Source organism: Streptomyces goshikiensis, assembly GCF_014650555.1.
Classification (GTDB): Bacteria; Actinomycetota; Actinomycetes; order Streptomycetales; family Streptomycetaceae; genus Streptomyces; species Streptomyces goshikiensis.
On record NZ_BMVE01000010.1, the window covers coordinates 1 to 57,671 of the forward strand.

Consider the following 57,671-nt stretch of genomic DNA (forward strand, 5'->3'; position numbering starts at 1 on the left):
ATGCACCCGTACTACGCCGCCGAACGCGGCCTCGTCGACGACGTCATCGACCCCGCGGAAACGCGCGAGGTACTCGCGAGCGCGCTGGCGATGCTCCGCACCAAGCACGCCGATCTGCCCGCGCGCAAGCACGGCAACCCGCCGATGTGACCCGCCGGGGGCCCCGGCAGCGCCCGGCGCCCGGCGCTCCCGACCCCCTGGTGGTCCCGGCACGGGGCACCAGGCCGAAGTCCCCTGGAAAGGCACGGAACGCACCATGGCCGCCCACCCCAACGGAGTGACCCCGCCGCTCGCGCCGACGGAGACCGACCGGACCCTGCACTTCGCCGGCCAGGCCACCTTCGGCCGCGTCCCCCGCCTCGACCAGGTGGAGAAGGCGGACATCGCCGTGGTCGGGGTCCCGTTCGACGGGGGAGTCACGTACCGCCCGGGAGCCCGCTTCGGCGGCAACGCCATCCGCGAGGCCTCCCGGACCCTGCGCCCGTACAACCCGGCGCAGGACGTCTACCCCTTCCACTTCAGCCAGGTCGCGGACGCCGGGGACATCAGCGCCAACCCGTTCGACACGAACGAGGCCGTGGAGACGATCGAGGCGGCCGCCGACGAGCTGCTCGGGGGCGGCGCCCGGCTGATGACGCTGGGCGGCGACCACACCATCGCGCTCCCGATGCTGCGCGCCGTGGCCAAGAAGCACGGGCCGGTGGCGGTCCTGCACTTCGACGCGCACTTGGACACCTGGGACGACTACTTCGGCCAGCAGTACACCCACGGGATGCCGTTCCGCCGGGCCGTGCAGGAGGGAATCGTCGACACCTCCGCCCTCTGCCACGTCGGGACCCGCGGCCCGATCTACGGCAAGAAGGACCTCGACGACGACGCCAAGCTGGGCTTCGGCATCGTCACCTCGGCGGACGTGATGCGGCGCGGGGTGGACGAGATCGCGCAGCAGCTGCGCGAGCGGGTCGGCGACCGGCCCCTGTACGTCTCCATCGACATCGACGTCCTGGACCCGGCCCACGCCCCCGGCACCGGCACGCCCGAGGCCGGCGGCATGACCTCCCGCGAGCTGCTGGAGATCCTGCGCGGCCTCTCCGACTGCCACCTGGTCTCCGCCGACATCGTGGAGGTCGCCCCGGCGTACGACCACGCGGGCATCACCTCGATCGCCGCGTCGCACGCGGCCTACGAGCTGATCACCATCATGTCGAAGCAGATCGCCCCGGTCCGCTGGGGCATGACGCAGTAGCCCCCGCGGGCGCGACCGGCCGTGCGCGGCCGGTCGCGCCCGCATTCGTCTGTGAATTTAGCCTGAGAAACCGCCGGGGGCGGCGCGTCGGCTTGACTCGGCCTTACTCGTTTTCCCGCGTTCCGGGAAGTCGCCCGTCGTTCCTCAGAGGTTCCGCGGCCCGCAACAATAAAATGCCGTTAAAAATTCGATGACGGCTTTATCGCGCGCACGCGCACGCGCGCAATTTCCCTTGCAGGATGCAATGGAATTGCCCATGCCGATGTCTGCCCGAATCCGGGCAACCGGTAGCCCGGAGCGTCATTCCGGCGTCCCGTGCGAGCGCCCGGCGGTGGCGCGTCCCCAGACGATCGCCCACCGGGCCCGCTCCGGTCATCCTTTCGTTCATTGAGTTCACGGCCGGCCGCCCGCGCGGCCCGGGCGCGCGGGCCGCGCTTGCCGCGGCGGCGCCGCCGGGTTTGACTGAAACCTGGCGCACGGGAGCCGTTCCGCGTCCCCGGCGTGCCCCGGAGGCTGGTATGAGCACGCACACGACCCGGACCTTCGACCCCACCCGGGTCGCCCACCTCAGCGGACCGTTCGCGCCGGTGACCCGCGAAGTCGACGAGGTCGGCCTGCGGGTGGAGGGACGGCTGCCCGACGGCCTGGACGGCGCGTACCTGCGCAACGGACCGAACCCCCGGTTCAGCCCCATCGGCTCCTACCTCTACCCCCTCGACGGCGACGGCAGCACGGCGTCTGGATCCACGAGGGCACGGTCCGCTACCGCAACCGGTTCGTCCGCACGCCCGGCGTACTGGCCGAGGAGCGGGCCGGCCGGGCGCTGTGGGGCGGGCTCGAATCGATGGTCATGCCGCAGGAGCCGGACGTACCCGCGGACCTGGCCGGCACCTTCAAGGACCTGCCCGACATCAACGTGGTGCGGCACGCGGGCCGCCTGCTGGCGCTGGCGGAGTCGAGCTGCCCCTTCCGGATGTCCCCGGAGCTGGACACCCTGGGGCCCGAGACCTTCGACGGCGCGCTGCCGGCCGGGATCACCGCGCACCCCAAGGTCGACCCGCGCACCGGTGAGATGGTGGTCTTCTGCTACGGCCTCGAACCGCCCTTCCTGACCTGGTCGGTGCTCGGGCCGGCCGGCGAGGTGAGGCGCGGGCCGACGCCGGTCGACACCGTCGACGAGCCGATGATGATCCACGACATGGCGCTGACGGCACGGTTCGTCGTCCTGGTCCTCGCGCCCGCCTTCTTCGACATCGACGCCGCGATGGCCGGCACCGGTTCGTTCGTGGCGTGGCGGCCCGAGCGCGGTACCCGGATCCTGCTGGTCCCGCGCGACGGCGGACCGGTGCGGCAGGCCGCCGACGACGCGTACTGGATGTGGCACACGGTCAACGCCTACGACGCGGACGAGGGGCAGGAGGGCGGCGCGCCCGGCCAGGGCGGGGACGTCGTGCTCGACTACGTCCAGTGGGACCACCTGGCGATGGGCCCTGCGACCGGCGGCCCCAACCCCGGCGGCCTGGTGCGCGCCGTGATCAGCCCGGAGGCGGGCAGCATGCGCCGCACCCGGCTCGACGACGCGGCCATCGAGCTGCCGCGGATCGACGACCGCCTGATCGGGCGCCGCCACCGCCGGCTGGCCGCCGCCTCCGGCACGGGCGCCCGGGACCTGCTCCCCGGCGAACACGACGCCCTGCGCTGGTACGACCTCCAGCGCGGCGGCAGCGAACTGTGGGCGGCCGGGGACCTGGCCGTCGGCGAGCCGGTGTTCGCGCCGACACCGGGCGGCGCCGACGGCGAGGGACACTGGCTCACCCTCGCCACCGACCGTACGGACGGCACCAGCTGGTTCCTCGTACTCCCGGCGGACGAACCGGAGTCCGGCCCGGTGGCCCGGGTCCGCATCCCGGTACGGGTCCCGCTGGGCCTGCACGGGACCTGGCTGCCCACCGAGGAACCCGCACCGGGGTAGTGGAGGTGGTCCCGTGGAACTGAACGAATCGCAGAAGGCCTGGCTGATGGTGTCCGGCGTCCTCGCCGTGATCCTCGCGAACCTCGTGGCGATCATCCTGATGAACACCGTCGGGAAGTGAACCGGACCGCCGGGCGGGTCAGGCGGGCTGCGGGGTCAGGCGCTTGTGCCCCGCCCGGTCGTAGTACGCGGTCATCGCGAAACCGAAGACCAGGGCGAGGACCGTACCGATCGCGATCATGATCCAGGAGCGGGTGAGCCCCGCGTCGCCGCGCGCGTCGAAGTAGAGGATCGCCCGTACCCCGTCGCTGAGTTGCCGCATGGGTTCGAAGTGGGAGAGGAAGCGGTAGAACCCTGGGACGGCCTGGAGCGGCACGGTGGCGCCCGAGGAGGGCAGGCCGAGGACGATGAACACGAACATCGACACCAGCTGGCCGATCCCGCCGAACGCGGCGTTGATGGCCTGCACGCCCAGCCCGACGGCGAGGGCCGCGCAGTAGGAGTAGACCCACAGCAGCGGCAGGTGCGAGGCGTCCATCCCGAGGACGGCCACGCAGGCCACGAGCACCAGCGAGGTGCTGAGGATGGTGATCCCCGCCGTCATCACCATCTTCAGCAGCAGCGTCTGGGTGCGGTTGATCGGCACCGTGGGGCGGCGGGTGTGCCAGGGGCCGATCTCGTTGTCCGCGTACCCGAGCGCGGTGTCGACTCCGTTGCTGATGACGTTGCCGCCCATGAACCCGGCCAGCACCAGCAGCAGGGTGTAGTAGAAGGCCGTCAGGCCGAGGCCGCTGTTGGCGCCGATCGGGTGGCCGACCTGGGTGACGACCTTCACCGGGTCGGTGAGCAGCGTCTTGACGGTCGGGCTCGTCTGCTCGCCGGCCGCCGCCGTGAGCTGCTTGCCGATGTTCTGGGACGCCTGGTGCGCGGCCTTCGTCGTGATCTGCCCGGCGAGGGAGGAGCCGAGGCTGCCCTTGCCGGGGTTGGTGAGCACGACGATCGTCGGCTGCCGGGTGGCGCCCGAGGTGGTGAGGGCGGTCACGGAGTCCGTGAATCCGGCCGGGACGACCAGGGCGCCGTAGACCTTCCCGGAGTCGAGCTGGTCCTGGGCCTGGGCGCGGGTGAGCGTGCGCCAGTCGGCCTTGCCGCCCCCGGTGTCGGCCGCGATGGCGGCGGTCACCTGGGCGCCCAGGTTCTCCTGCTGCCCCGGCGGCGGCTTGCCGGTGTCGTCGTTGACGACGGCGATGGGGAGGTCGTGCAGCTCCCAGTTGGGGTTGACGATGCCGCCCATGTACAGCAGGGACAGCAGCAGGGCGAGCAGCCCCGTGAGGACGGTGGGCACCAGCCACAGCTGCGGGCGCCGCAGCAGCTTGGCGGCGGTGGCCTGAGGGGCGGCGGCCTGGGGGGTGGCGGCGGGCTCGGCCATGGTTCTCCGTGGGCTCCGGGCGGTGCGGGGACCGCGCAGCGGGTGAGATCGGCCGAACGGGTGGTGCCGCGGCGACCGTACGAGAGGTCAGGATGCGGCCCGCACCCGTACGGGCCGCTGTACGCCTCGCCTTCCTCCCCCCGTTTGCAGTACGGCCGCGGCGACGGGCCCGCCGCCGGCTCAGGGCGCCAGGAACCCGGTCAGCGCGGCCGACACCGCCTCGGGATCCTCCAGCTGCGGGTAGTGCCCGACGGCCGGCGGCCCGGCCAGTTCCACCACCTCGGCCCGCGGCAGGCGGGCCCGGATCCGGGCCAGTACGTGGGCCCCGCTGATCGGGTCGGCCGGTCCCCACACGAACAGCGCGGGCCCGGGGAAGCCCTCCAGGGCCGAGGCCCAGCGCGCGGCGTACAGGCGGCGCTCGTCGATGTAGCGCAGCAGGCGCGGGGCGAGGCGGTGGCCGCCGGCGCGGGACACGGCCGCCCACAGGTCGCGTACGTCCTCGTCGTGCACCGGCCGGGCCAGTACGGCGCGCAGGGTGGCGGCGAACCGCCGCCGCGTGGTGAGGTGCGCCAGCAGCGGACCCAGCGGGCCGTGCAGCAGGCGCTGCACCCGCACGGGGCGGTGCAGGTCGGGGTAGAGGCCGCCGTTGAGCCATGCCACGCGCGTGATCCGGGCCGGGTCGCGGGCCAGCAGCTCCTGGCCGACGCTCACCCCGTAGTCGTGCACGACCAGGGCGGTGGCGCCGGTTCCGTGGTGGCGCCAGACCTCCTCGACCAGTGAGGCCTGTTCGAGGACGGAGTAGCGGTGGCGCCGGGGCTTGTCGCTCTCCCCGAAGCCGAGCAGGTCCAGCGTGGTGACCCGCAGGCCCGCCGCGACCAGCGCCGGGACGACGGCGGCCCAGTCGTGGGAGGAGGTCGGGAAACCGTGGACGAGGGTGACGGGCGCGCCGTCGGCGGGCCCGTCCCGGCGTACGAAGACGCGGTGGCCGCCGATGCTCTGGAAGCTCCCGCCCTCCGTCCACGCGCGCAGCGGCGGCAGGACGCGTTCGCCGGTCATACCGGGGCCTCCTCGGATTGCGGGTGGTCCAGCCCGTGCAGCAGCGTGCGCAGGCCGAAGTCGAACTCGGCCTGCGGATCGAGGGAGTTGAGCAGCTCGGCGTGGCGGTGGACCACCGGGTGGGTGCGGGGGGAGAGGGAGGCGAACAGCTCGGCCATCGCGGCGCGCTGTCCGGCGGTGCGGGCCGCGCCGGCGGAGTCGAGCACCGCGGCGCCGATCACGAAGTGGGTGACCGTGAGGTAGACGTGCACGGCCGGCCGCGGGGCCCAGCCGTGCGCGAGGAGCTCCGCGAGGGCGTGCTCGCGGGCCCGCAGCGCGTTGGGGCCCAGCAGCTGTCCGGCGGTCAGCAGGGGGACGACCGCCGGGTGCGCCGCGAGCACCCGGCGGAACTCCCGGGCCCCGGCCTCCAGCCCGGCCCGCCAGTCCCCGTCGAGCGAGGGCAGCCGGATCTCGCCCAGCATGTGGTCGACGGTCTCGATCAGCAGCTCCTCGCGGCTCGCGACGTGCCGGTAGAGGGAGGTGTGGCGGACCTGGAGGTGCTCGCCGAGCCGGCGCATCGTGAGCGCCTCCAGGCCCTCGCGGTCGGCCAGTTCGAGAGCGCCCGCGGTGATCCGGTCGAGCGTCAGCCCGCCCTGGCGGGGCCTGCGCCGCTCGCGTTCGGCGTACCGGGCCTGCCACCAGGCGGGGGATCCGGGCTCGGCTGGTACGGCGACGGGCTGGGCTTCGGGCTGGGAGTTCATGGGTGGCGCCTATTCGAAGAGGTCGGGTTCCGTACGGATGATCTCCTCCCAGAGCGGCTGGAAGGAGAACCAGCCCGCCAGGGGGAACCCGGTCTGCTCCCGGGTGTGCCGGGCGGCCTCGGGTTCGATCAGGTGCGGTGTGCCCGCGGCCTCCGCCAGCAGCTGCGCCTGGGCGCTGCGCTCCATGGAGACGAACCACCAGGCCGCCTCGTCGACCGAGGCGCCGACGGTGAAGATGCCGTGGTTCTGGTGGATGACGGCCTTGTGCGGCCCGAGCCCCGCGGCGAGTTGCCGCCCGGCCTCCTCCTCGACCACCACCGCGCCGGCGCCGTCCCGGTGGACGGTGTGCTGCTCGTACACGGCGCACGCGTCCTGGGTGATCGGGTCCAGCAGGCGCCCCAGGCTGGAGAAGGCCTTCCCGTGGACGGCGTGGGCGTGGCAGGCGGCGACCACGTCGGGGCGGGCGGCGTGGATCGCGGAATGGATCACGAACCCGGCCCGGTTGACCGGACGCCTGCCGTGGCGGACCGTCCCCTCGTGGTCGACGAGGATCAGGTCGCTGACCCGGACGTGCCGGAAGGACATGCCGAACGGGTTGACCCAGAACATGTCCGGGTGCTCCGGGTCCCGCACGGTGATGTGTCCCGCGACCCCTTCGGAGAAACCGAGCCGGCCGAAGACGCGGCAGGCGCCCGCGAGCCGCTGCTTGCGGTGCTCGCGCTCCTGCGACGGGTCCTCGAAGACCGGCGGCAGGGACAGTTCGAGGTCCTCCTGTCGCGGGGCGAAGGCGCTCCCGCGCACCGCGTCCGCCGCTCCCGCGGCGTCCCCCGGGGCGCCGCCCGCCGCCCGCGGCTCCCTGCTCGTCGTCCGGTCCATGTCCGTCTCCCGTCGTGTGCGTCCAGTGGACGCACATTATGCGTCCAGTGGACGCACAGCGCAAGACCTCCGCGACCACCGCTGGACACCCGCGACCGGCAGCCGCGATGATCTTGGCCGGGGCCGGGACAGCCGCGTCCGGGACCCGGCCGCGCGCCACCGCCGGGCGCCGCGCACCGGACACGCGAGCGAGGAACCAGATGAGCGACGCCGCCGCCCTCCTTCACCCCGGCTCTCCCGGGTCCCCCGTGATCCTCCACGTCCCGCACTCCTCCCGCGCCGTGCCCGCCGCCGTCCGCGCCGGGATCCTGCTGGACGACCGGGCCCTCGAAACGGAGCTGGACCACATCACCGACGCGCACACGGCACGGATCGCGGCCGGCGCCGCCGAGGCCGCGCGCGTCACCCCCTGGCGGTTCGAGAACCGGCTGTCACGGCTGGTCGTCGACCCCGAGCGGTTCCCCGACGAGCGCGAGGAGATGCTCGCGCGCGGCATGGGCGCGGTGTACACGCGCACCACGCACCGAGAGCCGCTCCGCCCGGCCGGCTTCGACGGACTGCCGCTGATCGAGCGGTACTTCCACCCGTACGCGCGGGCGCTGACCGACGCCGTGGAGGAGCGGCTGGCGGCCGTCGGGCGGGCCGTGATCATCGACGTGCACTCGTACCCGTCGAAGGCGCTGCCCTACGAGCTCCACGGCGACGGACCCCGCCCCCCGGTCTGCCTCGGCACCGACGCCTTCCACACGCCCCCCGCCCTCCTCGACGCGGCGCGGCGGGCCTTCGACGGCTTCGGGGGCACGGGGCTGGACAGCCCGTTCGCGGGCACCTACGTACCGCTGCGCCACTACGGCAAGGACCCGAGGGTCTCCGCGCTGATGGTGGAGATCCGCCGCGACCTGTACATGAGCGAGCCGGGCGGACCCGCGGGCCCCGGCCTCGACGCACTGGCCGGCGCGCTCGCCGCGCTCGTCGAGACCCAGGGCGGCATCTGATCAGGAATGGAGAAGCGCGGGGCGCCGCACCCCACCTAACGTGACGGTCATGGACATCACCATTCACACCAGCGTCCTCGCGCACGACGACCCGGACGCCGCCCTCTCCTTCTACCGCGACGTCCTCGGCTTCGAGGTCCGCAGCGACGTCGGACAGGGCGCGATGCGCTGGATCACCGTAGGCCCCGTCGACCAGCCGAGTACGTCGATCCTCCTCGCGCCGCCGGCCGCCGACCCCGGCATCACCGAGGACGAGCGCCGCACCATCGCCGAGATGATGGCCAAGGGCACCCACGGCTGGATCCTGCTGGCCACCCGGGACCTCGACGCCACGTTCGAGAAGGTGCGGGCGGCCGACGCCGAAGTCGTCCAGGAGCCGACCGAGCAGCCGTACGGCATCCGCGACTGCGCCTTCCGCGACCCGGCGGGCAACCTGGTCCGCATCCGGGAACTGAGCTGAACCACCCACCGCACGAGGCCGCCGAGAGGGGAGTTCCGGCATGTGTCATCCCGCCTGGGGGCGCGCACTCACCGAGGCGCACCACCTGAAGGACCTCGCACGACCGAGCCGCGTCCGCGACCGGATCGACCGGGAGGAAGCGCTGCCGCACCCGGGCGGCTCCGGCGTCGCGGACGTCAGCGCCCCGGCCGGCTGCGAGCCGACCCCGACGAAGGGCTCCGGACCGCCGCACCCGTCAAGCGGGCGGTGAGCCGGCGCCGTCCCCCGACGCGTTTTTGGCCAGCCCGTGGACCGGCGTCGGCCAAGCTCGCGAGCAGCCCGGCCCGCACCTTCTGGGCATGCACCTCCTGGGGCAACATACGTGGTGTCACTGGCAGTCGCGGGATGTGTGACCCCACCCCGTTCCGGTCGGGACGACCCGGGATCCCGCGCTGCCACCGGTAGGCGGAGGTGTGGTCTTGGTGGTGCGGTCCTTACCGATACGGCGCGTACGGGCACTGCGGGAGACGACCGGGGTCGGCTCGGGGACACAACGGGCCCGGTCGTTCATGATCGTGGCCACCCTGCTCTACCGGGCGAGCCACCTGGCGGTCGGCGTCCTCGCCGTCGCCCAGCGCCGGCCGGAGGTCCCCCTGCCGTACGCGGGCATCGCCGCGGCCCTGGGACTGAGCGCCCTCCTCTACGGAACGGCCCTGCGGCGCGGCCGGTTCGAGACGCGGTACGTCTGGGCGGACGTCCTCGTGACCGGCTGCACGCTGCCCCTGGCCCTCTGCGCCTGGGGCGACGTGCACGAGCCGGCCACGCTCGCGTGGGCGATGCTGCTCGGCGGGTCGGGGAGCGCCACCGCGGCCATCACCCTCCCGCGGCTCCACGTCCTCGGTGTGGTCGCGCTCCTGATGGTGACCCACCTCATCGGCTACCGCGCGGTCGGCACCAGCCCCGCCGTGATCGCCGGCCACCTCAACGCACTCGTCTCGTCGGCCGTGCTGGCCTGGGCCTTCACCTGGTACCTGCTCCGCCAGGGCCGCCTCCTCGACGGGGCCAACGCCCGCGCGCTGGCCGCCGAGGCGCACAAGGCGCGCTACGCCGAGCGGCTCGAACACCACCGCGCGCTGCACGACACCGTCCTCGCCACCCTGACCACCCTGGCGTCCGGCGCGGTCGACGCCAACGCCGCCGAGGTGCGCGAGCGGTGCGCCCGCGAGGCCTCGTACCTGCGCCGGCTGATCCAGCAGACCGCCGAGGAGGTCCACCACCGGGAGATCGGCACGGCCCTGGAGGACGCGGTCGGCTGCGTCGAGGGCCTCCAGCTGCGGGTCACCGCCCAGTACCACGACCTTCCGCAGGTGCCGCCCGAGGTCGCCGCCGCGCTCGGCGACGCCGTGCGCGAGGCCCTGAACAACGTACGCCGGCACGCCGGGACCGGACACGCGTACCTCACCGCGACCGGGGACCCGGACGGAGGCGGGGGAGCCCTCGTCACCGTCGTCGACCGGGGGCCCGGCTTCGACCCCGGGCGGCACCGGCCGGGCCTCGGGCTGCGCGGCTCCGTCCACGACCGGATGGCCGAGGTCGGCGGCCGGGCGACCGTCGACACCGCCCCCGGAGAGGGCGTACGGGTGGAGCTGAGATGGCCCGGGTGATCACGGTCGCGGTGGTCGACGACGACCGGATGCTCCTGGACGGCCTGCGGGCCTGGCTGGGCGGGGTGCCGGAACTGCGGCTCGTGGCCACCGCGGCCACCGTCGGGGAACTCCTCGCCGCCGCGGACGGCCACCGTCCGTACGGGGCCGGCGCGCCCGGGTACACCGCGCCCGACATCGCCCCGGCCGACATCGCCCCGCCCGACATCGTCCTGCTCGATCTCGTACTGCGGGACGGATCCGCCCCCACCGACAACATCCGGCGGCTGCTGCGCACCGGGAGCCGGGTGCTCATGATCAGCACGGTGCCGGACCGCTCCCGGATCATCGAGGCGATCCGGGCCGGCGCCGACGGCTACCTGACCAAGGACCACGACCTGCCGACCCTGGTCACCGCCATCAAGGACCTCGCCACGGGCCGGGGCGCCCACTCCCCGGAACTCGCCTTCGCCTGCGCGCACGACAGCAGCCCCGCCCGCCCCCGGCTCTCCCCCCGGGAGCGGCAGATCCTGCTCGACTACGCCTCGGGGATGACCCTCAAGTCCGCCGCCCGGCGTGCCGGCATCACCGTCCACACCGCCAAGGACTACCTCGACCGGGTCAAGGCCAAGTACCAGCAGGCCGGCCGCCCCACGTACACCAAGCTCGACCTGGCCCGGCGGGTACGGGAGGACCACCTCGACGGGGGATGAGCATCCGGAAGCCGCCGGTCCGGCGCAAGCCCCCCAAACGGACGGCTTCAGACGGCACCCGCCCCTTCCTATCGTCGTCCCCGGCGGCGTCGCGAAAGGCCCGCCGGGGAGGGGACGTTCCGGTGTTCGAATCATGGCCTGCCCTACCGGACGACGACCGCGGCGCCGCGGGCCCGCACGAGGGCCCGCGGACCGGACCGGCGCAACTCATCGGCCGCGCGGCCGAGATGGGGAGGATCACGGCCGCGCTGACCGCCGCCCGGGCCGGGCGGGGCGGAGCGATCTTCGTCACCGGGGAGCCCGGCGTCGGCAAGACCCGCCTCGCCGCCGAGGCCCTCGCCGCGGCCGCGGCGGCGGGCATGGCCACGGCCCGGGGGAGGGCCAGTGCGGTGGGCTCACCCGTCCCGTACCGGCCCCTGGTCGAAGCGCTGTTCCTGCTGGCCCGCACCGGCCTGCTCCCCGGCCCGGGCGCGCTGGGCCACCACGGCCCGGTCCTGGCCCGGCTGCTCGGCGACGAGCGGGACCCGGCCGCCGCCGCCTCGCACGTCATGGTCGGCGAGACGGTGCTGCGCCTGCTCGGCTCCGTCGGGGAAGGCCGCGGCTGCCTCCTCGTCCTCGACGATCTGCACGACGCCGACGCCGGGACCCTGGCCGTCCTCGAATACCTCCTCGACAACATCGGGCAGCAGCCGGCCGCGCTCCTGCTCGTCGCGGGGCGGGCCTGCGGCGCGGCCGCCGAACTCGCCGCCCGGGCACGCCAGCGCGGCGCCGCGACCGCGCTCGGCCTCGGGCCCCTCGACCACCCCGAGGTGCGCCTGCTCGTGGCGACCGAGCTGGGCGTCACCCCCGGAGCCGTCTGTCCCGAGCTCCTGCGGCGGACGGTGGCCGGCTCCGCCGGGATCCCGTTCGTGGTCAAGGAACTCGCCCACGACCTCGCCGGACGCGCGGGCCGCCGAGGCCGCCAGGGCCCGGGGGCGCCCGCCGTCCCCGCCGGGGTCACGGACACCGTCCGGCGCCAGGCCGCGGGGCTCGGCCCGCTCGGCGCGGAACTCCTCGGCATGGCCGCCCTGTTCGGCCGGAGTTTCCCCCTGCCGGTGCTGGAGCGGGCCCTCGGCCGCGACCACGGCGAGCTGTCCGCGGTCCTGCGCGCGGCCGTCGCCTCGTACCTGATCACCCCCGACGGGCCGGGCACCCAGTGGTACGCCTTCCGCTACCGGCTGGCGGCCGAGGCGCTGCTGGACGACCTCGGACCGGGGGAGCGGGCCGGGTACGCGCGGCGGGCGGTGCGCGCCCTCACGGCCCTGCACCCCGGGCTGCCCGGCGCGTGGTGCGCACCGGCCGCCCGGCTGTACGAGCACGCCGGCGACGCCCGTGAGGCCGTCCGGCTGTACGGCGAGGCGGCGCGGCGGGAGATGGACGAGGGCGCGGTGGAACGGGCGCTGGAGCTGCTGACCCGGGCCCACCGCCTCCTCGAACCCGGCACCACCAGCCCCGAGGCGCACGCCACGCTGCTGGAGCGCCTGCTCGACGCCGTCGCCTGCTCGGGCCGCCTCGACCGGGTACCGGCGCAGACCGGCCCGGACGAGGAGGGCGGAGGCGGCGACGGAGACGGAGGCGGCGACGAGTGCGGCGCCGCCCACCACCTCCCGGCCCGGCGGCGGGCCGGGCTGCACGCCCGGCTCAGCGAGATCGCCACCTTGCGGGGGCGACCCGCGCGGGCCCGCGCCCACCTGGACACCGCCCGCCGGCTGCTCGACGCTCACCCGTCCGAGGCCCACACCCCCGTGGTGGACCTCGCCGCGGCGCACGTCGAGCTGAGCCGGGTGGCCCCCGACCGGCTGGCCACCGCCGCCGCGCTCGCCCGCCGGGCGGTGGAAGGCGCCCAGCGCGCCCGCCTCCCCGACGTGGCCGGCCGGGCCCTGCTGCTGCTCGGCCGGCTGGAGCGGGACCAGGACGAACCCGCGGCGGTGGCCCACTTCAGCCGGGCCCGCGCGATCGCCCTCGCGCGGCACCTTCCCGTCCTGCGCGTCCACGCCGAGATGGAGCTGGCCACGGTCGCGGCGAGCCACGACGACCGGCCGACCCGCGTCGAGCGGACCCGCCGGGAGGCCCTGCGCATGGGCCTGCTCCCCCTCGCGCACGAAGCCGGCCTCGTCCTCGCGCTGGACCGGATCCGGCGCTGCGCGTTCGAGGAGGCCCGGGAGCTGATCGACGACGCCGCCGCCGACGCGGCACGCCTGGGACTGGGCCGGACCCTGGCCGCGCTGCGGCTCGCCGAGGCCGTACGCTGCGCCCACCAGGGCCGGCGCCCCGAGATGCGGGAGGCGCTGGAACGGCTCACCCCGCTCCTCGACGCCGAGCCCACCGCCCGGGCGCTGTCGTACGGGCTGGCCCGGGCGTTCTGCTCGCTGCTGGAGGAGCGGTACGACGCCGCCCGCCAGGAGTTCGCGCAGGCCCTCGCCCACGACGCCGAGAACCCCTCGGCCGGCGACTTCGGCAGACACGGCGTCATCCTGCTGCTCGGCGTACTGGACGGACGCATGGGCCGGCGCCACCTCGCCGCCGCCGCGCGGGCCAGCGCCGGCGGCACCCGCTGGAACCACCAGTTCGCCGGCCTGGCGCAGGCCGTGCTGCTCGGCCGCGAGGGCCGGCCCGAGGAGGCGACGGCCGTCGCGGGCAAGGCATTGGAGGCGGCCGAGCTCTACCCCATGGCGCGCCGGCTGTGCCTGCGCCTGGTGGCGCGGGCGGCGTACGAGGACGGCTGGGGCGAGCCCGTCGACTGGCTCCACGAGGCGGAGGAGTACTTCCACGGCGCCGGCCTCCGGGCGGCCGCCGGCGCCTGCCGGGCCCTGCTGCGCGGCATGGGCGCCTCCGTCCGGCAACGGCGCACCGGAACGGAGGAGGTGCCGGACGGACTGCGCCGGTGCGGCGTGACGGCCCGCGAGTTCGAGGTCGCCCGGCTGGTCGCCGTACGCACCAGCAACAAGGACATCGCCGCCCGGCTGCACATCTCGCTGCGCACCGTCGAGAAACACGTCGCGAACCTCCTGAGGAAAACCGGCCACCCGAACCGGACCGCCTTCGCCGACTCCGCCCACGACCTCACCCGCTAGGGGCGAGCACGGCCGACCCCCCCCGCGTGCGCGGGACGCGCGGCTGACGTGGGGTCCGTGCCGGCCGATCGGTATGCCCGACTCAACGCCATCCGGGCCGCCCGCACATGGGCGGTGGCCCCGCACAATTGCGGTCCGTGCCCCCCACACGGGGCCCGCCGGGCGCGCGGGCGAATGGTGGTGGTCGCCCGCCGGGCCGGCCGCGCCCCCTTCCGGGCCGCCCTTCCCGTCAGCCCTGCCAGATCTTCTCGTACGCCTCCCGGTACCCCTGGGGATCCCAGGAGGAGGCTCCGGCGCTGTTGGCGGCGGTGGAGATGTGCACGGGTGCGACGTAGCCGCTGGCGGGCCGGCCGGCGAAGGCGCGGTTGAACTCGTCGACGATCTGCCAGCCCTGCTGCGCGAGCGGTTCCGGGACGGTGGCGGCCTGGAACCGCTCGCTGTTGACGCGCCGGAACGCGGAGGGGTCGCCGTCGCCGGCGCCGATGTTGAGCGGCGGTCCGGCGCCCGGCCTTCCGGCGGCGCGGAAGGCCGGGGCGGCGTCGTCGAAGTACAGGTCGTTGATGGCGACGGAGTACGTCCACTCCTTGGGGAAGCGGGACAGGAGCGAGGAGACCTCCTGGGGGGTGCGCCGGCTCGCGTCCGGGATCGGGATGTTCGCCTGTGCCAGGAGCCGCACGCCGGGGCAGGCGGCCAGCCGCTCCTCGATCAGCCGGGACTTGGTTTCGGCGAACGGGATCGAGTCGTCGGTGAAGACGACGACTCCGGCGTGGCCGCCGGACCCGGCGATGACCCAGTCCGCGGCGGCCTTCGCCACCTCCTCCACCCTCGTGGTGACATTCGTGAACAGCCGGGGACTCGTGCTCGGGCCGGGAGCGCTGAGCGCGTGCCAGCCGACGAGCGGAATGCCCTCGGCCCCGGCCCGCGCCACCTGTTGCGAGGTCAGCCGGGGATCGAAGCCGCCGATGACGATGCCCGAGGGCTTGAGGGTGACGGCCTGGCTGAGCGCCGCCTGGATGCCCGCCGGGGTGCCCTGCCCGTCGATCACCCGGACCGTCCAGCCGATGGTCCGCGCCGCCTCCCGGACGGCGTTCGCCACCCCGGCGACGCCCGGGTTGGTCATGGTCTGCGCGACGTAGACCAGGGACTTGCCGGGGATGGCCGCGGGGCCGGTGGTGGGGCCGTTCCAGGGGGTGACGGCGCGCTCGGCCCGCTCGACGGCCGCCCGCGCCGCCTGGAGGACGGCCGGGCAGCCCGCGCCCGCCGGGGAGGGGCCGCCGGTGTCCGAGGTGCCGCTCCCACAGCCCGCGAGGGCGGTGGCGGCCACCGCCAGCAGGGCTGCGGCCGCGCGGGCGGTCTTGCGGTTCGGGTCCACGGTGCTCCTGAGGCTGGTGTGCGCTGCGAGGTGTCCTACGGGGCTACCGGGCTACGGGACGGCCGCGTCGGCCCGCAGCCGCCGGCGGGCGGAGTAGCCGGCCAGCCCGACCGCGAGGAGCAGGGTGGCGCCGTTGAACAGCGGGGTGGCCCAGAACTGCGCGCCGAGCTGGCCGATCCCGGCGAGACCGACGGCGAGCACGGCCACCGCCACCAGGGTGCCCAGGGCGTTGGCCCGGCCCGGCTTGATCGCGGTGGCGCCGAGCAGGGCGCCGACGAACGCGGGCAGCAGGTAGTCCAGCCCCACGCTCGGGTTGCCGATCTGCTGCTGCGCCGCGAGCAGCACACCGGCGAAGCCGACGACCGTGCTCGACGCGGCGAACGCGTAGACGCAGTACCGGTGGGTGGGGATGCCGATGATCTCGGCGGCGCGGGGGTTGGAGCCGATGACGTACAGGTACCGGCCGAACGGCAGCCGCTCCAGCACCACCCACAGCACGATCACCAGGCCGAGGACGTAGAAGGCGGGGACCGGCAGGCCGAGGAAGACGGCGTCGTAGATCCCGGTGAAGTCGGCGGGAAGGCCCTCCGGGCCCGGGACGATGCGGCCCCCGTCGGTGATCCAGCCGGTGACGGCGTACATCATGCTGCCGGTGCCCAGCGTTGCGATGAAGGAGTCGATGCGGGCGAATTCGACGATGACGCCGTTCACGGCGCCGGCGAGGGTGCCGCCGAGGACGACGGCGAGGCAGGCGAGCGGCCAGGGCCAGCCCTCCTCGACGATGAGGTACAGCACCAGCACGTGCGCGAGGCCCAGGCCGTACCCGATGGACAGGTCGAACTTGCCGCTCGCGACGGTGATCGTGGCCCCGAGCGCCAGCACGGCCGGGATGGACTGGTTGGAGAGGATCGAGGAGACGTTCTCCCGCGTGGGGAAGGTGTCGGGCAGCGCGACGGAGAAGAGCAGGAAGAGCAGGACGGTGAGGGCCAACAGGCCGTACGTGCCGAGGAAGTGGCCGTGCCCCGGCCGCTGACCCGGCAGGGACCGACGCGAGGACGGAGGGCTCACCGGCTCTCGGCGCTTCCGGTGACCGGGGGCAGGGCCGAGGCGGTGCGGGTGAGTTCGGTGACGTTCAGAGCCGCGCCGGCCAGCTCGGCCACCACGGTTCCGCGCCCGAACACGAGCGCGCGGTGGCACACGTCGGCGACCTCCTCGAAATCGGCGGAGACGAGCAGGACGGCCAGGCCCGCGGCGAGCGCCTCGTCGAGGAGCCGGTGGATCGAGGCCTTGGCGCCGACGTCCACGCCCGCCGTCGGCTCTTCGAGGATCAGCAGCCGCGGTTCGCCCCGGAGCGCGCGGCCCAGCATGACCTTCTGCTGGTTGCCGCCGGACAGGGTGGCGATCGGCACCTCGCTGTCGCGCGGGAGCACCGAGAACCGCTCGATCAGGGCGGCGGCCTCGGCGCGCTCCTCGCGCGGCCGCAGCCAGTGCCACGCCGGCACCCCCGCCGCCCGGGGATTGGCCAGGAAGTTCTCCCGAACGGTCAGTTCCGCGGCGCAGCCCTCCTCCTGCCGGTTGGCGGCCACGAAACCGACGCCGCGGCCGAGGGCGGCGGCGACCGTGCCCGGGCGGTACGGACGGCCGTCGAGCAGCGCCCGCCCGCCGAGGAGCGGCAGCGCGCCGGCGAGGGCGCGGCCCAGGTGTGCGTGGCCGGCCCCGGTCAGCCCCACCATGGCGAGGACCTCGCCTTCGCGCAGGTCCAGACTGACGGGGCCGGTGCGCGCGGTCCGCACGCCGTCGAGGCTCAGCAGGGGCGGGCGGCGGCGCGCGGGCCCGGCGCCGGACACGGGAGCGGCCGCCGGCGGGCGGGGCGCCGGTTCGTGGCCCACGATGTCGCGCACCAGGCGCTCCGGGCCGTACGGGGCGAGGGGGCCGTGGCTGACGATCCGCCCGTCGCGCAGGACGGCGAAGGTGTCGGCGACCTCGTACACCTCGTCGAGGCGGTGGCTGACGTAGAGGATGCCGTGCCCCCGGTCCCGCAGGGCGTGCAGGACGCCGAAGAGCCGGGCGCAGTCCGCGGCGGGGAGCGTGGCGGTCGGCTCGTCGAGCACGAAGAGCCGCGCCCGTCTCGCCAGGGCGCGGGCGATGGCGACCAGCGAGCGTTCGGCGGGGGCGAGGTCGGCGATCCGGGCGTCGGCGTCGAGGTGTCCGGCGACGATCCGCAGCGCCTCGTCGCAGCGGCGCCGGGTCCGGCGCCAGGAGATCAGGCCGCCGCGGCGCGGGTAGCCGGTTCCCAGGGCGATGTTCTCGGCGACGGTCATCCACTCGACCAGCCCGAGGTCCTGGTGGATGAAGGACATGGCGCGGTGGGCCGCCTCGGAGCCGAGCGGGTGCCCGGCCACGGTGACCTCGCCCTCGTCGGCGTGATGGACCCCGGCGAGCACCTTGATGAGGGTGGACTTCCCGGCTCCGTTGGGGCCGAGGAGGGCGAGGACGCTGCCCCCGTGGACGTCGAGGTCGACCCCGTCCAGGGCGACGGTGCCGCCGAACCGCTTGCCGAGGCCGCGTATCCGGACGAGGGGTTCCGCGCCGGGGCGCGGGGGCGGGCTCGGCGAGGTGACGGGAGTGTCATGCACGGACTTCTCCGGGGCCGCCTGTGGGGAGGGACTGCCTGAAGCGAGGGGGGAACACCGGTGATGCTACTGGCGACCATGGACATATCGGTTATATGTGACGGTCTGTGTCTCGGGTGGCCGGCAGGACCGCCGTACGGGGCGCGCCGCGCCGGTCAGGCCGCGTCCAGGGCGCACTCGGCCCAGATGACCTTGCCGTGGGGGGTGTAGCGGGTGCCCCAGGCGTGGGCGAGCTGCGCGACGAGGAACAGGCCCCGCCCGCCCTCCTCCGTGCTGGCCGCCCGCCGCAGGTGCGGGGCGGTGCTGCTGCCGTCGGAGACCTCGCAGATCAGGGTGCGGTCGAGGATCAGGCGCACCTGGATGGGCTCGGTGCCGTAGCGGACCGCGTTCGTGACCAGCTCGCTGAGCATCAGCTCCGCGGCGAACGCCTGCTCCTCCAGCCCCCAGTCGGTCAGCCGGCGGGTGGCGGCGGCGCGGACCCCGGAGACCTCGGCCGGGTCGGCGGGCACGTCCCAGCTGGCCACCCGGTCGGCGGGCAGCGTACGGGTGCGGGCGACGAGCAGCGCGATGTCGTCCTCCGGGTGGTCCGGCGCCACGGCGTCGATGACCGCCCGGCAGGTGTCCTCCGGCGTACGGCCACGGTGCGCCAGGGCGCGGCTCAGCCGGTCGAGGGTGACGTCGAGGTCGCGGTGGCGGCCCTCGATGAGCCCGTCGGTGTAGAGGACCAGCGTGCTGCCCTCGGTGAGCCGGATCTCGGCGGTCTCGAAGGGCAGACCGCCCAGGCCCAGCGGGGGACCGGCGGGCAGCTCGGGGAAGACCACGCCGCCGTCGGGGTGGACCAGTGCGGGCGGGGGGTGCCCGGCGCGGGCCATCGTGCACAGCCGCGAGGTGGGGTCGTAGACGGCGTACAGGCAGGTGGCGCCGACGATCCCGGTGCTGCCGGCGTCGTTCTCGCCGCCCTCCTCCCGGTCCAGGCGCACCAGGAGGTTGTCCAGGTGGGTGAGGAGTTCGTCGGGGGCGAGTTCCAGCTCGGCGAAGTTGCGCGCGGCGGTGCGCAGCCGGCCCATGGTGGCGGCGGCGTGCAGCCCGTGTCCGACGACGTCCCCCACGAGCAGCGCGACACGGGCGCCGGAGAGCGGGATGACGTCGAACCAGTCGCCGCCCACTCCGGATTCGGAGGGCAGGTAGCGGTGCGCGACCTCCACGGCGCCCTGCTCGGGCATGCCGTGCGGCAGCAGGCTCCGCTGAAGGGCCAGTGCCAGGGTGTGCTCGCGGGTGTACCGGCGGGCGTTGTCGATGCAGAGGGCGGCGCGGGCGGCGAGCTCCCGGGCCAGCCGGCTGTCGTCGTCCCCGAAGGGCGCGGGGTCCCGCGACCGGTAGAAGCTCGCGATCCCCAGCAGGACGCCGCGGGCCAGCAGTGGGACGCAGACGAGGGAGTGCACGCCGCGGTCGAGGATCCGCCGCGCGTGCTCCGGCTCCTGGTCGATCCAGCCGACGGCGGTGCTCAGATCGGGTTCCAGCACCTCCTGCCCGCTGTCCAGGCACCGCATGTGGGGGGTACCGGCGCGCAGCTCCACCCGCCGCCCCGCCGGATAGAAGGGGCAGTCGTCGCGCACCCCGTGGACCACCGCGCGGTGCAGCTCGGTCGCCGGATGGGCGGACTCCTCACCGCGCAGCACGGCTTCGGGCACGTCGATGGTGACGTAGTCCGCCAGGCGCGGAACCGCCATCTCGGCGAGCTCCCGGGCGGTGCGGGTCACGTCCAGGGTGGTGCCGATGCGGGCGCTGGCCTCGGCCAGCAGCTCCAGCCGGCGCCGCGCCGCGACGGCGTACTTGCCCACTTCCGGCTCGCCCACCAGCACCAGTCCCCGGGTGGGGCCGGTGACGTGGTCCGCGGGCGCGGGGCCGGCGGCGTGGTGCGCGGGTCCTGCTCGCGGCGCCTCGGAGGCCTCGCCGGTGAGCACGGCCTCGACGACGACGCCCTCCACCCCGGAGCGGCTCGTGACCGGGCGGCTCATCAGGGTGACCCCCCGCCCGTGCGGCAGGGCCACCTCCACGGCGGCCCGCTGGGTCGAGCAGATGAGCTCGGTCGCCTTCTCCTTGAGGATCAGCTGATCGCCCCGGCCGAGCCCGCTGTCACCGAGCTCGGCCAGTGCGATCAGGTGCCCGTTGCCGGTGTCCGCGCCGCCGTGGGCGAGGTGGCCGGCGTCGAGGTACGTCCGCAGCAGTGCGCGCTCCCGGGCCGACCGCTGCTCCATCAGCCGCCGCTCGACGGTCTCTGCGGCCCGTCGGACCAGGGCTGCCAGGGCGGGGTCCTGGTAGCTGTGCGGGTACCCGAAGCACAGCACGCCGACGATGTCCCCGCTCAGCTGGTCGCGGATCGGGGTCGCGGAGCAGGCGCTCGACTGGGAGCGCTGGGCGAAGTGCTCCGCCCCGTAGACCTGGACGAGCCGCCGTTCGGCGAGGGCGAGGCCGATGCCGTTGGTCCCCGCGACCCGCTCGGCGAAGACGAAGCCGGGCACGCTCTGGATGGGCGGGAGGGTGCGGGCCAGGTCCGGTTCCCCGAAGCGCCGCTCCAGCACCGTTCCGCCCGCGTCGGCGAGGGCCACGTTCATCGGGCTGCCGGAGAACCGGGACGCCAGCTGGTCGAGCACCGGGGCCGCCGCGCGTACGAGCCGGCTGTCCGGATCGAAGTCGTCCCGGTAGGGAAGCTCGGTCTGGTCCGGTGAGAGCCCCAGAGACTGGCAGCGCAGCCAGGAGTTCATGATCGGGCTTCGCACCCCGCCCGTGAGCGGCTCGCCCCCGAGGAACCGCTCACGGGAGCGTGCGGGGCCGATCTGCTCTCCCGTGGCTCCCATGCGCATCATCCCCTCGCCGAGCCCTTCGGCCGAGCCCCTTCGAGTGCCTTCCGAGTATATTCCTCCCCTTTTTGTTCTTATCAGAGGATCGCGACCGGATTGACGGGCGAACCCGTCCCGCCGGGCACGTTGAGCGGCGATACGACGATCATGAACTCGTAGCGCCCCGCCCCGGCGCAGGCGGCGGAGAGCGCCTCCAGGTCCAGGTTGTCCAGCAGCGGCACCCCCATGGCGGCCACGGCGAGGGCGTGGACGGGGGAGTGGACGCCCTCGACGGGCGAGGGCCGCAGATCGCTGTCCCCGTCGCCGCCCAGCAGGGCGATCGCCCGCTCGGCGAGCAGGGGCACGGCGTCCACGTGCAGGCCCGCGCTCGCGGCGCCGACGTCCCAGGGGCCGAGTTCCCGGCGCCTGCGGAAGCGGCCGGAGCGCAGCAGCACCGCGCAGCCGTCGTCGACCGTCACGCCGAGCGCCCGTTCCGCGGCGGCCACGTCCCGCGCGTGGACGGGGTGCCCGGGCTCCAGCCAGCCGACCCCGAGGACGGCCGGCAGGTCCAGGAGCACGCCCTTGGTGACGAGGGGGCCGAGCGCCGCCACCGAGCCGAAACGCGCGCCCGAGGCGCCGACGGCCTCGCGGGCCGTTCGCCCGTCGTAGAGCCGCCCCCGGTAGGCGACGTGCGCCAGGGCGTCCAGGTGGCTCACGGCCTTGCCGTGGAAATCGGCGGCGATGAAGTCCTTGTACGTGGCGGGTTCGGCGGGCTCCACGTCACCGAGGTCCGTCATGTGGTGCAGGGCGGGCCTGTCGTTGTCGGGGCCGGCCCGGGTGTCCCAGGGCAGCCCCAGCGGGACCGCCGTCCCGGACCGGACCAGGGCCGTGGCCCGCCGTACGTGCTCGGGGGTGACCCGGTTCCAGGCGCCGCGGTCGGCCGGGGACCAGCCGCCCCACGTACGGACCGCGGCGAAGATCGCGTCGAACTCCTGACGGGAGACCGCGGGACTGCCGCTCATTCGAACTCAGCGCTCCAACGCTCGGGGCCCCGCCCGGGGCGGGGCGGGGGGCCGGCGCCGGGGCGCCCGCACGGAAGGCCCCTGCCCACCCGCCCCGGCGCTACGCCTCACGCGCCGCGGGGGCGCCGGACAGGAGCGGCAGGCGGTGTGCGAAGGAAACCGGCCGCCGTGGCCGGTCCGCGCCGATACGAGGCCCGCCGGGGCGGGTCCTCGGGCCGGGAACCGGCCGTGGACGGGCCGGTAAGGGGCCGGAAAGGGGCCGGGAACTGGCCTGGACGGGCCTGGAGGGGCAGGGAAGGGCCGGTGTGCCGCCTCCCGGCGGGCCCGTCTTCTGAGGTTGCGTCAGGATCAGGCCGAACGAGGCTGTTCGACCCGGCCGGATACCGCCGCGGCGATCCCCAAACACCCCACGGGTCAAGATCATCGCATCGAGGTAATCCGAACGCCTTTCGGGAGTGAGCGTGGTGCGCCCGGGGCTAGTGTGCTCCCGGATCTGGACGGATTACCCGCATATTCACCCTCTTTTTTCTTCCACCGGCCGCCGCGCGCGTGCGCCGACCGCCGCCTTACGAAGGAGAGCCCGCCCGATGACCGTGGACACCAGCCCGGAGGCGCGGCTGGAGCCGCCCCGGCAGACCAGCCTGGGTACGGCGGCCGCCCGCAACCTCGCCACCACGACCAAGTCCGCCCCGCAGATGCAGGAGATCACCTCCCGCTGGCTGCTGAGGATGCTCCCCTGGGTCGAGACCAAGGGCGGCGCCTACCGGGTGAACCGCAGGCTGACCTACACCGTCGGCGACGGCCGCATCGAGTTCGTCCAGGACGGCGCCCACGTCCGGGTGATCCCGCGTGAGCTCGGCGAGATCGCCATGCTGCGCGGGTTCGACGACGTGGAGGTGCTGACCGCGCTCGCGGGCCGGTGCGTCCAGCGCGACTTCCGCCCCGGTGAGGTGCTGGTCGAGCGGGGTTCCCCCGCGGGCGAGATCCACCTGATCGCCCACGGCCGGATCAACCAGACCGCCGTCGGCAAGTACGGCGACGAGGTCGCTGTCGGCGTGCTCGCGGACGGCGACCGCTTCGGCGACCACGCCCTCCTCGACGGCGCGGGGACGTGGGACTACACCGCCACCGCCGCCACCGCCGGCACCCTGCTCACCCTCTCCCGCGCCGACTTCGACGCGGTGCTCTCCTCGGCGCCCCATCTGCACGCCCACGTCCAGCGGTTCGGCTCGCTTCCGCACCAGCGGCAGAACAAGCACGGCGAGGCCGAGATCGCCGTGTCGGCCGGCCACAGCGGCGAACCCGAACTGCCCGGCACCTTCGTCGACTACGAGCTCAACCCGCGCGAGTACGAACTCTCCATCGCGCAGACCGTGCTGCGGGTGCACACCAGGGTCGCCGACCTCTACAACGAGCCGATGAACCAGACCGAGGAGCAGCTCAGGCTGACCGTCGAGGCGCTGCGCGAGCGCCAGGAGCACGAGCTGATCAACAACCGGGAGTTCGGTCTGCTCCACAACGCCGCCTTCAAGCAGCGGATCCAGACGCACTCCGGCCCGCCCACCCCGGACGACCTCGACGAACTGCTCTGCCGCCGCCGCGGCTCCAAGCTCTTCCTCGCCCACCCCCGGACCATCGCGGCGATCGGGCGCGAGTTCAACGCCCGCGGCCTCTACCCGGACCACGTCGACCTCGGCGGACAGCAGGTACCGGCCTGGCGCGGGGTCCCGATCCTGCCCTGCAACAAGATCCCCATCAGCAAGGAGAACACCAGCTCGATCCTCGTCATGCGCACCGGCGAGGACAACCAGGGCGTCATCGGCCTGCACCAGACCGGTCTGCCGGAGGAGTACGAGCCGGGCCTGTCGGTGCGCTTCATGGGCATCGACGAGCGCTCGATCATCTCCTACCTGGTCACCACCTACTTCTCCGCCGCGATCCTGGTGCCCGACGCGCTCGGAGTGCTGGAGAACGTCCAGATCGCCCGCAGGAACGACTGACCGGCCCGGCCCGGACCGTCCTGCCCGGGATCAGGGATCCGGGACGGCCCCACCACCCACCAAGGAGCCACGGATGCCCGATCCCGGGTCTTCACCCCTGCAGTCGAGCCTCCCCGCCGCCGCGGCCCGCTTCGGGACCCACGGCCACGGCCGCGGGATCGAGGCCTTCGGCGGCGGTCCCCCCGCCCCGCCCGTCCTGCCCGCCGCGCCCCCGGCCCCCGCCGGGCCCCCCGCGCCCGCCAGGACCCCGAACCCCGCCATGGAGCGGATCCTGCGCGGCCCCAGCGGGCTGGGCACGGCGGGGCTGTTCCTGTCCCGGTGCGAGGAGCCGCCCGCCCCCGCGGCGGAGCCGGCCGAGCAGGCCGGGCCGGCGGCGGGCCGTCCGGTCCCGGGCCTCTACCACCACCCGGTGCCCGAGCCCGACCCCGTACGCGTCGAGGAGGTCAGCCGCCGGATCAAGGAATGGGCGGTCGACGAGGTCGAGCTGTACCCCCCGGAGTGGGAGGACCAGTTCGACGGGTTCTCCGTGGGCCGCTACATGGTCGCCTGCCATCCGGACGCCCCCACCGTCGACCACCTGATGATCGCCACGCGGCTGATGGTCGCCGAGAACGTGGTCGACGACTGCTACTGCGAGGACCACGGAGGCTCGCCCGTCGGCCTCGGCGGGCGCCTCCTGCTGGCGCACACCGCGCTCGACGCCCTCCACACGACGAAGGAGTACGCGCCGGACTGGGAGGAGTCGCTCCACTCGGACGCCCCGCGGCGCGCCTACCGGTCGGCCATGGAGTACTTCACCCGGGAGGCCACCGCCTCCCAGGCCGACCGGTACCGGCACGACATGGCCCGGCTGCACCTCGGCTACCTCGCCGAGGCCGCCTGGGCCCAGACGGACTACGTCCCGCAGGTGTGGGAGTACCTGGCGATGCGCCAGTTCAACAACTTCCGCCCCTGCCCCACCATCACCGACACCGTCGGCGGCTACGAACTGCCGGCGGACCTGCACGCCCAACCCGCCGTGCAACGGGTCATCGCGCTCGCCGGGAACGCGACCACCATCGTCAACGACCTCTACTCCTACACCAAGGAACTGGCCAGCCCCGGCCGGCACTTGAACCTGCCCGTCGTGGTGGCCGAACACGAGGGGTGCGACGTCCGCGACGCGTACCTGAAGGCGGTCGAGGTCCACAACGACCTGATGCACGCCTTCGAGGCCGAGGCCGCCGAGCTGGCCGCGGCCTGCCCCGTGCCGAGCGTGCTGCGCTTCCTGCGGGGCGTGGCCGCCTGGGTCGACGGCAACCACTACTGGCACCAGACCAATACCTACCGCTACAGCCTGCCCGACTTCTGGTAAGGACGGACTTATCCGTGACCAACACCGAGCTCACCATCGCCCCCGCCACCACCGCGTTCATCCCCTCCCCGGCGACGCCCTACCAGGGCGACATCGCCCGCTACTGGGACCACGAGGCCCGGCCGGTGAACCTGCGCCTCGGCGATGTCGACGGCCTCTACCACCACCACTACGGCATCGGTGACGTCGACCACGCCTCGCTCGGGGACCCCGCGGACAGCGGATACGAGAAGAAGCTGATCGCCGAGCTGCACCGTCTGGAGTCCGCACAGACCGACATCCTGCTGGACCACCTCGGCGAGATCGGCCGGGGCGACACCCTCGTGGACGCCGGCTGCGGCCGCGGCGGCTCGATGGTGATGGCCCACCAGCGCTTCGGGTGCAAGGTCGAGGGCGTCACCCTGTCGGCCAAGCAGGCCGAGTTCGCCAACGGCCGCGCCCGTGAACTCGGCATCGAGGACTCCGTCCGGGCCCGCGTCTGCAACATGCTGGGCACGCCGTTCGAGACCGGCGGGGCCGCGGCCTCGTGGAACAACGAGTCGAGCATGTACGTCGACCTGCACGACCTGTTCGCCGAACACTCCCGCGTCCTGGCGGTCGGCGGCCGCTACGTGACCATCACCGGCTGCTGGAACCCCCGCTACGGCCAGCCCTCGAAGTGGGTCTCGCAGATCAACGCGCACTTCGAATGCAACATCCACTCCCGCCGGGAGTACATGCGGGCCATGGCCGACAACCGCCTCGTTCCGCAGGCCGTCATCGACCTGACCCCCGCGACCCTGCCCTACTGGGAACTGCGGGCCACGTCCTCCCTGGTCACCGGCATCGAAGAGGCGTTCATCAACTCGTACAAGGACGGCTCGTTCCAGTACGTCCTGATCGCGGCCGACCGGGTCTGACCCACCGGATCCCCCGGATCCCCGGAACCCCGACCGTCGACGCCGGGCCCGTACCCCACGGGCCCGGCCCTCGCGTTCCGGCGCGGTGCGCCGGACGCCGGGCGCCGCCGAGGACGAGGTGCGTCATCGTCCGGGGCTGCCCGCCGGGTTGTGTGGGTCAGGCGGTAACGGAGTCACCCGGTACCGCCTTTGCTGCCTTTCGCGTCACGCCATGGGCTGGAGGACGGCCTCTTCCTCGTTCGGGTCCGTGGCGAGGAATTCCGACGTGGTGACGGAATTAATGAGCAGCGTGCCGTCAGGTAACCTCTTGACCAGTCCGCGGCAGCTGAAATTCTTCAGGAAGAACCCTATCCGCGACCGGGTGGTTCCCACCATGGCGGCGAATTCGTCGTGGGTGATCCTGGCGTCGATGTGCTGCCACTGCGGCCCGTGGCCGGCGAACCGCTGCGACAGGTCGAGCAGGATCGCGGCGAGCCGGTATTCGCACTTCATGGTGACCAGGTGCTTTATGGTGCTTTCCCGTTCGCGGATCCGCTGGGCCAGGTGCTGGCTCCAGATCTCGAACAGGTCGGGGTCGTTGCGCAGGATGCGGACGAACTCGCGGCGGTTGAAGCGGAGCACGTGGCTGTCCAGCATGGCGGTCGCGGACTCCTCGTGCACGGAGGGGATGAGCGAGAGTGCGCCCAGCACGTCGCCGCGTCGACAGATGTCCAGGATGCACTCCTTCCCGCTGTGCGCACTGGTGGTCAGTTTGATGCCGCCTTGGACGATCAGGTACAGGTCGTCGATGCTCTCCCCGCAGGTGTAGAGGTTGTAGCCCCGCCCCAGATTGATGGGTGTCAACGAGATTTTGTTGTTGTCCATGTTTTGCAGCATGCGAAGATAGAGAGCAGAATTACCGTGCTTTACCTGATGCACCCGGAAAACCCCCGCCTCGTTGTTTAGGTGCTGCACCGCACGATGGTGGCCGGGGTCCGGTCGCTCTGGATGGTGCCGGACCGGACCTCGGCCACATGTGTCATCGCGGATAAATCTTCTCGTTGTTCGCCAGCATCGTGACGAATTTCTCGATGCGCTGGGCCCGTGTCTCGGCCTTTTTCGCGCTCTGGATGCGATATAGAATCGCATACCGGTTCTTGCTGTCCAGGGTTGCGAAGAAGTCCGCTGCGGCGTCATTCTCCCGCAGCGCCGTCTCCAGGTCGTCCGGCACGGTCATCTTGCTCTGCGAGGCGTACGCCGCGTCCCAGCGCCCGTCGGCCTTGGCCGCCTCGATCTCCCGCCGGCCCGCGGGCCGGATCGCCCCCTCCGCCTCCAGTCGCTCCACCCGCTCCCGGTTCACCTGGGACCACGGACTCTTCTTGGTGCGCGGGGTGAACCGCTGCTGCCAGTAGAGGTCGTCGACCTTGTCGCGCTGACTGTCGATCCAGCCGAAGCAGATCGCGACGTCGAGCGCCTCCGCGTACGTGATGCTCCGCAGGCCACTGGCCTTCTTGGCGATCCTGACCCACATGCCGGGCTCGGTCTCGTGGTGCTCATCCAGCCACTCTTCCCACTGTGACGGGCTCTCGAAAAAGATGCTCGGTTCGCTCATGGGTCGGATCCAATCAGAACAAGGCGGGGCAAGAACGGTCATCGCCGATTCCCGTCGCGTGCACGCGGACGGTCACGTCCGGAGCCCGAGCATGCACCCCGCCGGCCTGTACCGCGAGGGCCAGGAACCCGCTGCCGCGCACCGGCCACTGGCGGAAGGCGTACTGGAGGTGCCCTGGGCCCGCGGCGAGCGAGCGCAGGGACGGACTCCGCGTTCCGACCTCGAACTCGCAGGCGGTCATGGGGAAGCGCATACCCGTACCGATCGCCTTGAGGTACGCCTCCTTCAACGTCCAGTACCGGTAGAACAGTTCCTGCCGCCGGCCCGGAGGAGCGAGGTCGAACTCGCGCTGTTCCCCCTCCGACAGCACGGACCGGGTGAGCCGGTGCAGGGCCAGCGGCCGGCCCATGCGCTCCACGTCGACACCGCACCGCGCGTCGCGGGTCACCACGCACGCCACCACCCCTTCCGTGTGCGAGAGGTTGAACCGCAACGAGCGCGCCCAGGAAGGGTGCTGCACCTCCGGACGGCCGAGCCCGGCCCGCAGGAAGTGCCACTCGTCCGGCGCCACCCGGGGCTCGACCTCGCTGAGGGCGTGCCGCACCAGACCCCAGGCGGCCGTGAACAGGACGCGGTCCTGCGCCCGCCGCAGCCGCTCGCGCCGCACCCGCTCGGCATGCGACAGCGCCCACTCGACGTCATCGGCCGCCGGCACGGAGCCGGGAGCGGCCGCGCCGTCGGCGAGCGCCCGGCACCACACGTGCGCCACCGTCGAGGGACCTGGCATCGCGTCTGAACCTCCTAGCGGACGCGCCGGAACCAAGGGATCTCTTCCAGACATCCGTTCACTCTTAAGTGTGATCTCAGCGGCGAATCGGGACTGCGCAATTGTGCGCAGTCACCATGCGGCGATCCGGGGCATGCTCGGCGCCGTCCGGACGGACGCCGGGGCATTCCGGCAGACGGGAGAGCCGCATGGGCGTCGGAATCAGAGCCCTCCATCCCTACGTGGGACGGATCTGCGTCGACATCAGGACCCTGTACGAGACACGGGGTCACGACATGAGCCGCTTCGGCAACCTCATGATGAGCCGAAAATCGGTCAACATGCCGTTCGAGGACGCGGTGACCAACGCGGTGAACGCCGCCCTGCCGCTGGTCCGTCGGCTCAGCCCGGCCGAACGGGACCGCATCGAGGCGGTCGTGGTCGCCACCGAGTCGGGCGTCGACCTCGGCAAGTCCCTCAGCACGTACGTCCACCACTACCTCGAACTCAGCCCGCGCTGCCGCTCCTTCGAGGTCAAACAGGCCTGCTACGGCGGCACCGCCGCACTGCACACCGCGGTTGGCATGGTGCACGCCAGCCCCTACGACGACGCCCTCGCCCTGGTGATCGCCGCCGACTCCGCCGGAGTCCCGGCGCTCGGCGAGCAGTGGGAGGGCGCCGAGGGAGCCGGCGCCGTCGCCATGCTCGTCGGCCGCGGGGCCACCACGCTGGAGATCGACCTCGGCGCCCACGGCTTCCACACCTTCGAGGTGATGGACACCTTCCGCCCCGGCCCCGGCATCGACGTCGTCAACCAGGACGTGTCCATGCTGGCCTACCTCGAATGCCTGCAACGGGCCTTCACGGCCTACCGGGACCGGGTCGACGGCGCCGACATCGTCGACAGCTTCGCCTACCTGGCCTTCCACACCCCGTTCGTGGGCATGGTGCGCGGAGCCCACCGGCGGCTGCTGCGCCAGCAACGGCAAGCCGGCCAGCACGAGGTGGACTCCGACTACGAACAACGGGTGCGCCCCTCCCAGGAGTACGGCGCGGAAGTCGGCAACATCTTCTCCGCCTCGCTCTACCTGGCGCTCTGCTCGCTGATCCGCCACGGCAGCTTCACCGAGCCCCGGCGCGTCGGCCTCTTCTCCTACGGATCCGGCTGCGCCTCCGAGTTCTTCAGCGGCGTCATCCACCCGCAGGCCGTCGAAGACCTCGCCGCCCTCGGCGTCGAGGAAGCCCTCGCCGCCCGCAGACCCCTCACCGTCGCCGAGTACGACAGCGTCGCCAAGGACGGCGACCGCGCCCAGTTCGGCGTCCGCGAGGCCGTCTTCGACCTCGACGAGTACGGCGACCTCGGCAAGGAGTTCACCGGCCGAGGGCTGCTGGTGCTCGACCGCATCGAGGGCTACCACCGCACGTACAGGTGGAGCTGATGAGCGCCCCCACCATCGGCCCCGACACGGGCCCCGCGGGCGCCGCCGGCCCCGCCGTCCTCACCGACCAGGACGGCCCGGTCACCCGCCTCGTGATCAACCGGCCGCACCGCCAGAACAGCCTCACCGCCGAGGACGTGGCACTGCTGCGCGACGCCCTGGAACGCGCCGCCGCCGACCCGCGGACCCGGGCCGTGGTCCTCGAAGGCAGCGGCGGCAGCCTGTGCACCGGCATGGACCTCGCCGAGCTCTCGGCCGACGACGACGCCGACGCCGGGGGCGAGTTCTTCGACCTCCTGCGCCGGCTCACCGAGATCCCCGTGACCGTGGTGGCGGCCGTCGACGGCCGGGCCGTCGGCGGCGGCGTCGGCCTGGCCGCCGCCTGCGACCTCGTCATCGCCACCGAGCGCAGCAGCTTCAGCCTCCCCGAGGCCCTGTGGGGACTGCTGCCCTGCAACATCCTGCCGTTCCTGGTACGCCGGATCGGCTTCCAGCGGGCCTACGCGATGACCCTGTCCACCGCATCCGTCTCCGCCGCCGACGCACGCCTGTCCGGGCTGGTGGACGAGGTGGAGGGCCCGCACGGGCAGCAGCTGCGCCGCCTCCTGGGCCGCGTCACCAAACTCGACCGGCCCACCGTCGCCGAGGCGAAGGCGTACTGCGCCGGCCTGGCGCCGATCCCCGACACCGCGCGCGCCCACGCCGGCGAGGTCTTCGCCCGGCTGCTCGCCTCACCGGTCGTCCGCACCCGGATCGACAACTTCGTCCACCACCAGCGCATGCCGTGGGAGGGATAGACCCGTGCTGACCGCGCTCGCCTTCCCCGGGCAGGGGGCGCTGCGCGGTCACAGCGGCGCCGACCTGCTCGACCGCCACCCCGGACCCGCCGCGCAGGCCGAGGAGATACTCGGCCACCCGCTGCGCCCCGTACTCACCGCCGAACCCGGCAGCCCCGAGCGGCACTTGACCCGGGTCCAGCCGACCCTCTTCGTCCTCACCCGGCTCGCCGCGCTCGACCGGCCGGACCCCGACTACCTCGTCGGCCACAGCATGGGCGAACTGACCGCGCTGTGCCACGCCGGGTGCGTCGACTTCGCCACCGGACTGCGGCTGGCGCTCACCCGGGCCCGGCTGATCTCCCGGTGCCCGGTGCCCGGCGGCATGCTGGCCGTCACCGGCATCGGAGCCGCCGAACTGACCGCGGTGATGGCCACCGAGGGGTTCGCCGACCTCGACCTCGCCAACCTCAACGCCCCCGACCAGACGGTGCTGGCCGGGCCGACCGGATCACTGCGCGCGCTCGCCGCGGTCATCCGCGCCGGCGGCGCCGCCAAGGCGACCCTGATCGACGCCCCCAACCCCGGCCACTCCCGCTACATGGCCGAGGCGGCCGCAGGCTTCGCAGAGGTGCTCGCCGGCGTCTCCTTCGCGGCCCCCCGCATCCCGGTGATCTCCAACGTGACCGCCCGGCCGCACGTCCCCGAACGGATGGCCGAGCTGCTGGCCCAGCACCTCTACCGGCCGGTCCACTGGTCCGCCAGCATGCGCTACCTGAGGACGGCCGGGGTCACCACCCTCCACCAGGCGGGCCCCGGCAGCCTGCTGCCCCGGCTGTGGGACGCCTGCGCCGCCGAGGACGGCCCCGGGCGGGCCCGCCGCGACGCTCAGGAGTGAGCGGGCCGTACGCCGGTGCGCCGCTAGCGTCCGTCCCGTAACAACGACGCCGGACGACAGGGGTGAGCGTGGTGCACAGCGAGCAGGTACAGATGGTCCTCCTCTCGGCAGCCGACGACGAGAGGCTGGTACGCCTCGCCCGCCTGTACCACGACTTCCTCGTCGACGCGGGGGACGGCCCGCAGGCCCCCGGGCTCGCCGACATCGCCTTCACCAGCCAGACGGGACGGGTGCCGCTTGGCCACCGCCTCGCCGTACTGTGCCGCACCTCGGCGGAGTTGCGCGCCGCGCTCGACGACGTGGCGCACGCACGGCCGTCGGCGGCGGTCCGGACCTCGGTGGTGCACGTCCCCGCCGCGCAGGGCGGCGCCCCGACGGTTCCGGGTGACCCCCAGGAGGCGCTGGCGGCGTGGCTGGCGGGCCAGGACGTCGCCTGGCGCCGGCTGTGGCCGACACCGGCGCGCCGCGTCGCGCTGCCGTCGTACCCCTTCGAAGACACCCCGCCCCCGCCCCCGGCCGCTCCGGCTCCGGATCCGGCCGCCGCCCCGGACGGCTGGGCGGTGGACTACCTGTGCCGGGTCTTCGCCGAGACGGCGGGGCTGGAGCTCGCGGAGGTACTGCCGCACGCCGCGCTGGAGGAACTCGGGCTCAGCTCCTTCCTGATCACCCGGCTGAACACGCGCCTGGAGCGGGACCTGGGCGAACGCGACCGGACCCTGTTCTTCCGGCACGGCACCCTCGCCGCCGTCGCCGCGGTACTGGCCACCCGCCACACCGCGCCCGAACCGGCGGTGTCGGAGGCGGCGGCCGAGGCGGCCATGGCGAGGGGACCGGCCACGGCACCGGCCGAGGCCGCCGCCGTCCCGGCTTCCCGCGCCGGTTCCGCCGGGTCCCGTTCCGTACGGCCGCGCCGTGGCGGCGGGGAGCCGCTGGCCGTCGTCGGGATCGCCGGGCGCTTTCCCGGTGCGGCCTCGCTGGCGGAGTTCTGGGAGGTGCTGCGCACCGGCGCGACCACCGTCGGACCGGTGCCCGCCGACCGGCTGCGGCCCGGCTGGCCCGCCTCCCTGATGCACGGCGGCTACCTCGCCGACGTCGACCGCTTCGACCCCCTCCTGTTCGGGATCAGCCCCCGGCACGCCGAGCTGATGGACCCGCAGGAGCGCCTCTGCCTGGAGACCGTCTGGGAGGCCCTGGACGACGCGGGCTACCCGGCCCGCCGGCTGCGCGCGGCCCACGCCTCGCGCGTCGGCGTCTACGTCGGCTCGATGTACAACGAGTACCCGTACTTCGGGGTCGAGCAGAGCCGCCTCGGCGCGCCCGCCGACAGCGGCTCCACCGTGGCCGGCATCGCCAACCGGGTCTCGTACGCCTTCGACCTGCGCGGCCCCAGCATGACCGTGGACACCATGTGCTCCGCGTCCCTGGTGGCGCTGCACCTGGCCGCCCGCGCCCTGCGCGCCGGCGAGTGCGAGGCCGCGGTCGTCGCCGCGACCAACCTCTCGCTCCACCCGAACAAGTTCCGCCAGATCGAGCGGCTCGGCGGCGCGTCCAGCGACCACCTCTGCCGCAGCTTCGGTAAGGGCGGGGACGGCATGGTGCCCGCCGAGGCGGTGTGCGCCCTGATCCTCAAACCGCTGTCCGCCGCCGAGGCCGCCGGGGACCGGGTGCACGCCGTGGTGTCCGGCACCGCCGTGCTCAACGCCGGGCGGACGAACGGCTGGATCGTACCGAGCCCCACCGCACAGGCGGAGGTGGTCGGCCAGGCCCTGGCCGACGCCGGCCTCGCCCCGGGCGACATCGGCTACCTGGAGGCGCACGGCGCGGGCACCGCGCTCGGCGACCCCATCGAGGCCGACGGCCTGCACCGGATCTTCGGCCCGGACCGGACCGGCAGCGCCACCCTGCCGATCGGCTCGGTCAAGTCCAACATCGGCCACGCCGAGGCCTCCGCGGGCCTCGCCGGGATCGCCAAGGTGGTGCTCCAGTTCGCGCACCGCACCCTCGTGCCCTCCCTGCACGCCGACGAACTCAACCCGGACATCGACTGGGCCAACTCGCCCCTGCGGGTCCAGCGGTCGGCGCAGCCGTGGACACCGCCCGACGGGGCGCCGCGCCGGGCCGGCGTCAGCTCCTTCGGCGCCGGCGGCACACTGGCCCACGTCGTCCTCGAAGAGCCGCCCGCCCACCTGGCCCCGGACGCCCCGCGGCCCGCCACCCCGGCGGCGCCCGCGCCCGTGCCCGTCCTGCTGTCGGCGTACGACAAGGACCGGCTGCGCGAGGTCGTCAGCCGCCTGCTCGACCACCTGAGCGAGCACCCGCACACCGACCTCGCCGACCTCGCCTTCACCCTCGCCGAGGGCCGCCACCACCTGCGCGAACGCGCGGCGGCGGTGGTCTCCGGCACCGATGAGCTGGCCGGCCTGCTGAGCCGTCACCTGGACGGCGACCCGACGGCCCTGCTCCACGGCCGCGCGCCCTCCGGCCGGGAGCCGGACGCGCCCCCGCTCACCGGGGACCCGGCCGAGCTCGCCCGCCAGTGGGTCACCGGCCGGCCGGTCGCGACCGCGCCGTCCGCCGGACGCCCGCCGCGGGTCCTGCCGCTGCCCGCCTACCCGTTCGCCCGTACGCGCTGCTGGCTGCCCGAGCCGGCGGCCGCCCCCGGCCCGGCCGCGCCGCTGCCCGCGCCGCCCTCGGGGACCCCCGGCGAGCTGCCGCTGTACCGCAAGACCTGGCACGAGGCCGGCCCCGTGACCGCCGCCCCGGGCCGGCCCGCCGGCAGCCTGCTCTGCCTGTACGGGGCCGCCGGCCGGGACCTGGCCCGCGCCCTCGTCGCCGAACTCGGCGCCGACCGCGTCCACCTGATACGGGAGGACTCCGGCGACGGCGAGGCCCACGGGGTCCTCACCGGCGGCTCCGGCGCGGAACTCGCCGACCGGGCCCTCGCCGCCCACCCCGATCTGGCGGGCGTCGTCGACCTCACCGACCTCGGCCGGGCCCCCGGCACCGCCGGACCCTGGACGGTGCGGCTCGCGCTGCTCCAGCGGCTCACCGCGACCGGCGCCGCCCGCCGGGCGGGCGGCCGGGCCCCACTGCACGTCCTGCACGCCACCCGCGGCCGGCGCGCCGTCCAGGGCGCGCCCGGCCACGACGCGGGCGCGCGGATGGCGGGGTTCGTCCGCTTCCTCGGCGCCGAGACCGGCCACCTCACCGGCGTCACCCTCGACCTCGACGACCGGGTTGGCGACCCCCGCACGGAGGCCGCCGAGCTGCTCTCCGCACTCCCCGGCAACGCGTACGGCGAGGCCGTGCACCGCGCCGGGCGGCGCTACCTGCCGGCCCTGACCCCGCTCACCGGCGCGCCGCCCCCGGCCCCCCGGCTGGACCACTTCGGGGCGTACCTGCTCACCGGCGCCACCCGTGGCATCGGCTCCCGCGTCGCCCGCCACCTCGTCGAGCGGGGGGCCCGCCACCTCGCCCTGCTCGGCGCCCGCTCCCTGCCCCCGGCGGAGCGCTGGGACGCCCCGGACCTGAGCGCCGAGGCCCGGGCCGCCGTGGCATCGGTGCGCGCGCTGGAGGGCGCCGGCGCGCGGGTCCACGTACACCGGGGGTCCCTGCTCGACCGGGCCGGGCTCGAAGAGTTCCTCCAGGGCGTACGGGAGGACAGCGGGCCGGTGCGCGGGGCCGTGCACTGCGCGGCGGTGACCCCGGCCGTGGGGTCGTTCGCCGGGCGGGACACGGCCGATGTCCGGCGGGTCCTGGAACCCAAGGCGGACGCGCTGGAGGTGCTCTACCAGCTGTGCCTGCCCGACCGCCCCGACTTCCTGGTGGCCTTCTCCTCCCTGGCCGCGGTGGTACCGCCGGTGGCCGCCGGGGTGCTGGAGTACGCGGCGGCCAACAGCTTCGTCGACGACTTCACCGAGCAACTGGCGCAGGTCACGCCCTGGGTGCACTCGGTCGCCTGGCCGATGTGGCGCGACAGCGGGGCGCGGCGGGGGGCCGGGAACCCGGGAGCCCGCTTCGGGCTGGACTCCGCCGGGGACGAGGAGGCGCTGCGCGCCCTCGACCGGGTCATCGCCTCCGGCACCGGCGGCCCGGTGGTGGCCCTGCGGCCCCTCCACCCCGACACGGACCCGACCGAACTGCTCCGCCTGCCGTCGCCCGCCGGTTCCGCCGGGCCTGCCGGGTCCGCCGAGCCTGCCGGGCCTGCCGGGTCCGCCGGTTCCGCCGGGTCTGCCGGGCCCGCCGGTTCCGCCGGATCGGCCGTGTCTGCCGGTTCCGCGGGGTCTGCCGGTTCCGCCGGGCCTGCCGGGTCTGCCGGCTCCGCCGAGCCTGCCGGGCCTGCCGGGTCCGCCGGATCGGCCGGATCGGCCGGGCCTGCCGGTTCCGCCTGGCCTGCCGGCCCGGCGGAAGCCCCGGCGGTCCCGCGGCCCCCCGTACCGCCCGCTCCGCCCGCACAGCCGGCGCCGGCTGCTTCGGCCGCTCCGCGCCGTACCGTGCCCGCGTGGCTGACCGGCATCTTCGCGGGGGTGGTCGGGATTCCGGCCGCCGAGTTCGACCCGCTCGCCGAATTCGCCGAACTGGGTGTGGAATCGGTGATGCTCGGCGAGCTCCTCGACGCGATCGAGCAGCGGGTCGGACAGGCCCTGGACCCGGCGCTGCTGCTGGAGTACAGCACGCTGCGGACGCTGGCGGTCCGGCTGCGGGAGATCCTGCCGCCCGAGGACCCGGACCCGGCCCCGGAGTCCGCGGCCCCGGCCGCCGCCGCGGACACCAACGGGCCCTGGCCGCCACAGGAGGTCCGTGACCCGGAGCCGACCGGCGCTGCCCCCGCCGCGCCGCCCGCGTCCGCGCCCGGCGGCCCCGCGCTGCCGCCGCCCGCGTCCGTACCGCCCGCGCTGTCCGAGCCCGCGCCGCCCGTCCCGCTCGCGCTGTCCGAGCCCGCGCCGCCCGCGTTCGCGCCGTCCGCACCCGTGCCGTCCGCACCCGTGCCGCCCGTGCCGCCCGCGTCCGGCGAGCCCGCACCCGCCGCGTCCGCGTTCGCCGCGACGGGGCCCGTCGCGTCCGCGTCCACGCCGGACCGGGATGCCATCGCGGTGATCGGGATGGCCTGCCGGTTGCCCGGGGCGCCCGATGTCGGGACCTTCTGGCGCAACCTGCGCGCCGGGCACCTGGCCATCGGGGAGGTCCCGCCCGAGCGCTGGGACGCCTCCCGGTTCTACCGGCCCACCGCGGGCGCCGGCCGCACCGTCGGCAAGTGGGGCGGCTTCGTCGAGGGGATCGAGGAGTTCGACGACGGCCACTTCGGCCTGACCGAAACCCAGGCCCGCTACCTCGACCCGACGATCCGGCTGTTCCTGGAGACCACCGCCGACTGCCTGCGCGACGCCGGTCTCGAAGGACCGGAACTCGCCGGCCGCGACATCGGCGTGTTCGCCGGCGCGCGCGGCACCGGGTACGCCGCGCGCGGCCCGATGCGCGCCGAAGTCCCCGAATCCGACCCCAACTTCGTCGCCTCCCACGTCGGCCAGCACTTCGATCTGCGCGGCCCCCACCTGGTCGTGGACAGCGCCTGCTCCTCCTCCCTGGTGGCGATCCACCTCGCCTGCCAGAGCCTGCGCAGCGGCGAGATCGAGGCGGCCGTCGCCGGGGGCGCCAGCATCCTGCTGGACGAGGAGCCGTACCTGGAGTTCTCGGCCGCGGGAGCCCTGTCGCCCACCGGCCGGTGCTCCGCGTTCGACCGGCGCGCCAACGGCTTCGTCCCGGGCGAGGGCAGCGTCGTCCTGCTGCTGAAGCCGCTGTACGCCGCCCTGCGCGACGGCGACCCGGTGCACGGGGTCATCGAGGGCTCCGCCGTCACCAACGACGGCCGGACGATGGGCCTGACCACACCGAATCCGGCCGCCCAGGCCGCCGCCGTCCGACGGGCGCTGCACGCCGCCGGGCGGGCCCCCGCCGAGGTCGGCATGATCGAGGCGCACGGCACCGGCACGGCGATCGGTGACCCGCTGGAGTTCCGCGCCCTGCGCACCGTCTTCGACGAGGACCGCGACGCCCGGGCCGGGCAGTGCCTGTTCGGCTCGGTCAAGACCAACGTCGGCCACCTGCTGCACGCCGCCGGCGCGGTCGGTCTGCTCAAGGCGCTGCTGGCGGTGCAGCACGGCATCGTGCCGCCGACGCTGCACTGCGAAGAGCCCAACCCCCGGCTGAAGCTGGAGGATTCCCCGTTCGCGCTGGCCACCGAGGTACGGGAGTGGCCGCTCCCGGGACTGCCCCGGGTGGCCGGGGTCAGCTCGTTCGGCTTCGGCGGCACCAACGCCCACGTCGTGGTGGCGCAGGCACCGGCGGAGCGGCTCGCGGCCGCCGGCCCGCGCCGCAGGAGCCGGCCGCCCATCGCCTTCGAGCGGCGCCGGCTGTGGCTGGAGCGGCCCGCACCGCAGCAGCCGCAGCAGCCGCAGCCGGCTCCGGTCGCGGCCGAGGCGGCCACGCCGCCCGCTGCCGCGCCGCGCTCGCCGCTGCGCCTCGCCTTCACGTGAGCGTCACCGGTTCGCCGCCCGCGGACGGCGGTTTTGGGACATCCCTCGGCCGACGGACGCGCCCGGTGTGCGAAGGCATGACAGGGGACCGATTGGCCGGGTATTGTCCCGCGCCTGTGCGGGCGTCCTGAAGTCGCTTGCGGTGAAAGGTCGTTGGGTCGGACCCGCGACCAGACCAGGCCAAGAAGACCATCGAAATGCCGTATGCGGGAACACCGCACGCGCGGACTGGAAAGGGGGACGGGGGACGGCCCCGCGCGGACCGGACCCTGACTGCCCATGGCAACGTCGTCGGATGCGCAGGCCTCGGCCGAAACCGGGCTGAGCAAGAAACAGATCAATCGCGCCGTGGCCGGCGTGATGACCGGCCTCTTACTTTCCGCGCTGGACCAGACGGTGGTCAGCACCGCCCTGCCCAGCATCGTCAGCGACGTCGGCGGCCTGGAGAACCTGGCCTGGGTGATCACGGCCTACCTGCTGACCTCGATGGCCAGCACCCCGGTCTGGGGCAAGGTCTCCGACCAGTTCGGCCGCCGCATCGTCTTCATCGTGGCGACCAGCGTGTTCATCCTCGGCTCCGTCCTGTGCGGGGTCGCCCAGGAGATCGGCCAGCTGATCGCCGCTCGCGCGGTGCAGGGCCTCGGCGCGGGCGCGCTCTACGCCCTCGCGCTGTCGGTGATCGCCGATGTCGTCCCGCTCCGTGAACGGGGCCGCTACCAGGGCATGGTGGCCGGTGTCTTCGGCATCGCCACCCTGGCCGGGCCGCTCGTCGGCGGTGGTCTGGTGGACGCCATCGGCTGGCGCTGGATCTTCCTGATCAACGTGCCGCTCGGACTGCTCTCGCTGTTCGTCACGGTCTCCGCCCTGCGCGTGGCCGGGGAACGCCGCCCGCACACGGTGGACTACCTGGGCGCTACCCTCGTGATCGCCGCCACCACCCCGCTGTTGCTGTACTTGAGCTGGGCCGGTGGCGCCCGCGGCTGGACCGACCCGCTCTCGCTGGGCCTGCTCGCCCTCTCCCTCGTCCTCGGCGTCACCCTCGTCCTCGTCGAGCGGCGCGCCGCCGAACCCGTGGTGCCGATGACGCTGTTCCGGCTGCGGCTGTTCTCCCTCGGCTCCGTCTACAGCCTGGTGGCGGGCCTGGCGCTGTTCACCGGCGTGGTCTTCCTGCCCGTGTACTTCCAGGCGGTCAAGGGCATGTCGCCCTTCGTCGCCGGTACCGCCGTCGTCCCGACCATGATCGGTGTCGGCTTCGCCTCCGTCTACGCGGGCAACCGGATGAGCGCCACCGGGCGCTTCCGGATCTTCCCGGTGCTCGGCGCCGTCCTCCTGGTGGCGACACTGCTCCCGCTGGGCTTCATCGACGCCGACACCCCGAGCTGGCTGATGATCCTGCTGGGCATGGTCCTCGGGGTGGGCGCGGGCTTCACGCTCCAGCCCATCATCACCGCGGTCCAGGGCGTCGTGGCCCAGGAGGACATCGGCGCGGCCACCGCGGCCGTCAGCTTCTTCCAGCGCCTCGGCTCGGCCGTCGGCGTGGCGCTCCTCGGTGCCATCCTCAACAGCCGGTTCGCCTCGCTGCTCGCCGAACGGGGCGGCGCCGCGCTCGGCGTCAACGAGAAGTCGGCGGGCAGCGTCGACACCATCCGGACCCTGGCCCCGCAGCAGCGCGAGCTGGTCGTCGGGGCGTACGGCGACGCCCTCGCGACCGTGTTCCTGACCGTGGTGCCCTTCGCCGTCTTGGCGGTCGTCCTGAGCCTCCTCATGCCGGAGACCCAGATCGCCGCCCCCGCCCCCGCGGACAATGCCCCCGAGCCGGAAACGGTTTCCGAAAAAGAGCAGTGACCGCTGCGCAATTGTGCGCGTCGCCGCGATCCCCGCTCCTCTTATGGTCGGCACAGCAAAAGCCGAAGAGGATCGGAGATCGCGGTGAACGAGATTATGAGGCCGGCGAGCCACCAGGTCGACAGGCCCGAGAGCCAATTGCTGCACTCGGGTAATGCGGGATTCATCATCTCGCGTTATGCCCATTTCAAGCCGGGGCACGAACAAGAGGGCCTGAATTTCGTCGGCGAAGTCCTCAAGCACATGAACAAGGCCGACCTCAACGGCATGACGTTCTTCTTCTTCCAGAAGGCCTTCGGCGACCAGGCCAAGCACCACTGGTTCATCAACATGAAGAGCCCGCTCGACTACGCCGCCAGCCTGGAGATGGTCGACCACGACGAGACCACCCGGGTCCTCCTGGAGGACGGCGTGGTCTCCGACGACGGCGGCTTCGGCAGCTGGGGCAGCGCCGTCGAGCAGGGCTCCATCACCGAACACATCCTGGTCCCGCAGCACGGCCTCGACTACAGCCACGACGAGGAGCACGAGGCGTGGGTGCCGGAGGCCTGGCGGCAGACCGCCGTGCCGCGGGAGGAGCAGCTCAACTCCGCCAACGCCCCGCTGATGGTGCACCGCGTCGCCTACGCCCGGTACCCCACCCGCAAGGAGGCGCGGTACTACGCCTTCGCCTGGCAGAACTACGTCAACGAGCACCTGCGGGGCAAGGTCACCGCGTACCTGTACGAAGAGACCTTCGGCGCGATGGACCGGCTCCACATGCTGATCCACCTGGCCTCGTACGAGGCGTGGGAGGAACTGCGCAACCTGCCGCACCGCGACCCGGAGTTCCGCAAGCTGCTGGAGCGGCAGATGATCTCCCCGGAGAAGGGCGGCGGCACCGGCGCCCAGGCGTTCGTGCCCGGGGGAGTCACCGACACCCTCCTCGTCCCGCGCCAGCTCTGACGCCGTGCGCGCGTTGCTCTTCGCCGGGCAGGGCAGCCAGCGCCAGGGCATGGGCGCCGAGGTCCTCGACGCCTTTCCCGAGCACTGTGCCCTGGCCGACGACATCCTCGGCCTCTCCGTCCGGGAGCTGTGCCTGCACGGGGGCGACCGGCTCCGGCTGACCCGGTACGCCCAGCCCGCCCTGTTCACCGTCCACGCCCTCACGTACCTGGCGGGACGCGAGGAACTGGGGGAGCCCGACGTGGTCGCCGGTCACAGCCTCGGCGAGTTCAACGCGCTGATGGTGGCGGGCGTCCTGGACTTCGCGGGCGGCCTGCGGCTCGTCGCGGAGCGCGGCAGGCTCATGGGCGAGGCCGACGGCGGCGCGATGGCGGCCGTCCTCGGCGCCGGTCTCACCGAGGTGGAGCGGACCCTCGCGGCGTCCGGCCGCACGGACGTGGAGGTCGCCAACGACAACTCGGCGACCCAGGTGGTGATCTCCGGTACCGCCGCCGGCGTGTCGGCCGTCACCGCGCTGCTGACGGCGGGCGACCCTGCGATCCGCTGCGTGCCGCTGCCGGTCAGCGCCGCCTTCCACTCCCGTGAGATGGCCCCGGCGGCGCGCCGGTTCGCGGCCGTGCTGGCCGAAACCCCACTGGCGCCGCCCCGGCTGCCGGTGATCTCGAACGTGACGGCCCGGCCGTACCCGCCTGGCGAGCCGGTGGCCGCGCTGCTGGGCCGCCAGATCCGCTCCCGGGTGCGGTGGACCGAGACCATGGAGCACCTGCTGGACTCCGGGGTGGACGAGGTGACGGAGATCGGCCGCGGCCGCACGCTCACCGGCTTCTGGCGGGAAGCGGCCGCCTCCCGCCGCACCCCGGCCGCCCCCGGCCGGGCGGCACCGGCCCCCGCGCCCGCCGTCCCGGCCCCGGTCGCCCCCGCCCCCGCCCCCGCCGTCCCGGCCCCGGCCGTCCCGGCCGCTTCCACGGCCCCGGCGGTGCCCGCCGTCCCGGCCGGCTCCGGACTCGGGTCGGCGCGGTTCCGCGAGGTCTACCGCAGCCGGTACGCCTACGTCGCCGGATCGATGTTCCAGGGCATCGCCTCCACCGACCTGGTGGTGCGGATGGCCGGGGCCGGGCTGTTCGGCTTCTTCGGCACCGGAGGACTGCCCCTGTCCGGGATCCGGGCCGCGCTGGACGACATCGGACGCCGGCTGGCGCCCGGCGCCCCGTACGGGATGAACCTCCTGCACGACATGACCGACAGCGCGGGGGAGCGAGCCACCGTCGACCTCTTCCTCCGGTACGGGGTGCGGTACGTGGAAGCCGCCGCCTTCACCCGCGTCACCGCGCCACTGGTGCTGTACCGGGCCAAGGGCGCCCACCGCGACCCCGGCGGGCGGCCGGTCGCCGTGAACCAGGTCCTCGCCAAGGTGTCCCGGCCGGAGGTCGCGCGGCAGTTCCTCGCCCCGCCGCCACCCGAACTCCTCGACCGGCTGCGCGCCGAGGGCGCGCTGACCGCCGAGGAGGCGGCGGCCGCGGCCGCGCTGCCCGTCGCCTCCGACCTCTGCGTGGAGTCCGACTCGGGCGGCCACACCGACGCAGGCGTCGCGCTCGCGCTGCTCCCCACCTTCGTACGGCTGCGCGACCGCGCCGCCGCCGCGGTGGAGGGGGAACCGGTACGGGTCGGCGCGGCGGGCGGCATCGGCACCCCGGAGGCGGCGGCCGCCTGCTTCCTGCTCGGCGCGGACTTCGTCCTCACCGGCAGCGTCAACCAGTGCAGCCCGCAGGCCGGCACCTCGGACGCGGTCAAGGACCTGCTCGCCGGGCTCGACGTCCAGGACGTCACCTACGCCCCCGCCGGCGACCTGTTCGAGCTCGGCTCGCGGGTCCAGGTGGTGCGCAGGGGCACCCTGTTCCCCGCCCGCGCCAACCAGCTGTACGAGCTCTACCGCAGGCACGCCCGCCTGGAGGACATCGACGCCCGGACCCTCGCCACCCTGGAACGCGGCTGCTTCGGCAGACCGCTGGCCGAGGTGTGGGACCGGACCGCGCGGCACTACCGGGACACCGGCCGCCCGGAGATCGTCCACGACGCCGAGCGGGACCCCAAGCGGCGGATGGCCCTCGTCTTCAAGTGGTACTTCGCCGAGTCCTCCCGGGCGGCGCTGGCCGGCGCCAAGGAGAACTCCGCCAACTTCCAGGTCCACTGCGGTCCCGCGATGGGCGCCTTCAACCGCCTGGTCGAGGGCACCGCGCTGGAGTCGTGGCGGCGGCGCGACGTCGACGCCATCGCGGACCTGCTGATGACGGGCGCCGCCGAGGTACTCGCCGCCGCCCGCTGACCCCGGCCCGGCTCAGCCCGGCCCGGCTCAGCCCGTCCGGCCAAGCCCTGCCCTGCCCCGCTCTGCCACGTCCCGCCCCGCCCCGAACGAAGGGAAGAACACCCATGGACACCGCCCGGCCCACCGCGACGACCGCCCAGCACCAGGTGAGCACGCCCCCGGACAAGACCCTCGACACGGCCACGGCCGGGGCCGTGCTGTGGCGCACCGCCCAGATCCGGGCCGGTCACGGCCCCCGCGCCCGGGCGGCCACCCGCGCCCTCGCCGAGGACTTCAACCAGCAGTACGAGGGCGTGGCCACCGCGCTCAGCTTCGAGGACGGCTTCGGCACCCGGGGGCGGCTGCACTGGCTGATCCACCTGCGCTCCCTCCAGGACTACACCGCGCTCACCCAGCGCGGCGCCGACCGGGGGAGCGGCGTCTTCGGGCGCGCCGCCGGGGAGGACGACGGCTGGGAGGAGCTGTTCGAGGCGGGCAGCGTGCGGGAGACCGTCCTGCTGCCGCACCGCTGGGGCATCTTCGGCACCGCCACCGAGGCGATGATGCAGCAGGGGATCGACCCGATCGAGGCCGTGGACGGCCGCAGCCGCTTCCAGCTGCTGCCCGCCGCCGAGCAGACCTCGCTGCCCGTCGAGTCGCTGCTCACCAGCGCGTCCGCCGGCCTGCTGATGCACCGTACGGCCCAGGTGCACTACGCGTACCGCGCCGAGGCCCGGGTGCTCGCCCGGACCCTGGCGGAGACGTACAACCTCAACGCGAAGGGCCGCACCTCGGTCCTGATGTTCGAGGAGGCGTTCGGGCAGATGGACCGCATCCACTTCTTCATCCACATGGCCGACATCGAGGCCTACCAGGAGCTGATGGCCCTGGACGCCAGCCCCGACCCGACCGCGCCCCGCGCCTCGTACATCCAGGACTGGATCTCGCCAGAGCGCGGCGGCGGCACCTGGGACAAGATCGTCATGCAGGACAGCACGCGGGACGGCCTCCTCGTGCCGCGCACCTTCGGCTGAGCCCGCGAAACGGCGACGGCCGTGTCCCCCGCCCCGCGAACGCGGGCGGGGGACACGGCCGTCAGGCGTGCCGGCCGGCGGTCAGCCCGCCATCGTGGTGATGCAGAACGGGTAGCCGGCCGGGTCCAGCAGGACCGTCCACTTGCCCTCGCCCGGCTGGTACTCCGGCTTCACGGCGCCCAGGTCCACCAGCTCGGCCTCGGCCTTGTCCAGGTCCTCGACGCTGAAGTCGATGTGGAGGCGGTGGGCCGCCTCGGGCCAGGCCGGGGGCGCGTATCCGTCGATCTTGACGAAGCCGAGGCGCATGCCGTTCTGTCCGGCCAGATAGGCCGCCGTGTCACTGCTGAAGATCTTCTGCCACCCGGTCGCCCGGGCGTAGAACTCCGCCAGGGATTCCGGGTCGGGACAACTCACCGTAATGGCTCCGGGCTGAGCGATCGCTGCCATGGAAAGAACCTTTCACGCATGTGTTCCTGGAAGGCTGTAAGGGTGCAGCCGCCCGCAGTCTTGCATATCCGCGGCGGGGGCGGGCCGCCACGATTCGCCGGACAACGGCCTTGCGGCAGCACACTATTGAGCATGCACCGCCTTTGCCCGGCCTTACCGTCGGATCATGACCGAAAACCTGGAACGTATGCCTGAGGACTGGGAGAATGCCCTCGTCCTTGCCGCCCACCCGGACGACATCGAGTTCGGTTCCGCCGGCGCCGTCGCCGTGTGGACCCGAAAGGGGCGCGCCGTCTCCTATCTGCTGGCCACCCGGGGCGAGGCCGGGATCGACGGCATGGCCCCCGAACAGGCCGCCGGGGTCCGGGAGGCCGAGCAGCGGGAGGCCGCCTCCCGGGTCGGGGTCACCGAGGTCGAGTTCCTCGGCCACCCCGACGGGGCGCTGCGCGCGGGCGAGGCGCTGCGGGGCGACCTGGTGGCCGCGATCCGCCGCCACCGCCCCGAGCTCGTGGTGGTCTTCAACCACCACCGGCGCACCGGCACCGGCCGGTGGAACGCCCCCGACCACCGGGAGTTCGGCATGTGCGCGCTGGACGCGCTGGTGGACGCGGGGAACCGCTGGCTGCTGCCCGGGGCGGGGGAGCCGTGGTCGGTGAAGTACGTCGCCGTGGCGAACTCCCCCGAGCCCACCCATGCCGTGGACATCTCCACCGGCCTGGACGCGGCCGTCGAGTCGCTGGCGGCGCACGCCAGCTACCTGAAGGGACTCGGCCACCCCCCGGAGGCCGTACGGCCCGCGGTGAGCGGACAGGCGCAGTCGGTCGGCGCCCGCTTCGGCGGCGTGCCCGCGGCGGCCTTCGAGCTGATCCCCCGCTGATCCGCCGCTGACCTCCGGCCGACCGGGACCGCTCGAAGCCGCCACGGGCACGGGAGGCATCAGACCGGCTTCTCGGCGGCGGTCAGCCAGCACGACCACGCCTGCCGGCGCACCCGCTTGGGCTCCGGCAGCGCGTGGAGCTGCTCCAGGATCGGCGCGACGACCTCCGCCGCCCGGGCGGGATCCAGCTTCTGGAGGAACGGCACCTGGCGGTTGGTGATCAGCGCGATGAAGGTGTCCGGGTCCATCCCGCTCTCGTACTCCGGCTCCAGAGCCTGCCGCAGCACCCGCAGACCGGCCTTCTCGGCCGCCGTCCGGACCGCCTCCGGCTCGTCCGGGCGGGCCGGCTGCATCGCCTGCACCTGCCGCAGGATCAGCACCAGGTCGTCCGCCTCGGCCACGGGATCGCCGTGCCGGACCACCACGCGCCCGCCCGGCCGCAGCACCCGCGCCGCCTCGGCCAGCGCCGCCGGCATGTCGGGCATCAGGTGCAGCGCGTGCACGTACACCACGTTGTCCTGGGAGCCGTCCTCGAAGGGGAGCGCCATCCCGTCGCCGATCAGCAGCTCGCCGCCGAAGCGGGTCGCGGCGACGTCCAGCATCGGCTGGGAGACGTCCACCCCGCGCACGGTGTGCCCCAGGGCGGCCAGGCCGGCCGCCACCACTGCCGTGCCGACGCCGACTTCGAGCACCGAGCCGGGTGCGAGGTGCGTGGAGATGGTGGCGGCGGTCATGTGGCCGCGCCCCTCGCCGCCGCGCGCCGCGTCGTAGTTGGCGGCCATCTTGTCGAACTTGACGGACTCCGTCATGAGGTCACTTCCTCTGAGTTTGATGAGTTTGATGGGGTGAGTGGGGCCGCCGCTGTTGACCAGCGGACCTCGCGCGGGCCGCCCACGGCCGGCGGGCCCGGACGCGGGTCGTCGAGGAACGCCCCGCACACGGCGGCCACCACCTCCGGGCGGTCGAGCATGCTGTAGTGCGTCGCGCCGACGAGCAGGCCGTGGCCCGCCGTCAGCAACGGGACCAGTGCCGCCGGAGGTTCGGGCGCGGCCACCCGGTCCAGCTCGGCGCCCAGGGACAGCAGCGGAGGCAGGCCCGGCACGGCGGCCGGGACCGGGTGCCGCCACAGCTCGGTCAGCTGGCGGCTGTAGCCGGCCAGCGCCCGCGCGTCCCGGAACGGGCGCCGCAGTACGGCGTCCAGCCCCGGCGGGGTCCGCGCCAACACCTCGACGGCCGCCAGGTCTTCGTCCCGCGGCAGGGGTAGGGGGACGGCCTCGCCGCCCAGCGCCCGCAGCGCCCGCGCGGCCCGCTCCGGGTGCGCCGCCACCGAGGCGCACACGGCGCCCAGGTTGCGTTCGTACGCGGAGCTCGGATCGCTCCCCGCCCTCGGGTACGAACCGTGCAGCAGCACGGCCGCCCGTACCGCCTTCGGACGCCGGTGCGCGTACTCCACCGCGATCTGCGCACCCGAGCACCACGCGATGACGTCGCAGCGGTCCGCGCCCTCGGCTTCGAGGACCGCGTCGAAGTCGGCCAGCTGACCGGCGAGGGTCCAGGTCTGCCCGTACGGACCGGTTTCGCCCGCGTCCCACATCACCACCCGGCGGCCGGGCAGCAGCCGATCGGCCAGCGGGTACCAGACCTCGTCGGTGTGCCCCAGGGCGGTGAGCAGCACCAGCAGCGGTCCCCGCCCGCCGGCCCGGTAGCGCAGGGCGCGCCCGGAGTGCCGTGCCACACGGTGGTCCATGGCGCGGGCCAGGTGCGCGGCCCGGGCGGCCCGGAGGGCCCCGCGCCGGTCCTGACGCAGGCGCCAGCGCTCCCAGTCCCCGGCCGGACCGGAGTCGCCGGAGTCGCGGGTCACATCGGCCCGGTCGCCGCGGTCTGCCCGGTCTGCCCGGTCGGCCCCGTCGGCGTGGCGGCGGCGGTCCAGCAGGTCGTCCACCGCCGTGAACTCCCGCGCGGCCACGGCCGACAGCCGTACGCCCAGCGCGGCGGCGACCGCCCGCGCCGAACCGGCCGGCGGGTCGCTCGCGCGCAGCGGGCGGCCGTCGAAGTAGTCGGGGGCCCTCCGCGTCACCTCGACGAACGTCCGGTGCGCGGCGGTCAGGAACGACTCGATGGTCTCGGACATGATCCTCCAGCTCTCCGGCCGCGGTCCGAGCATGATCGGGCCCTTGCCGCGGTGCTGCTCAGTAGTGAGCGGCACGGCCCGCCGGGCACCGGTTCTCTGTGCGGGTCACCGAAGAGGGAAGGGCGCCGTGGAAACGATCCGATACGAGATCCTGGAAAAGATCTTGCGTGCCCAATTGCCCGCGCTGGAGCGGGAGGCGGTGATCCCACAGGACCTGCCGCTCGCCACCGTCGGACTGGACTCGGTCGCGACGGTCGTCCTGATGGACACCCTGGAAGACATCTGTGGCGTGACCTTCCCCGACGAAGCGATCGCCCCGGCCACCTTCCGCACCCCGGGTTCGCTGTGGGCCGTACTCGGCCGGCTGGCGAGCGGCTGACCGGGTGGCCGCCGAGGAAGTGGTGCTGCTGGACCAGTGGTTCGACCGGGGGCGCACGCTCGCCCCCGGCGGCCCGGCCCTGCGCGTGGGCCGACAGACCCTGACCTACGAAGAACTGGACGCCGAAGTGACGGCGCTGGCCGGTCCGCTCGCGGCCGCCGGCAGCCGCCGGGTCGGTGTCCTCGCGGCGAAGAGCGTGAGCGCGTACGCCGGATTCCTGGCCGCCCTGCGCGCCGGGGCCTGCGCCGTCCCGCTCGCCCCCGACGCGCCGCCGGACCGGCTCGCCGCCGTCGCCGCGGCGGCCGGCCTCGACGCCGTCGTGGTGGACGCCACCGGCGCCGCCGCGCTCCCCGCCCTGCTGCCCGGGCTCGCGCCGGGCACCCTACTCGTCACCGCCCTGCCGCAGCCCGCGGACCTGCCGCCCGGGATCCGGCTGCGCCGGCCCGGGCCGCCCGGCCCCCTCCGGGTCACCGGGCGCGGCCCCGACGACCTCGCGTACCTGATGTTCACCTCGGGCAGCACCGGTACGCCCAAGGGGGTGCCGATCCGGCACCGCAACATCAGCGCCTTCGTGCGCACCGCCCTGGAGCGGTACGAGGTCGGGCCGGGCGACCGCTTCAGCCAGATCTACGAGCTGACCTTCGACCTGTCGATGAGCGAACTGTTCCTGGCCTGGGGCTCCGGGGCCTGCCTGTGCGTGCTCAACCGGATCCAGGCCCTCTCCCCGGCCCGCCTCGCCGACCAGCGGATCACCGTGTGGCACGCGACGCCGAGCCTGGCCGCCTCGCTCCACAACGCCGGCCGGCTGCCCCCGGGTTGCCTGCCCGACGTCCGGACCACCGTCTTCTGCGGGGAGCCGCTCACCAGCGGCACCGCGCGCGCCTGGCACGGCGCCGCCCCCGGCTCCGTCATCGACAACCTGTACGGTCCGACCGAGGCCAGCGTCGCCTGCACCGGCCACGTCTGGGACGCCGACGGCCTGCCCGACGACGCCACCGTGCCGATCGGCCGGGAGTTCCCCGGCGTCCACACGCTCGTCGTCGGCGCGGACGGCGCCCCCGCCGACACCGGCGAACTCTGCCTGCGCGGCGAACAGGTCTTCACCGGCTACCTGGACCCCGCCGAGGACGAGGGTAGGTTCCTCGACCACGACGGCCACCGCTGGTACCGCACCGGGGACCTGGTACGCCGGGACGCGGGCGGGATGACCCACCTCGGCCGGACCGACACCCAGGTCAAGGTCCAGGGCTACCGGGTGGAGATCGGGGAGGTGAGCGCCGCGCTGCGCGCCGCCGCCCCGGGCGCGCAGGTCGCCGTCCTGACCGTCGACGGGGACACCGGCCCGCAACTGGTCGCCTGCCTGATGGGCGGACCGCCGGTGGCGCAGGCCGACGTGCTGGGCCGGGCCGCCCGGCGGCTGCCCGCCTACATGCTGCCGCGCATGCTCTGGTGGCTTCCGGAGCCCGTTCTCAACGCCAACGGGAAGATCGACCGGCCCCTGCTGCGGCGTGCGGCGCAGCGGCGGCTGGCGTCGTCCGCCCCGTCCGAGTCCGTGCCGCCCGAGTCCGTCCCGTCCCCTTCCGCCCCCACTCCGTCCTCGTGACCCCGGTCCGCTCAGATCTGAGCGGGCACCGGCGTCCCCACCCATGATGCTGAGCCGGTCCGGGCCACACCGGACCGCGCACGGGAGGTAGTCATGCTCAGTCCGGGTTCCCGCGTCGAGGCGGTGGTCGCCGTCGAACCGACCGACTTCGTCGTCCACGAGCACCGTCTCCGCGATGTCTGCCTGCTGCCGGGCAGTGCCTTCTTCGACGTGGTCTGGCGGATGCTGGAGGCCCGGGGCCTCGACCCCGCGCGCGCCGTCCTCAGCAACGTGCTGTTCTCCGAGCCCGTCACCACCGCCGCCGGCATCGGCCGCGAGGTGCGCGTCGTGGTGGAGGCCGACGAGTACGGCAGGGCCGCGGTCCGCGCCACCAGCCGGCCGGTCGGAGAGGCGGCGGCGAACACGGACTGGGTGGAGAACCTCCGCGCCGAACTCGACTGGACCGACCGGGCGCCCGCCGCGCTCGACCCGGCCGTCCGCTCCGCACCCGGAACCCACGGCGACATGACCGCCGTGTACGACCGGGCCCGCGCCCAGCAGGTGCACCACGGGCCCCGCATGGCCTGCGTCGGCACCGTCCGGCGCGGCCCCGACGGCCTGTTCGCGGAGATCGACCTCGGCGACCCGTCCGGGAGCGAGGACTTCTACCTGCACCCGGCCCGCCTCGACGCGGCCACCCTGCTGGGCTTCTGCCAGGCGGCCGTGGAGGACGACCCGTTCGTCCCGATGTTCGTCAGCCGGTTCCGGGCCGTCCGGCCGCTGCGCGGACCGGCGCTGGTGCACGTACCGAGACCCGAACAGCTCACCGATTCGGGGGAGTTGCTCGGCAACGACATGTACGTCTACGGGCCCGACGGCGAACCCGTCGCCGAGATCGTCGGGTTCGCGTCGAAGCGGCTGCGGCCCGGCGCCCGCGTCACGGCGCCGCGGACCACCGACGCCGCCATGGACCGTGCCCCGGACCGTATGCCGCAGCCCACGGCGGCGGCCCGGCCCCGGACGCCGGCAGCGGCGGAGGCGGCCGGGGCCGGCCTGGCGGACCGGGTCCGCGCGGTGATCGCCGAGCACCTGGGACGGCCCGCCGCCGAAGTCCCCACCGACGTGGGCTTCTACGAGCTCGGCCTGAACTCCGTCGACGTCCTGCGGGTCGGGGAGCGGCTGGAGGAACTGGTCGGCGCGACCCTCTACCCCACCCTGCTCTTCGAGCACACCACCGTCGAGGCGGTCGCCGCCTTCCTCGGCTCCGAGTTCGGCGACTCCCTCGCACCCGGGGCCGCCCCCGCGCCCGCCGAGGCCGACGCGGGCACGGGCACCGAAGCGGGCGAGCTCAGCGCGTTCGAGCCGGTCTGGGTTCCGGCCCCGGCCCCCGAACCGGCCCCGGACGGCGGCGACCTCGTGGTGTTCGGCGCGGAACTGGCGGCTGCCCTGCGCGCCGCCCGCCCCGACCGCCGGGTGGTCCCCGTCGTCGCGGAGGGCCCCGCCCCCGACGGCGGATACGTCGTCGACCAGAGCGACCGTGCCGCCCTGGGCGACCTCCTGCGCAAGATGGCCGCCGACGGGATCGAGCCGGCCATGTTCATCGACGCGACCAGCCCCGCGCCCGCCCCCTACCCCCGGCTGTGGGCGCTGGCCTGCGCCCTCGTCGACAGCCGCAGGCCCGGCCCGCACCGGCTGCTCGCGGTGCTCGGCCCCGACGCCGGACCGGAACACCTCGCGCTCGGCGCACTGCTGCGCACCGTGAGCGCCGAGGTCCCCGCGCTGCGCTGCCGCGCCGTGTCCCTGGACACCGCGACACCTGATCCGGCGGCCGTGTTCGCGGAGGCCGACGACCTCACCACCGAGGCGGAGGTCCGCCACTGCGGCGGCCGCCGCCTGGTACGCCGCCACCGGCCCGTCCCGCTGGCGCCCGCCGGGCGGGCACCGGTGCGGCGCGGTGGCTCGTACCTCATCGCCGGAGCGGGCCGGATCGGCTTGCACGTCGCCGACTGGCTGGCCCGCGAGCACCGCGCCGACCTGACGCTGGCCGCCCGCGGCCCGGAGTCCCCCGAGATCGCCCGGCGCATCGCCGAGTGGCGCGAACTCGGCGTGACGGCGCGCTACGTCCGGGCCGACCTCACCCGCGCCGCCGACGTGACACGCCTGACCGACGTCGCCCGGCGGGCGCACGGCCGCCTCGACGGGGTGTTCCACTGCGCCGGAGTGGTCGAGGACGCCGTGTTCTTCCGCAAGCTGCCGGACCGGTCCGCCGCCGTGCTGGCCGCCAAGACCGAAGCGGTGGCCCTCCTCGACGCCGCCACGGCGGTCGACGACCTCGGGCTGTTCGTCGCGTTCTCCTCGCTCGCCGCCACCCTGCCCAGCCCCGGCCAGTGCGACTACGCCTACGCGAACGCGGCCCTGGCCGGCCTGATGCGCCGGCGCACCGGCCCCGGCCTCGGGCTCGCCGTCGAATGGCCGTACTGGGCGGACGGCGGGATGAGCGCCCCGGCCGAGGCGCTGCGCCACGACCGGGAGACCCACGGACTGGTCCCGATGCCCACCTCCGCCGGACTGCGCGCCCTCGGCGGCGCGCTGGCCTCCGGCGCGCCGCAGCTGCTGATCGGCTACGGGGATCCGGCCCGGCTCCTGACCGCCCTCGGCGCGGCCCCCGACCCGGACCCCGCGGAGGAGAAGGCGCGCACCGCCGTACGGAAACCCGACCGTCGCACCAGTGCCGACGCGGACACGGACGCGGATACGAGTGCGGACGCCATCGCCGTCGTCGGGCTCGCCGGACGCTATCCGCGGGCCGCCGACCCCGCCGAGTTCTGGCGCAACCTGCGCGCGGGACTCGACTGCGTCACCGAAGTGCCCGCCGACCGCTGGCCGCACGAGCAGTACTTCGACGCCCGGCCGAACACCCCGGGACGCACGTACGGCAAATGGGGCGGCTTCATCGACGGCGCCGACCGCTTCGACCGGGCCTTCTTCGGCATCTCCCGCCGCGAGGCGGAGCGGATGGACCCGCAGGAACGGTTGTTCCTCACCGCCGCCTGGCAGGCCTTCGAGGACGCCGGCTACCGGCCCGACCGGCTCGCGGACCGCGAGGCCGGGGTGTTCGTCGGCGTGATGTCCTCCCACTTCCAGCTCGTCGACGACGACCCCGGCCAGCCGCTGCCCCTCGCGCTCCACTCGTCGGTGGCCAACCGGGTCTCGTACCGGATGGACCTGCGCGGACCCAGCATCGCCGTCGACACCGCCTGCTCGTCGTCGCTGACCGCGATCCACCTCGCCGTACGGGCCATCCGGGCCGGGGAGTGCTCCTGGGCGGTGGCCGGCGGGGTCAACGTCATGCCGCACCCGGAGAAGTACCTGCAACTGGCCGCCGGACAGTGGCTGTCGCGCGACGGACGCTGCCGCAGCTTCGGCGCGGGCGGCACCGGCTACGTACCCGGCGAGGGAGTCGGCGCCCTGGTGCTCAAGCCGCTCGCCGCCGCCCGCGCCGACGGCGACCACGTGTACGGGGTCATCCGCGGCTCCCGCCTGGGCCACGGCGGGCGCGCCAGCGGCTTCACCGTCCCCAACCCCGCGGCGCAGACGGCGGTGGTGACCGGCGCGCTGACCGCCGCCGGGGTCGACCCCGCCACCATCGGCTACATCGAGGCCCACGGCACCGGCACCTCCCTCGGCGACCCGATCGAGGTACAGGGGCTGCGGGACGCTTTCGCCGGGGTCGACACCACCTGCGCGCTGGGCTCGGTCAAGTCGGTCATCGGCCACCTGGAGAGCGCCGCCGGAGTGGCCGCGGTGACCAAGGTGCTGCTGCAACTGCGGCACCGCACCCTCGTCCCCACCCTGCACTGCGAGGAGGTGAACCCGGCGCTGCGCCTCGACGACAGCCCCTTCCGGCTCCAGCGCACCACCGAGCCGTGGCCCGCCGGGCCCGCCGGGGTGCGGCGCGCGGGCGTCAGCTCGTTCGGAGCGGGCGGCTCCAACGCCCACCTGATCCTGGAGGAGGCCGAACCCCTGCCACCGGCCGCCGAACCGGCCGGGCCCGCCGTACTGGTGCTGTCCGCCGAGGACGACGACCAGCTCGCCCGGGTCGCAGGCGACCTGCTCGCCGTCCTCGAACAGGACGGCGGCGCGGTACGCCGCGAACTGGCCGGACTGCTGGGCATACGGCCCGAGGACGTGCCCACCACCGTGCCGCTGCGCGACATGGGCCTCGAACTCGTCGACCTCGACCTGCTCGCCGCCTCCGCCGGGCTGCGCGCCGACGAACTGGCCCGGCGCACCCTGGAAGACCTGGCACCGGCCGACGGCGAGACGCGGCTGCACGACATCGCGTACACCTGCCAGGTCGGCCGGACCCCGCGCGCCCACCGGCTGGCGGTCGTCGCCGAGGACGCGGCCGCCGCCCGCCGGGCGCTGGGGGCCTACCTCGCGGGCGAGGCCCCGCCGGAGGGCGCCCACTGGGGGCGGCCCGCGGGCCCGGGCTCCGCGCCCGACCCCGGGGCGTTGGCCGACGCGGTGCGCGAGCGGCGCTGGGAGTGGCTGGCCGAGGCCTGGACCGCCGGGGCGGAGGTGCCGTGGCACCTCGGCCACCCGGCGGGGCTGCGACGCGTACCGCTGCCGCCGTATCCGTTCCGCGGCGAACGCTGCTGGCCGGGGCTGTGGCGCGCGGAGACGGCATCGGCCGCGGCGGTCGAGGCCCCTGCCGCTGTCGTCGCCGTCCAGGACCCGGAACCGGAGCCGGACCCGGAACCCGACCACGACCAGCCGGCCTGCGAGGTGCGGCGGCTGCCGGACGGCATCCTGCTGATCACCCTGGGCCGCAGCACGTTCACGGACGAGCTGCTCGAAGGGTTCCGGGCCGCCATGACGGAGGCCACCGCCGACCCGTCGGTGTCGTGCGTGGTGATCACGGGCAGCGGCGACGTCTTCAGCATGGGCGCCACTCCCGAGGCGATGGCCCGACTGGCCGCCAAACAGGGCACGTTCGCCGACGTGTCCTTCCTGCACGAGCTCGTCCTCGGCTGCGACAAGCCGGTCATCAGCGCGATCCAGGGGCATGCGAGCGGCGGCGGAATGGTGTTCGGGCTGTACGCCGACATCGTGGTCCTGGCGCAGGAGGCGCGGTACGGCGCGCCCTTCCTCAGCTTCGGGTTCACCCCCGGCGCGGGCGCCACCTTCTTCGTCGAGCGCAAGCTCGGCACCACCGTCGCCGAGGAACTCTTCTACACCGGCCGCACCCTGACCGGCGCGCAACTGCGCGCCCGGGGCGCCTCGGTGGACGTACGCCCGCGCGCGGAAGTCCTGACCGCCGCGCTGGGCCACGCCCAGTCCGTCGCCCGCCAGTCGCGTGCCGCCGCCTCCGAACTCAAACGGGAGCTGGCAGGCCGCACCTTTGCCGCCTTGTCCGACGTGATCGAACGGGAATTGCGCATGCATGAGCGAGTGCTGGGCGGCGAGGCCGTCGAACGCGTACACATCCGCCTGGGCCACGAACCCCCCACGGCGGCCGCGCCGCCGCGGGTTGAGGCCGCGTTCGCCGGAGGCCCGGCGGGGGAGCCCGCCCCGGCTACGCCTGCCGGGCCCCCGCCCCCGACGCATGCCACGGCCCATACGCCCCCGCCCCTCACCGCCGCGCCCGCGCCGCCAGCAGCCGCGCCGCACGCCGCTGCACCGCCGGCCGCACCGCCCGCCGGGCCCGTGCCCTTCACCGCTGCCGCCGCCCCCACGGCCGCGCCGCCTGCGGCTGCGCCTGGCGGGGCCGTGCCGGTTGCCGCTGCGCCGCATGCCGCACCGCCCGCCGGGGCCGTGCAGTTCACCGCCGCCGCCCCCACGGCCGCGCCGCCTGCGGCTGCGCCTGGCGGGGCCACGCCGCCCGCCGCTGCGCCGCATGCCGCACCGCCGGCTGGGGCTGCGCCCCTCGCGGCGGCGTTTGCCGGGGCCGTGCCGTTCACTGCTGCCGCCCCCACGGCCGTGTCGCTCCCGGCCGCGCCTGGCGGGGCCATGCCGGCTGTAGCCGCGCCGGTTGCTGCTGCACCGCATGCCGCGCCGTCGGCTGGGGCCGCGCCGTCGGCTGGGGCCGCGCCGCTCGCGGGAGCGCCTGCCGGAGCGATGTCTTCTGCGGCCACGCAGGGTGAGGCCGTGCCCGTTGCGGCTGCGGCGGCGCCCGCGGGGGGCGTCGCGCCTGGTGCGGGCGCGCCTTCCGGGGCCGTGCAGGCCGCCGCTGCCGTGCCGGCCGGGCCCACTGGTGACGACCTGCGCGACGAAGTCCTCGCGGTCGTGGCGGCGCAGCTCTACCTGGCGCCCCACGAGGTCGACACCCGGCAGACGTTCTCCGACATGGGGCTCGACTCCATCGGCGCCGTCGAGGTCACCAACATCCTCGCCACCCGACTCCGGGTGCACCTGGAGTCGGTGCTCGTCTACGAGCGGCCGACCGTCCCCGAACTGGCCGATGCGGTGGCCGAGGCCGTACGGCACACCCGGGCGATCGCCGAGGCCGCCGTCGCGCCACGGGCTACGGCGCCGGAGCCCGTGGCTCCCGCCCCGCCGCCGGTAGTGACACCACGCCCCGCAGCCCCGGCGGGTGCGCAGCCGCTCGTCCTGCGCGGGGTCGCCCCGGACCGGCAAGCCTCCGCCGCGCCACGCCCCGTATCTCCGCTGGCCGCCCCTGCCCCCGCTTCCGTTTCCGTTCCGGTCCCCGAGCCCACACCGGCTTCCGCTCCCGCCCCGGCCATTCCCGTTTCCGCTCCCGAGCCTGTCCCCGCACCCGCCCACGCCCTGGCCCAGGCCTCCGTCCCGGCCCCGGGCCACGCCCTGGCCCAGGCGCCCGCCCCTTCCCCGGCCTCCGTCCCGGGGTCGGTCGTGGCTCCGGTGCAGGTCCAGGCCTCGGTTCCAGCTCCCGCGTCCGCGCCAACGCAGGCACAGGCGCAGGCCGCTGCGTTCGCCCCGGCTCCGGCCTGGGCCCCGGCTTCAGCGTCTGAGTTCGTCCCGGCATCCGCCCAGGCTCAGGGCCAGGGACCGATACCCGCTGCCGCCCCGGCTGCCCAGAGCCCGGGGCCCGCCGCGGCCGCCCAAGGTGCGGCCCCCGCCCAAGGCGCGGCTCCCGTGCAGGGCGCGGCCCCCGCGCAAGGCTTCGCGGAGGCGCGGGGTGAGGTGGGGGCCGTTGCCGTGATCGGGATGTCCGGGCAGTTTCCGAACGCGCCCACGCTGGACGCGTTCTGGGGGGACCTCGCCGCCGGGCGGCGGCTCACCGGGGAGGTGCCGGCCGAGCGGTGGGACGTCGCCGCCCACTACGACCCCGCGGGGCGCCCCGGTACCACCACCAGCAAATGGGCCGCGTCCCTCTCCGACATCGACCGCTTCGACGCCCCCTTCTTCCGCATGTCCCCGCTGGAGGCGGAGGACATGGACCCCGAGCAGCGGCTGTTCCTCACCGAGGCCTGGCGGGCCCTGGAGGACGCGGGCTACGCGATCGGTCCCGACGAACCCCTCGCCTGCGGCGTCTTCGTGGGCTGTACCCAGAGCGACTACCGCCACGTCCGCCGCGCCGCCGGCCGTCACGACACCGCGCACAGCTTCCTCGGCGGCGCCCCCTCCGTGCTGGCCGCCCGGGTCTCGTACTTCCTCAACCTGACCGGCCCGACCGCCGCCGTGGACAGCGCCTGTTCCTCCTCGCTGCTCGCCGTCCACCTCGCCTGCCAGAGCATCCTGAGCGGCGACAGCGAGATGGCGATCGCCGGCGGGGTCGCCCTGATGCTGGGCCCCGAGATCCACGT

Annotated in this window: 38 protein-coding genes and 1 pseudogene (1 of these 39 running past the window's edge); 24 read left to right on the forward strand and 15 right to left on the reverse strand. The window is 74.5% G+C overall.

Annotated elements, in window-relative coordinates; all coding sequences use genetic code 11:
• From IE248_RS25540 to IE248_RS25550, 3 genes and pseudogenes are all read left to right on the forward strand, one after another.
• Nucleotides 1–150: carboxyl transferase domain-containing protein (locus tag IE248_RS25540; RefSeq protein ID WP_190031832.1), on the forward strand; the 150-nt coding region annotated here is incomplete at its 5' end.
• Between the two features lie 106 nt (nt 151–256).
• The gene (gene speB / locus IE248_RS25545; protein WP_229895519.1) at nt 257–1,246 is read left to right on the forward strand and encodes an agmatinase; all 990 of its coding nucleotides are present in this window, start codon (nt 257–259) and stop codon (nt 1,244–1,246) included.
• A 518-nt stretch (nt 1,247–1,764) separates the two neighbouring features.
• Nucleotides 1,765–3,218, forward strand: a pseudogene (locus IE248_RS25550) (carotenoid oxygenase family protein).
• Nucleotides 3,219–3,357: 139 nt separating this feature from the next.
• Here the strand turns inward: IE248_RS25550 and IE248_RS25555 are convergent.
• The 4 genes from IE248_RS25555 to IE248_RS25570 form a co-directional block, all read right to left on the reverse strand.
• Nucleotides 3,358–4,644, reverse strand: a complete 1,287-nt coding sequence (locus IE248_RS25555; protein WP_190031833.1) for a YhgE/Pip domain-containing protein — start codon at nt 4,642–4,644, stop codon at nt 3,358–3,360.
• 180 nt (nt 4,645–4,824) lie between these two features.
• Entirely contained in the window at nt 4,825–5,700 is an 876-nt protein-coding gene (locus tag IE248_RS25560) for an alpha/beta fold hydrolase (protein WP_190031834.1), read from the reverse strand.
• Nucleotides 5,697–6,440 (reverse strand): TetR/AcrR family transcriptional regulator, encoded by a 744-nt coding sequence (locus IE248_RS25565; RefSeq protein ID WP_073794113.1) that lies wholly within the window; start codon nt 6,438–6,440, stop codon nt 5,697–5,699. The genes IE248_RS25560 and IE248_RS25565 overlap by 4 nt, the downstream gene beginning before the upstream one ends.
• 9 nt (nt 6,441–6,449) lie before the next feature.
• Nucleotides 6,450–7,316 (reverse strand): class II aldolase/adducin family protein, encoded by an 867-nt coding sequence (locus IE248_RS25570; protein ID WP_100583844.1) that lies wholly within the window; start codon nt 7,314–7,316, stop codon nt 6,450–6,452.
• Between the two features lie 200 nt (nt 7,317–7,516).
• Here IE248_RS25570 and IE248_RS25575 point away from each other — a divergent pair, with 200 nt between their 5' ends.
• The 6 genes from IE248_RS25575 (at nt 7,517) to IE248_RS25600 (ending at nt 14,219) form a co-directional block, all read left to right on the forward strand.
• A complete protein-coding gene (locus IE248_RS25575) occupies nt 7,517–8,311 on the forward strand; it encodes an N-formylglutamate amidohydrolase (protein ID WP_100583843.1) in 795 nt (264 codons plus the stop codon).
• A gap of 49 nt (nt 8,312–8,360) precedes the next feature.
• Nucleotides 8,361–8,771, forward strand: a complete 411-nt coding sequence (locus IE248_RS25580; protein ID WP_073794480.1) for a VOC family protein — start codon at nt 8,361–8,363, stop codon at nt 8,769–8,771.
• Nucleotides 8,772–8,811: 40 nt separating this feature from the next.
• Nucleotides 8,812–9,021 carry a hypothetical protein gene (locus IE248_RS38425; RefSeq protein WP_308438182.1) on the forward strand — a complete coding sequence of 70 codons (210 nt, stop codon included), beginning with the start codon at nt 8,812–8,814 and terminating at the stop codon, nt 9,019–9,021.
• Between the two features lie 211 nt (nt 9,022–9,232).
• Nucleotides 9,233–10,414, forward strand: coding sequence for a sensor histidine kinase (locus tag IE248_RS25590; protein WP_190031835.1), 1,182 nt, complete (start codon nt 9,233–9,235; stop codon nt 10,412–10,414).
• Nucleotides 10,402–11,106: a transcriptional regulator gene (locus IE248_RS25595; RefSeq protein WP_190031836.1), complete on the forward strand. Its 705-nt coding sequence runs from the start codon at nt 10,402–10,404 to the stop codon at nt 11,104–11,106. The genes IE248_RS25590 and IE248_RS25595 overlap by 13 nt, the downstream gene beginning before the upstream one ends.
• 122 nt (nt 11,107–11,228) lie before the next feature.
• Nucleotides 11,229–14,219 carry a helix-turn-helix transcriptional regulator gene (locus tag IE248_RS25600; RefSeq protein ID WP_190031837.1) on the forward strand — a complete coding sequence of 997 codons (2,991 nt, stop codon included), beginning with the start codon at nt 11,229–11,231 and terminating at the stop codon, nt 14,217–14,219.
• A 229-nt stretch (nt 14,220–14,448) separates the two neighbouring features.
• On the opposite strand, the gene IE248_RS25605 is transcribed toward IE248_RS25600, so the two are convergent.
• From IE248_RS25605 to IE248_RS25625, 5 genes are all read right to left on the reverse strand, one after another.
• A complete protein-coding gene (locus IE248_RS25605) occupies nt 14,449–15,591 on the reverse strand; it encodes a substrate-binding domain-containing protein (RefSeq protein ID WP_037795284.1) in 1,143 nt (380 codons plus the stop codon).
• A gap of 51 nt (nt 15,592–15,642) precedes the next feature.
• Nucleotides 15,643–16,659 (reverse strand): ABC transporter permease, encoded by a 1,017-nt coding sequence (locus tag IE248_RS25610; RefSeq protein ID WP_190031838.1) that lies wholly within the window; start codon nt 16,657–16,659, stop codon nt 15,643–15,645.
• On the reverse strand, nt 16,656–18,227 hold the full coding sequence (locus IE248_RS25615) for a sugar ABC transporter ATP-binding protein (RefSeq protein WP_073794121.1): 1,572 nt from the start codon (nt 18,225–18,227) through the stop codon (nt 16,656–16,658). Before IE248_RS25615 ends, IE248_RS25610 begins: the two co-directional genes overlap by 4 nt.
• A gap of 152 nt (nt 18,228–18,379) precedes the next feature.
• Nucleotides 18,380–21,082 (reverse strand): SpoIIE family protein phosphatase, encoded by a 2,703-nt coding sequence (locus IE248_RS25620; RefSeq protein ID WP_100583853.1) that lies wholly within the window; start codon nt 21,080–21,082, stop codon nt 18,380–18,382.
• Between the two features lie 80 nt (nt 21,083–21,162).
• Entirely contained in the window at nt 21,163–22,086 is a 924-nt protein-coding gene (locus tag IE248_RS25625; protein ID WP_073794124.1) for a cyclase family protein, read from the reverse strand.
• 587 nt (nt 22,087–22,673) lie between these two features.
• On the opposite strand from IE248_RS25625, the gene IE248_RS25630 reads away from it, so the two are divergent.
• The 3 genes from IE248_RS25630 (at nt 22,674) to IE248_RS25640 (ending at nt 26,339) form a co-directional block, all read left to right on the forward strand.
• The gene (locus tag IE248_RS25630) at nt 22,674–24,086 is read left to right on the forward strand and encodes a family 2B encapsulin nanocompartment shell protein (RefSeq protein WP_073794126.1); all 1,413 of its coding nucleotides are present in this window, start codon (nt 22,674–22,676) and stop codon (nt 24,084–24,086) included.
• A 73-nt stretch (nt 24,087–24,159) separates the two neighbouring features.
• Nucleotides 24,160–25,440 (forward strand): family 2 encapsulin nanocompartment cargo protein terpene cyclase, encoded by a 1,281-nt coding sequence (locus IE248_RS25635; RefSeq protein ID WP_190031839.1) that lies wholly within the window; start codon nt 24,160–24,162, stop codon nt 25,438–25,440.
• Between the two features lie 14 nt (nt 25,441–25,454).
• Nucleotides 25,455–26,339, forward strand: coding sequence for a geranyl diphosphate 2-C-methyltransferase (locus tag IE248_RS25640; RefSeq protein ID WP_073779593.1), 885 nt, complete (start codon nt 25,455–25,457; stop codon nt 26,337–26,339).
• A gap of 204 nt (nt 26,340–26,543) precedes the next feature.
• Here IE248_RS25640 and IE248_RS25645 read toward each other — a convergent pair whose 3' ends face one another.
• From IE248_RS25645 to IE248_RS25655, 3 genes are all read right to left on the reverse strand, one after another.
• On the reverse strand, nt 26,544–27,203 hold the full coding sequence (locus IE248_RS25645; RefSeq protein ID WP_158074262.1) for a Crp/Fnr family transcriptional regulator: 660 nt from the start codon (nt 27,201–27,203) through the stop codon (nt 26,544–26,546).
• 154 nt (nt 27,204–27,357) lie between these two features.
• A complete protein-coding gene (locus IE248_RS25650; protein ID WP_037795280.1) occupies nt 27,358–27,930 on the reverse strand; it encodes a YdeI/OmpD-associated family protein in 573 nt (190 codons plus the stop codon).
• Nucleotides 27,931–27,943: 13 nt separating this feature from the next.
• Nucleotides 27,944–28,717: a 4'-phosphopantetheinyl transferase family protein gene (locus IE248_RS25655; protein ID WP_159032153.1), complete on the reverse strand. Its 774-nt coding sequence runs from the start codon at nt 28,715–28,717 to the stop codon at nt 27,944–27,946.
• 188 nt (nt 28,718–28,905) lie between these two features.
• Here IE248_RS25655 and IE248_RS25660 point away from each other — a divergent pair, with 188 nt between their 5' ends.
• The 8 genes from IE248_RS25660 to IE248_RS25695 all read left to right on the forward strand — a co-directional run bounded on the left by IE248_RS25660 (nt 28,906) and on the right by IE248_RS25695 (nt 44,468).
• Entirely contained in the window at nt 28,906–30,135 is a 1,230-nt protein-coding gene (locus tag IE248_RS25660) for a hydroxymethylglutaryl-CoA synthase family protein (RefSeq protein ID WP_190031840.1), read from the forward strand.
• Nucleotides 30,135–30,932 carry an enoyl-CoA hydratase-related protein gene (locus tag IE248_RS25665; RefSeq protein WP_008743703.1) on the forward strand — a complete coding sequence of 266 codons (798 nt, stop codon included), beginning with the start codon at nt 30,135–30,137 and terminating at the stop codon, nt 30,930–30,932. Before IE248_RS25660 ends, IE248_RS25665 begins: the two co-directional genes overlap by 1 nt.
• Nucleotides 30,933–30,936: 4 nt before the next feature.
• Nucleotides 30,937–31,809, forward strand: a complete 873-nt coding sequence (locus IE248_RS25670) for an ACP S-malonyltransferase (RefSeq protein ID WP_100583834.1) — start codon at nt 30,937–30,939, stop codon at nt 31,807–31,809.
• A gap of 71 nt (nt 31,810–31,880) precedes the next feature.
• The gene (locus IE248_RS25675) at nt 31,881–38,342 is read left to right on the forward strand and encodes an SDR family NAD(P)-dependent oxidoreductase (RefSeq protein ID WP_190031841.1); all 6,462 of its coding nucleotides are present in this window, start codon (nt 31,881–31,883) and stop codon (nt 38,340–38,342) included.
• Nucleotides 38,343–38,621: 279 nt separating this feature from the next.
• Nucleotides 38,622–40,187 (forward strand): MDR family MFS transporter, encoded by a 1,566-nt coding sequence (locus IE248_RS25680; RefSeq protein ID WP_037795575.1) that lies wholly within the window; start codon nt 38,622–38,624, stop codon nt 40,185–40,187.
• A gap of 84 nt (nt 40,188–40,271) precedes the next feature.
• The gene (locus tag IE248_RS25685) at nt 40,272–41,132 is read left to right on the forward strand and encodes a DUF6039 family protein (RefSeq protein WP_158074264.1); all 861 of its coding nucleotides are present in this window, start codon (nt 40,272–40,274) and stop codon (nt 41,130–41,132) included.
• A 4-nt stretch (nt 41,133–41,136) separates the two neighbouring features.
• Entirely contained in the window at nt 41,137–43,455 is a 2,319-nt protein-coding gene (fabD, locus tag IE248_RS38250; RefSeq protein ID WP_190031842.1) for an ACP S-malonyltransferase, read from the forward strand.
• 104 nt (nt 43,456–43,559) lie between these two features.
• A complete protein-coding gene (locus tag IE248_RS25695; protein WP_190031843.1) occupies nt 43,560–44,468 on the forward strand; it encodes a DUF6039 family protein in 909 nt (302 codons plus the stop codon).
• 81 nt (nt 44,469–44,549) lie between these two features.
• On the opposite strand, the gene IE248_RS25700 is transcribed toward IE248_RS25695, so the two are convergent.
• Nucleotides 44,550–44,915 carry a VOC family protein gene (locus tag IE248_RS25700; protein ID WP_008744093.1) on the reverse strand — a complete coding sequence of 122 codons (366 nt, stop codon included), beginning with the start codon at nt 44,913–44,915 and terminating at the stop codon, nt 44,550–44,552.
• Nucleotides 44,916–45,081: 166 nt separating this feature from the next.
• On the opposite strand from IE248_RS25700, the gene IE248_RS25705 reads away from it, so the two are divergent.
• Complete coding sequence (locus tag IE248_RS25705; RefSeq protein WP_073794140.1) at nt 45,082–45,792, forward strand: PIG-L deacetylase family protein; 711 nt, start codon at nt 45,082–45,084, stop codon at nt 45,790–45,792.
• A gap of 59 nt (nt 45,793–45,851) precedes the next feature.
• Here the strand turns inward: IE248_RS25705 and IE248_RS25710 are convergent, their stop codons facing one another.
• Both IE248_RS25710 and IE248_RS25715 read right to left on the reverse strand, forming a co-directional pair.
• Nucleotides 45,852–46,601 (reverse strand): class I SAM-dependent methyltransferase, encoded by a 750-nt coding sequence (locus tag IE248_RS25710; protein ID WP_073794141.1) that lies wholly within the window; start codon nt 46,599–46,601, stop codon nt 45,852–45,854.
• Entirely contained in the window at nt 46,598–47,923 is a 1,326-nt protein-coding gene (locus tag IE248_RS25715; protein ID WP_190031844.1) for an alpha/beta fold hydrolase, read from the reverse strand. Before IE248_RS25715 ends, IE248_RS25710 begins: the two co-directional genes overlap by 4 nt.
• Nucleotides 47,924–48,050: 127 nt before the next feature.
• On the opposite strand from IE248_RS25715, the gene IE248_RS25720 reads away from it, so the two are divergent.
• From IE248_RS25720 to IE248_RS38255, 3 genes are all read left to right on the forward strand, one after another.
• Nucleotides 48,051–48,302, forward strand: a complete 252-nt coding sequence (locus IE248_RS25720) for a phosphopantetheine-binding protein (protein WP_053065725.1) — start codon at nt 48,051–48,053, stop codon at nt 48,300–48,302.
• Between the two features lie 4 nt (nt 48,303–48,306).
• The gene (locus IE248_RS25725; protein ID WP_229895520.1) at nt 48,307–49,905 is read left to right on the forward strand and encodes an amino acid adenylation domain-containing protein; all 1,599 of its coding nucleotides are present in this window, start codon (nt 48,307–48,309) and stop codon (nt 49,903–49,905) included.
• 93 nt (nt 49,906–49,998) lie between these two features.
• Nucleotides 49,999–57,671 carry the start of an SDR family NAD(P)-dependent oxidoreductase gene (locus IE248_RS38255; RefSeq protein WP_190031845.1) on the forward strand. It continues 14,944 nt past the right edge of the window, so 7,673 of the gene's 22,617 nt are visible here — the first part of the coding sequence; it begins with the start codon at nt 49,999–50,001; the stop codon falls past the right edge of the window.

Coding starts and splice junctions, on each gene's coding strand:
- speB (WP_229895519.1), top strand. CDS start 257: ATGGCCGCCCACCCCAACGGAGTGACCCCGCCGCTCGCGCCGACGGAG.
- IE248_RS25555 (WP_190031833.1), bottom strand. CDS start 4,644: ATGGCCGAGCCCGCCGCCACCCCCCAGGCCGCCGCCCCTCAGGCCACC.
- IE248_RS25560 (WP_190031834.1), bottom strand. CDS start 5,700: ATGACCGGCGAACGCGTCCTGCCGCCGCTGCGCGCGTGGACGGAGGGC.
- IE248_RS25565 (WP_073794113.1), bottom strand. CDS start 6,440: ATGAACTCCCAGCCCGAAGCCCAGCCCGTCGCCGTACCAGCCGAGCCC.
- IE248_RS25570 (WP_100583844.1), bottom strand. CDS start 7,316: ATGGACCGGACGACGAGCAGGGAGCCGCGGGCGGCGGGCGGCGCCCCG.
- IE248_RS25575 (WP_100583843.1), top strand. CDS start 7,517: ATGAGCGACGCCGCCGCCCTCCTTCACCCCGGCTCTCCCGGGTCCCCC.
- IE248_RS25580 (WP_073794480.1), top strand. CDS start 8,361: ATGGACATCACCATTCACACCAGCGTCCTCGCGCACGACGACCCGGAC.
- IE248_RS38425 (WP_308438182.1), top strand. CDS start 8,812: ATGTGTCATCCCGCCTGGGGGCGCGCACTCACCGAGGCGCACCACCTG.
- IE248_RS25595 (WP_190031836.1), top strand. CDS start 10,402: ATGGCCCGGGTGATCACGGTCGCGGTGGTCGACGACGACCGGATGCTC.
- IE248_RS25620 (WP_100583853.1), bottom strand. CDS start 21,082: ATGGGAGCCACGGGAGAGCAGATCGGCCCCGCACGCTCCCGTGAGCGG.
- IE248_RS25625 (WP_073794124.1), bottom strand. CDS start 22,086: ATGAGCGGCAGTCCCGCGGTCTCCCGTCAGGAGTTCGACGCGATCTTC.
- IE248_RS25630 (WP_073794126.1), top strand. CDS start 22,674: ATGACCGTGGACACCAGCCCGGAGGCGCGGCTGGAGCCGCCCCGGCAG.
- IE248_RS25635 (WP_190031839.1), top strand. CDS start 24,160: ATGCCCGATCCCGGGTCTTCACCCCTGCAGTCGAGCCTCCCCGCCGCC.
- IE248_RS25645 (WP_158074262.1), bottom strand. CDS start 27,203: ATGGACAACAACAAAATCTCGTTGACACCCATCAATCTGGGGCGGGGC.
- IE248_RS25650 (WP_037795280.1), bottom strand. CDS start 27,930: ATGAGCGAACCGAGCATCTTTTTCGAGAGCCCGTCACAGTGGGAAGAG.
- IE248_RS25655 (WP_159032153.1), bottom strand. CDS start 28,717: ATGCCAGGTCCCTCGACGGTGGCGCACGTGTGGTGCCGGGCGCTCGCC.
- IE248_RS25660 (WP_190031840.1), top strand. CDS start 28,906: ATGGGCGTCGGAATCAGAGCCCTCCATCCCTACGTGGGACGGATCTGC.
- IE248_RS25665 (WP_008743703.1), top strand. CDS start 30,135: ATGAGCGCCCCCACCATCGGCCCCGACACGGGCCCCGCGGGCGCCGCC.
- IE248_RS25680 (WP_037795575.1), top strand. CDS start 38,622: ATGGCAACGTCGTCGGATGCGCAGGCCTCGGCCGAAACCGGGCTGAGC.
- IE248_RS25695 (WP_190031843.1), top strand. CDS start 43,560: ATGGACACCGCCCGGCCCACCGCGACGACCGCCCAGCACCAGGTGAGC.
- IE248_RS25700 (WP_008744093.1), bottom strand. CDS start 44,915: ATGGCAGCGATCGCTCAGCCCGGAGCCATTACGGTGAGTTGTCCCGAC.
- IE248_RS25705 (WP_073794140.1), top strand. CDS start 45,082: ATGACCGAAAACCTGGAACGTATGCCTGAGGACTGGGAGAATGCCCTC.
- IE248_RS25710 (WP_073794141.1), bottom strand. CDS start 46,601: ATGACGGAGTCCGTCAAGTTCGACAAGATGGCCGCCAACTACGACGCG.
- IE248_RS25715 (WP_190031844.1), bottom strand. CDS start 47,923: ATGTCCGAGACCATCGAGTCGTTCCTGACCGCCGCGCACCGGACGTTC.